The 57,142-nt window shown below is 70.3% G+C and carries 54 protein-coding genes, 1 pseudogene and 2 riboswitches (1 of these 57 cut by a window edge); of the genes and pseudogenes, 34 read left to right on the forward strand and 21 right to left on the reverse strand.

The window, feature by feature from the left end:
• Positions 1-32 precede the first annotated feature (32 nt).
• From BIU97_RS15770 to BIU97_RS18400, 5 genes and pseudogenes are all read left to right on the forward strand, one after another.
• A complete protein-coding gene (locus BIU97_RS15770) occupies positions 33-1,064 on the forward strand; it encodes a Gfo/Idh/MocA family protein (RefSeq protein ID WP_071298126.1) in 1,032 nt (343 codons plus the stop codon).
• A 3-nt stretch (positions 1,065-1,067) separates the two neighbouring features.
• On the forward strand, positions 1,068-1,937 hold the full coding sequence (locus tag BIU97_RS15775) for a sugar phosphate isomerase/epimerase family protein (protein ID WP_071298127.1): 870 nt from the start codon (positions 1,068-1,070) through the stop codon (positions 1,935-1,937).
• Positions 1,934-3,046, forward strand: a complete 1,113-nt coding sequence (locus tag BIU97_RS15780; protein ID WP_071298128.1) for a transaldolase family protein — start codon at positions 1,934-1,936, stop codon at positions 3,044-3,046. Before BIU97_RS15775 ends, BIU97_RS15780 begins: the two co-directional genes overlap by 4 nt.
• On the forward strand, positions 3,043-4,302 hold the full coding sequence (locus BIU97_RS15785; protein ID WP_302846705.1) for a Gfo/Idh/MocA family protein: 1,260 nt from the start codon (positions 3,043-3,045) through the stop codon (positions 4,300-4,302). The genes BIU97_RS15780 and BIU97_RS15785 overlap by 4 nt, the downstream gene beginning before the upstream one ends.
• A 59-nt stretch (positions 4,303-4,361) precedes the next feature.
• Positions 4,362-4,493, forward strand: a pseudogene (locus BIU97_RS18400) (tautomerase family protein); the annotation flags it as partial.
• Positions 4,494-4,496: 3 nt separating this feature from the next.
• Here the strand turns inward: BIU97_RS18400 and BIU97_RS15790 are convergent.
• From BIU97_RS15790 to BIU97_RS15805, 4 genes are all read right to left on the reverse strand, one after another.
• Positions 4,497-5,120, reverse strand: coding sequence for a hypothetical protein (locus tag BIU97_RS15790; protein WP_139196082.1), 624 nt, complete (start codon positions 5,118-5,120; stop codon positions 4,497-4,499).
• Positions 5,121-5,176: 56 nt separating this feature from the next.
• The gene (locus BIU97_RS15795) at positions 5,177-5,935 is read right to left on the reverse strand and encodes a GntR family transcriptional regulator (RefSeq protein WP_071298130.1); all 759 of its coding nucleotides are present in this window, start codon (positions 5,933-5,935) and stop codon (positions 5,177-5,179) included.
• A gap of 92 nt (positions 5,936-6,027) precedes the next feature.
• Positions 6,028-6,663, reverse strand: coding sequence for an exonuclease domain-containing protein (locus tag BIU97_RS15800; protein ID WP_254783018.1), 636 nt, complete (start codon positions 6,661-6,663; stop codon positions 6,028-6,030).
• A gap of 56 nt (positions 6,664-6,719) precedes the next feature.
• The gene (locus BIU97_RS15805; RefSeq protein ID WP_071298132.1) at positions 6,720-7,193 is read right to left on the reverse strand and encodes a hypothetical protein; all 474 of its coding nucleotides are present in this window, start codon (positions 7,191-7,193) and stop codon (positions 6,720-6,722) included.
• Between the two features lie 89 nt (positions 7,194-7,282).
• On the opposite strand from BIU97_RS15805, the gene BIU97_RS15810 reads away from it, so the two are divergent.
• The 5 genes from BIU97_RS15810 (at position 7,283) to BIU97_RS15825 (ending at position 10,741) form a co-directional block, all read left to right on the forward strand.
• Positions 7,283-7,840, forward strand: coding sequence for a hypothetical protein (locus BIU97_RS15810; protein ID WP_071298133.1), 558 nt, complete (start codon positions 7,283-7,285; stop codon positions 7,838-7,840).
• A 59-nt stretch (positions 7,841-7,899) separates the two neighbouring features.
• The gene (gene ychF / locus BIU97_RS15815; protein ID WP_071298134.1) at positions 7,900-8,973 is read left to right on the forward strand and encodes a redox-regulated ATPase YchF; all 1,074 of its coding nucleotides are present in this window, start codon (positions 7,900-7,902) and stop codon (positions 8,971-8,973) included.
• 12 nt (positions 8,974-8,985) lie between these two features.
• Entirely contained in the window at positions 8,986-9,357 is a 372-nt protein-coding gene (locus BIU97_RS15820; protein ID WP_071298135.1) for a hypothetical protein, read from the forward strand.
• A 158-nt stretch (positions 9,358-9,515) separates the two neighbouring features.
• Positions 9,516-9,662, forward strand: a complete 147-nt coding sequence (locus BIU97_RS18205) for a hypothetical protein (RefSeq protein ID WP_175472467.1) — start codon at positions 9,516-9,518, stop codon at positions 9,660-9,662.
• 665 nt (positions 9,663-10,327) lie between these two features.
• On the forward strand, positions 10,328-10,741 hold the full coding sequence (locus BIU97_RS15825; protein WP_071298136.1) for a hypothetical protein: 414 nt from the start codon (positions 10,328-10,330) through the stop codon (positions 10,739-10,741).
• A gap of 99 nt (positions 10,742-10,840) precedes the next feature.
• On the opposite strand, the gene glgX is transcribed toward BIU97_RS15825, so the two are convergent.
• Positions 10,841-12,859 carry a glycogen debranching protein GlgX gene (glgX, locus tag BIU97_RS15830; RefSeq protein ID WP_071298137.1) on the reverse strand — a complete coding sequence of 673 codons (2,019 nt, stop codon included), beginning with the start codon at positions 12,857-12,859 and terminating at the stop codon, positions 10,841-10,843.
• Positions 12,860-13,011: 152 nt separating this feature from the next.
• Between glgX and BIU97_RS15835 the strand changes: the two genes are divergently transcribed.
• Together BIU97_RS15835 and BIU97_RS15840 are read left to right on the forward strand one after the other, a co-directional pair.
• Positions 13,012-13,476, forward strand: coding sequence for a phage tail protein (locus BIU97_RS15835; RefSeq protein ID WP_071298138.1), 465 nt, complete (start codon positions 13,012-13,014; stop codon positions 13,474-13,476).
• Between the two features lie 92 nt (positions 13,477-13,568).
• Positions 13,569-15,011 (forward strand): PQQ-binding-like beta-propeller repeat protein, encoded by a 1,443-nt coding sequence (locus BIU97_RS15840; protein WP_071298139.1) that lies wholly within the window; start codon positions 13,569-13,571, stop codon positions 15,009-15,011.
• 82 nt (positions 15,012-15,093) lie between these two features.
• Here BIU97_RS15840 and BIU97_RS15845 read toward each other — a convergent pair whose 3' ends face one another.
• Positions 15,094-15,381, reverse strand: a complete 288-nt coding sequence (locus BIU97_RS15845) for a hypothetical protein (RefSeq protein ID WP_071263482.1) — start codon at positions 15,379-15,381, stop codon at positions 15,094-15,096.
• 378 nt (positions 15,382-15,759) lie between these two features.
• Between BIU97_RS15845 and BIU97_RS15850 the strand changes: the two genes are divergently transcribed.
• Both BIU97_RS15850 and BIU97_RS15855 read left to right on the forward strand, forming a co-directional pair.
• The gene (locus BIU97_RS15850) at positions 15,760-16,605 is read left to right on the forward strand and encodes a cohesin domain-containing protein (RefSeq protein ID WP_071298140.1); all 846 of its coding nucleotides are present in this window, start codon (positions 15,760-15,762) and stop codon (positions 16,603-16,605) included.
• A complete protein-coding gene (locus BIU97_RS15855; protein WP_071298141.1) occupies positions 16,602-18,458 on the forward strand; it encodes an amidase family protein in 1,857 nt (618 codons plus the stop codon). Before BIU97_RS15850 ends, BIU97_RS15855 begins: the two co-directional genes overlap by 4 nt.
• An 83-nt stretch (positions 18,459-18,541) precedes the next feature.
• Here BIU97_RS15855 and BIU97_RS15860 read toward each other — a convergent pair whose 3' ends face one another.
• Positions 18,542-19,318 (reverse strand): isocitrate lyase/PEP mutase family protein, encoded by a 777-nt coding sequence (locus BIU97_RS15860; RefSeq protein WP_071298142.1) that lies wholly within the window; start codon positions 19,316-19,318, stop codon positions 18,542-18,544.
• 168 nt (positions 19,319-19,486) lie between these two features.
• Here BIU97_RS15860 and BIU97_RS17405 point away from each other — a divergent pair, with 168 nt between their 5' ends.
• From BIU97_RS17405 to BIU97_RS15885, 3 genes are all read left to right on the forward strand, one after another.
• Positions 19,487-20,755 carry a hypothetical protein gene (locus BIU97_RS17405; protein WP_217640116.1) on the forward strand — a complete coding sequence of 423 codons (1,269 nt, stop codon included), beginning with the start codon at positions 19,487-19,489 and terminating at the stop codon, positions 20,753-20,755.
• 221 nt (positions 20,756-20,976) lie between these two features.
• Complete coding sequence (locus tag BIU97_RS15880; protein ID WP_254783019.1) at positions 20,977-22,284, forward strand: DUF4041 domain-containing protein; 1,308 nt, start codon at positions 20,977-20,979, stop codon at positions 22,282-22,284.
• 97 nt (positions 22,285-22,381) lie between these two features.
• A complete protein-coding gene (locus BIU97_RS15885) occupies positions 22,382-23,569 on the forward strand; it encodes a MalY/PatB family protein (RefSeq protein ID WP_071263648.1) in 1,188 nt (395 codons plus the stop codon).
• A gap of 159 nt (positions 23,570-23,728) precedes the next feature.
• On the opposite strand, the gene BIU97_RS15890 is transcribed toward BIU97_RS15885, so the two are convergent.
• The 3 genes from BIU97_RS15890 to BIU97_RS15900 form a co-directional block, all read right to left on the reverse strand.
• Positions 23,729-23,914 (reverse strand): hypothetical protein, encoded by a 186-nt coding sequence (locus BIU97_RS15890; RefSeq protein WP_071263473.1) that lies wholly within the window; start codon positions 23,912-23,914, stop codon positions 23,729-23,731.
• A gap of 16 nt (positions 23,915-23,930) precedes the next feature.
• Entirely contained in the window at positions 23,931-24,389 is a 459-nt protein-coding gene (locus BIU97_RS15895; RefSeq protein ID WP_071263471.1) for a GNAT family N-acetyltransferase, read from the reverse strand.
• Positions 24,390-24,454: 65 nt separating this feature from the next.
• A complete protein-coding gene (locus tag BIU97_RS15900) occupies positions 24,455-24,943 on the reverse strand; it encodes a GNAT family N-acetyltransferase (protein ID WP_071263469.1) in 489 nt (162 codons plus the stop codon).
• 68 nt (positions 24,944-25,011) lie between these two features.
• Here BIU97_RS15900 and BIU97_RS15905 point away from each other — a divergent pair, with 68 nt between their 5' ends.
• Positions 25,012-25,896: a LysR substrate-binding domain-containing protein gene (locus BIU97_RS15905; protein WP_071298146.1), complete on the forward strand. Its 885-nt coding sequence runs from the start codon at positions 25,012-25,014 to the stop codon at positions 25,894-25,896.
• A gap of 56 nt (positions 25,897-25,952) precedes the next feature.
• On the opposite strand, the gene BIU97_RS15910 is transcribed toward BIU97_RS15905, so the two are convergent.
• The 4 genes from BIU97_RS15910 to BIU97_RS15925 form a co-directional block, all read right to left on the reverse strand.
• A complete protein-coding gene (locus tag BIU97_RS15910) occupies positions 25,953-26,207 on the reverse strand; it encodes a hypothetical protein (RefSeq protein ID WP_071298147.1) in 255 nt (84 codons plus the stop codon).
• Between the two features lie 22 nt (positions 26,208-26,229).
• On the reverse strand, positions 26,230-26,712 hold the full coding sequence (locus BIU97_RS15915; protein WP_071263454.1) for an FBP domain-containing protein: 483 nt from the start codon (positions 26,710-26,712) through the stop codon (positions 26,230-26,232).
• 208 nt (positions 26,713-26,920) lie between these two features.
• Positions 26,921-27,658 carry a M56 family metallopeptidase gene (locus BIU97_RS18290; protein ID WP_071263452.1) on the reverse strand — a complete coding sequence of 246 codons (738 nt, stop codon included), beginning with the start codon at positions 27,656-27,658 and terminating at the stop codon, positions 26,921-26,923.
• Between the two features lie 13 nt (positions 27,659-27,671).
• Positions 27,672-28,046 (reverse strand): BlaI/MecI/CopY family transcriptional regulator, encoded by a 375-nt coding sequence (locus BIU97_RS15925; RefSeq protein ID WP_071263450.1) that lies wholly within the window; start codon positions 28,044-28,046, stop codon positions 27,672-27,674.
• A 97-nt stretch (positions 28,047-28,143) separates the two neighbouring features.
• Positions 28,144-28,264: riboswitch (glycine riboswitch) on the forward strand.
• Positions 28,265-28,366: riboswitch (glycine riboswitch) on the forward strand.
• A 49-nt stretch (positions 28,367-28,415) separates the two neighbouring features.
• Here BIU97_RS15925 and gcvT point away from each other — a divergent pair.
• The 8 genes from gcvT to BIU97_RS15965 all read left to right on the forward strand — a co-directional run bounded on the left by gcvT (position 28,416) and on the right by BIU97_RS15965 (position 39,235).
• On the forward strand, positions 28,416-29,546 hold the full coding sequence (gene gcvT / locus BIU97_RS15930) for a glycine cleavage system aminomethyltransferase GcvT (RefSeq protein ID WP_071263448.1): 1,131 nt from the start codon (positions 28,416-28,418) through the stop codon (positions 29,544-29,546).
• Between the two features lie 4 nt (positions 29,547-29,550).
• Entirely contained in the window at positions 29,551-29,928 is a 378-nt protein-coding gene (gcvH, locus tag BIU97_RS15935) for a glycine cleavage system protein GcvH (RefSeq protein ID WP_071263446.1), read from the forward strand.
• Positions 29,925-32,846: an aminomethyl-transferring glycine dehydrogenase gene (gene gcvP, locus BIU97_RS15940; RefSeq protein WP_071298148.1), complete on the forward strand. Its 2,922-nt coding sequence runs from the start codon at positions 29,925-29,927 to the stop codon at positions 32,844-32,846. Before gcvH ends, gcvP begins: the two co-directional genes overlap by 4 nt.
• 362 nt (positions 32,847-33,208) lie before the next feature.
• Positions 33,209-34,834 (forward strand): peptide ABC transporter substrate-binding protein, encoded by a 1,626-nt coding sequence (locus BIU97_RS15945; protein ID WP_071263434.1) that lies wholly within the window; start codon positions 33,209-33,211, stop codon positions 34,832-34,834.
• 226 nt (positions 34,835-35,060) lie between these two features.
• Complete coding sequence (locus BIU97_RS15950) at positions 35,061-35,990, forward strand: ABC transporter permease (RefSeq protein ID WP_071263431.1); 930 nt, start codon at positions 35,061-35,063, stop codon at positions 35,988-35,990.
• Positions 35,980-36,930 (forward strand): ABC transporter permease, encoded by a 951-nt coding sequence (locus tag BIU97_RS15955; protein WP_071263411.1) that lies wholly within the window; start codon positions 35,980-35,982, stop codon positions 36,928-36,930. The genes BIU97_RS15950 and BIU97_RS15955 overlap by 11 nt, the downstream gene beginning before the upstream one ends.
• Positions 36,927-38,669: a dipeptide ABC transporter ATP-binding protein gene (locus BIU97_RS15960; RefSeq protein WP_071298149.1), complete on the forward strand. Its 1,743-nt coding sequence runs from the start codon at positions 36,927-36,929 to the stop codon at positions 38,667-38,669. Before BIU97_RS15955 ends, BIU97_RS15960 begins: the two co-directional genes overlap by 4 nt.
• A gap of 62 nt (positions 38,670-38,731) precedes the next feature.
• On the forward strand, positions 38,732-39,235 hold the full coding sequence (locus BIU97_RS15965; RefSeq protein ID WP_071298150.1) for a PH domain-containing protein: 504 nt from the start codon (positions 38,732-38,734) through the stop codon (positions 39,233-39,235).
• Between the two features lie 259 nt (positions 39,236-39,494).
• Here the strand turns inward: BIU97_RS15965 and BIU97_RS15970 are convergent, their stop codons facing one another.
• The 3 genes from BIU97_RS15970 to BIU97_RS15980 are packed head-to-tail and all read right to left on the reverse strand — an operon-like array spanning position 39,495 to position 43,554.
• Positions 39,495-41,639 (reverse strand): ABC transporter ATP-binding protein, encoded by a 2,145-nt coding sequence (locus tag BIU97_RS15970; protein WP_071263404.1) that lies wholly within the window; start codon positions 41,637-41,639, stop codon positions 39,495-39,497.
• Entirely contained in the window at positions 41,632-42,570 is a 939-nt protein-coding gene (locus BIU97_RS15975; protein ID WP_083404931.1) for an ABC transporter permease, read from the reverse strand. Before BIU97_RS15975 ends, BIU97_RS15970 begins: the two co-directional genes overlap by 8 nt.
• 3 nt (positions 42,571-42,573) lie before the next feature.
• Positions 42,574-43,554, reverse strand: coding sequence for an ABC transporter permease (locus tag BIU97_RS15980; protein WP_071263395.1), 981 nt, complete (start codon positions 43,552-43,554; stop codon positions 42,574-42,576).
• Between the two features lie 255 nt (positions 43,555-43,809).
• Here BIU97_RS15980 and BIU97_RS15985 point away from each other — a divergent pair, with 255 nt between their 5' ends.
• A complete protein-coding gene (locus BIU97_RS15985) occupies positions 43,810-45,528 on the forward strand; it encodes an ABC transporter family substrate-binding protein (RefSeq protein ID WP_071298151.1) in 1,719 nt (572 codons plus the stop codon).
• 73 nt (positions 45,529-45,601) lie between these two features.
• On the opposite strand, the gene BIU97_RS15990 is transcribed toward BIU97_RS15985, so the two are convergent.
• The 3 genes from BIU97_RS15990 to BIU97_RS16000 form a co-directional block, all read right to left on the reverse strand.
• Entirely contained in the window at positions 45,602-46,162 is a 561-nt protein-coding gene (locus tag BIU97_RS15990) for a PH domain-containing protein (RefSeq protein ID WP_071298152.1), read from the reverse strand.
• Between the two features lie 226 nt (positions 46,163-46,388).
• Positions 46,389-46,868 carry a peroxiredoxin gene (locus BIU97_RS15995; RefSeq protein ID WP_071298153.1) on the reverse strand — a complete coding sequence of 160 codons (480 nt, stop codon included), beginning with the start codon at positions 46,866-46,868 and terminating at the stop codon, positions 46,389-46,391.
• 121 nt (positions 46,869-46,989) lie between these two features.
• Positions 46,990-47,739, reverse strand: a complete 750-nt coding sequence (locus BIU97_RS16000; RefSeq protein ID WP_071263387.1) for a CPBP family intramembrane glutamic endopeptidase — start codon at positions 47,737-47,739, stop codon at positions 46,990-46,992.
• A gap of 121 nt (positions 47,740-47,860) precedes the next feature.
• Between BIU97_RS16000 and typA the strand changes: the two genes are divergently transcribed.
• The 7 genes from typA (at position 47,861) to BIU97_RS16035 (ending at position 56,120) form a co-directional block, all read left to right on the forward strand.
• Positions 47,861-49,783 (forward strand): translational GTPase TypA, encoded by a 1,923-nt coding sequence (typA, locus tag BIU97_RS16005; RefSeq protein WP_071263385.1) that lies wholly within the window; start codon positions 47,861-47,863, stop codon positions 49,781-49,783.
• Between the two features lie 99 nt (positions 49,784-49,882).
• Positions 49,883-51,082, forward strand: coding sequence for an amidohydrolase (locus BIU97_RS16010; RefSeq protein ID WP_071263642.1), 1,200 nt, complete (start codon positions 49,883-49,885; stop codon positions 51,080-51,082).
• A gap of 322 nt (positions 51,083-51,404) precedes the next feature.
• Entirely contained in the window at positions 51,405-51,956 is a 552-nt protein-coding gene (locus BIU97_RS18210; protein ID WP_175472468.1) for a hypothetical protein, read from the forward strand.
• Positions 51,957-51,975: 19 nt separating this feature from the next.
• Positions 51,976-53,160 carry a PIG-L family deacetylase gene (locus tag BIU97_RS16020; RefSeq protein WP_071298155.1) on the forward strand — a complete coding sequence of 395 codons (1,185 nt, stop codon included), beginning with the start codon at positions 51,976-51,978 and terminating at the stop codon, positions 53,158-53,160.
• A gap of 35 nt (positions 53,161-53,195) precedes the next feature.
• Positions 53,196-53,513: a ferredoxin gene (fdxA, locus tag BIU97_RS16025; RefSeq protein WP_071263377.1), complete on the forward strand. Its 318-nt coding sequence runs from the start codon at positions 53,196-53,198 to the stop codon at positions 53,511-53,513.
• 14 nt (positions 53,514-53,527) lie between these two features.
• Positions 53,528-54,646, forward strand: coding sequence for a succinyldiaminopimelate transaminase (gene dapC / locus BIU97_RS16030; RefSeq protein ID WP_071298156.1), 1,119 nt, complete (start codon positions 53,528-53,530; stop codon positions 54,644-54,646).
• A gap of 175 nt (positions 54,647-54,821) precedes the next feature.
• Complete coding sequence (locus BIU97_RS16035) at positions 54,822-56,120, forward strand: citrate synthase (protein ID WP_083404929.1); 1,299 nt, start codon at positions 54,822-54,824, stop codon at positions 56,118-56,120.
• 783 nt (positions 56,121-56,903) lie between these two features.
• Here BIU97_RS16035 and dapD read toward each other — a convergent pair.
• Positions 56,904-57,142, reverse strand: partial view of a 2,3,4,5-tetrahydropyridine-2,6-dicarboxylate N-succinyltransferase gene (gene dapD / locus BIU97_RS16040; RefSeq protein WP_071263371.1) — the 3' end only. The gene runs 733 nt beyond the window's last position; the window shows 239 of its 972 coding nt (coding positions 734-972); the start codon falls outside the window, past its right edge; it ends in the stop codon at positions 56,904-56,906.

Raw genomic sequence — 57,142 nt, forward strand, 5'->3', positions numbered from 1 at the left:
CCCCGCAGTCGTCACCCCCAGGAGAACCCAGCATGAGCACCACTGACAACCTCCGCGTCGCCGTCGTCGGAGCGGGCGCGATGGGCAGCGACCACGTGCGTCGCATCACGTCGACGATCGCGGGCGCCGACGTCGTCGCGATCGTCGACCCGGACACCGCGCGCGCCACGGCGGCCGCGGCGCAAGCGCCGGGAGCGATCACCGCGTCGTCGTTCGAGGACGCCCTCGGCGCCACCGCGATCGACGCCGTCATCGTCGCGACGCCGGGCTTCCTGCACGAGCCGGTCCTGGTGCCGGCGCTCGAACGAGGCCTGGCCGTGCTGTGCGAGAAGCCGCTCACGACGTCGGCCGAGGACTCCCTGCGGATCGTCGAGCTCGAGCAGCAGCACGCCGACCGCCCGAGGATCCAGGTCGGCTTCATGCGCCGCTTCGACAAGGGGTACCAGGAGCTCCGCGCGTTGCGGGAGTCCGGCTCGAACGGTGCCCTGCTCGCGCTGCACCACGCCCACCGCAACCCGACCACGCCGCCGAACTTCAGCGAGTCGATGCTCATCCACGACTCGGTGATCCACGAGATCGACATCATCCCGTTCATCACGGGGGAGCCGATCGTCGCGGTCGAGGTGAAGAAGCCCCGGAAGAACTCCCTCGCACCGGCCGACCTGCCCGAGCCGCAGTTCGTCCTGTTCACCACGGAGTCGGGCACGATGGCGATCGTTGAGATCAACGTCAACGCCCAGTTCGGCTACCAGGTCACGACCGACGCGGTCTTCGAGTCGGGTGTCGCCTACATCGGCCGCGAGACCTCGCTCACCCTCGTGTCGCAGGGCGTGTCCGGCCAGGGCGTCACGCCGTCGTTCGTCGAGCGGTTCGGCGCCGCCTACGACGAGGAGGTCCAGCGCTGGGTCGACGCCGCCAGGACCGGGGGCATCGACGGGCCGAGCGCCTGGGACGGCTACACCGCGTCCGTCGTCGCCGAGGTGGCCGTGCGCGCGCAGCAGACCGGTGCGCTGGAGCAGGTCGCCTACGCCACCGCGAAGCCGGCGTTCTACGAGACGGCCTGACCGATGCCGAAGATCGCACTCGACCCGACGCCGTTCCACCACGACCTGTCACTGCTGGAGTTCCCGCAGAAGGTCTCGGACCTCGGCTACGAGCACCTTCAGCTCACCCCGCACCGCGACTTCATCCCCTTCCACCGGCACCCGAAGGCCGACGACGACCTCGTCGACGCCTTCGCGGCCGCGTGCCGGAAGGCCGGGGTCCAGGTCGCGTCGGTCCTGCCGGTCCTCCGGTGGTCGGGGCCCGACCGTGCCGCCCGCGAAGCCGCGGTGACGAAGTGGAAGCGGGTCATCGAGATCACGAAGCGCCTCGGCGTCGACACGATCAACACCGAGTTCTCCGGCCGCCCCGAGCTCCCCGAGGAGTCCGAGGACGCCTTCTACCGCTCGACGGAGGAGCTCCTGCCGATCATCGAGGACTCCGGGCTCCGCGTGCTCATCGACCCGCATCCCGACGACTTCGTCGAGGACGGCCTCGAGGCGCTCCGGGTGATCCGCGGCCTGAACTCGAAGCACGTCGGGTTCGTCTACGTCGCCTGCCACACCTTCCACTACGGCGGCAACATGGATGAGATCATCGACGCCGCGGGTGACTCGCTGCAGTTGGTCCACGTCGCCGACGCCTACGACCACCGACGGTCGCACGGCCTCCGCTACATCACGAACCCGCCGGGCAACCCCGTGCGCGTGCACCAGCACCTGCCCGTGGGGCAGGCGGACGTCGACTTCGACGCCTTCTGGGCCGCGCTCGACCGGGTCGGCTTCACGGCGCGCGAGGACACCGTCGCGGTGTCGAGCGTCTTCGCCGAGGACGAGAACGCCGACGAGGTCTCACGCTTCCAGCTCGACACGATCACGAAGGGACTGAACCGATGACGACTGCCCTCGAGGCCCCGACGCCCACCGGCGCCGACGTCCGAGCCGTCACGCTGCAGGCCGCGTCGCAGACCGTGACCGCGCTGTGGAACGACTCCGCCGATCCGCGCGAGCTGTCCACCGCGATCCACGAGTACGGCGCCGTCGGGGCGACGTGCAACCCGGTGATCGCCTACACGTGCATCCAGCAGGACCCGGAGACGTGGGTGCCGCCCATCCGCGAGATCGCCGCCGAGCACCCGACCGCGGGGGAGTCCTGGATCGGCTGGAAGGCCGTCGAGGAGCTCTCGATCGCCGCCGCCGAGCAGCTGCTGCCCGCCTTCGAGGCGTCGGGTGGCCGCGACGGCCGGCTGAGCATGCAGACCGATCCGCGGTTCCACCGCGACCAGGACGCGCTCGTCGAGCAGGCCGTGCGGTTCTCGCAGCTCGCCCCGAACATCATCGTGAAGATCCCCGCCACGAAGGTCGGCATCGCCGCGATCGAGGAGGCCGCGTACCGCGGTGTCTCGATCAACGCCACCGTGTCGTTCACCGTGCCGCAGGTCGTCACCGTGGGTGAGGCGATCGAGCGGGCGCTCGACCGTCGCGCTGCCGAGGGCCGGCCCGGGCAGGAGTTCGGCCACGTCGTCACGCTGATGGCCGGGCGCTTCGACGACTGGTTGAAGACGGTCGTCGAACGCGACCACGTCATGGTCGACCCCGGCATCCTCGAGTGGGCCGGCGTCGCCGCGGTGAAGCAGGCGTACCGGGTCTTCCAGGAGCGCGGCTTCCGGTCGCGCGTGCTCGTGGCTGCCTTCCGCAACCCGCTGCAGTGGTCGGAGTTCCAGGGCGGTGACCTCGTCGTGTCCCCACCGTTCCAGTGGACGAAGGACATCAACGAGAACGCGTTCCCCTTCCGGCCGGACGCCATCCACGACGAGGTCCCCGCCCACGTCATCGACGCGCTGCGGGCGGCCACGCCGGAGTTCGCCCGGGGCTACGACGTCGACGGCATGACCATCGACGAGTTCGACCGCTTCGGTGCCACGGTGACCACCTTGCGGCAGTTCCTCGACGCCGACGCGAAGCTCGACGCCCTGGTCCGCGACGTCATCGTGCCGGCAGCATGAGCGCAGACGCACCCGCAGCCGCATCCGCAACCGCAGCCGCAGCCGCACCGGCCCCCGCACGCCCTGCCACGATCGGCGTCGGCCTCATCTCGGTCGGCTGGATGGGCCGGTTGCACTCCCGTGCCTACCGCGCCCTGCCCGACCACTTCCCGGAGCTCGGCGTGCAGCCCCGGCTCGTGGTCGCCGCCGACCCGGTCGAGGCGGCGCGCGACCAGGCCGTCACCCGCCTGGGCTACGAGCGCGCCGTCGCCGACCAGCACGAGGTCCTCGCCGACCCCGAGGTCGACGTCGTCTCGATCTGCTCGCCGAACTTCCTGCACCGCGAGATGGCGGTCGCCGCCGCCGAGGCGGGCAAGCCCTTCTGGATCGAGAAGCCGATGGGCCGGTACGCCAGCGACTCCCGGCAGATCCACGAGGCGGTCCAGCGCGCGGGCGTCATCACGAGCGTCGGCTTCAACTACCGGCACGCCCCGGCGATCGAACGGGCACGGGAACTCGTCCGCAGCGGGCGGCTGGGCCGCATCACGAACGTCCGCGGGTCGCTCCTGGCCGACTACTCGTCGGACCCAGCGGCGCCGCTGACCTGGCGCTTCGAGCGGGAGCGTGCCGGCTCGGGCGTCCTCGGTGACCTGCTCTCGCACGGACTCGACCTGGCGCAGTACGTCGTCGGCCGGATCTCGTCCGTGACGGCGCTCGCCGAGACCTTCATCACTGACCGCCCGCTGCCCGGCGCTGGCATCGTCGACCGCAGCGCCGCCGCGACGGGGGAGCGGAAGCCCGTCGAGAACGAGGACTACGCGGCCCTGCTGTTCCGCTTCGAGGACGGCGCCGTCGGCACGATGGACTCCAGTCGGGTGATGCGCGGCCCGCACGCCGAGTACACGCTCGAGGTCTACGGCACGAGGGGCTCGGTGCGGTGGGACTTCCAGCGCCTCAACGAGCTCGAGGTCTTCCTCGACGGGCAAGAGGTCGACGGGTACGCGACGCACTACGTGGCCGCGGGGGACGGTGAGTTCGCCCGCTTCCAGCCGGGCCCCGGCACCGCCATGGGGTACGACGACCTGAAGACCGTCGAGGCCGCGCAGTTCATCGCGAGCGTCCGGCGCGGGGAGCAGCTCGCGCCGTCGGTCGCCGACGGCCTGGCGGCGGCGTCGATCGTGGAAGCGGCAGAGGCCTCGCTCGGAGACGGGGCGTGGCACGACGTCGCGCGGGTCGACGGGCCGCTCACCTACGCGGCGGCGACCCCGGTGCTCTAGGCCCCCGATCTCCCGGGCGTGCGCGGTCCGCCGAGTGCCGACGGCCTCGCAGGCACGGCCTCGCGGGGGTCGGTGTCGCCTCCGAGGACGTCTTCATCGGGTACGTCGAGATCGGGCCGGAAGACTGGTCGTTCGGCTTCGGCCGGGTGCAGCACGTCACCGGCGAAGTCGGCATCCCATCGTTCGCCTGATGGTCAATCAGGCTCTCTTTCGCTGGGCGCGGGCCCAGGTTGACCACTCCGGTCGCCGAATTCTGCGGCTCGCCCCTGATAGAAGTAGGTGTCTTCCACTTCGTGCAGTCGCGAGACGAGATCTTCGACTGAAGCGAGGAACGCAATCTCGCGGTTCGTGTCGCCCTCGATGTCAGGAACGCCTTCGTCAGGCTCTGTGGGGAACTTGTAGTGCACGAACTCGTTCCTTCGCTCGAACACCGCCCGAGCGACCGCGAGCAAGTCGGGTGGAAGCGGAGCCTCTTCGGCCTTGCGCCAGCTGATTTGTAGCTTCTCGACTGGACTCTTGTGTCTGAGAAGCGGACGCGCCGCAACCTCGTCGTCTTCGGCATCGAGTATGAAGCCGTTACACCAGTGCTCAAGAAAGATCGCGTAGAAGACGATCGAGTAATCCCATTCCCCGGAGTCCCGGAATTCACGCGCCTTTCGGAGCACGTCATCGGTGTGGTCGATGACCAAGCCAATGCTTCCGCGGTCCTTCTTGTGCTCGAGGAAGAAGCGGCCAGCTTCCCATTCGGTCTGTTCACGGGTCTTGCCGACCGGATCGATGAAGCCCTTGCGGATCACCGACCTGGTGAGGCTGGCCATGATGGACTTCGTGAGGGCCCGGCCCTCCTCCGATTCGAAGTACTCAGTGCGGTCTTTCATTTGTCGACGAGCGTGACCTCGAACGAGTAGCGGTCCGGGCGGTAGCAGTGCACGCCGTACTCGACCGCCCGGCCCGAGGCGTCGTACGCGGTGCGGCTCATGGTGAGCACCGGGTCGCCGTCCTCGATCTCGAGCAGGTCGGCCTCGTCGTCCGTGACCGCACGGGCGCCGATCCGCTGCTTCGCCACCCGCATCGTGACGCCCCGGCCGCGCAGCAGCTGGTACAGCCCGTGTGCCTGCAGGTCGTCGTCGGTCAGGTCGAGGAACTCCGGCGGCAGGTAGTTCTCGAGGATCGCCATCGGGACGTCCTCGGCGAACCGCACGCGTCGGATGTGCGCGACGGTCGTGCCGGGTTCGATGCTGAGCGCCGCGGCGACGGCGTCGGACGCGGGGACGTCGTTGCGCTCGAGGAGCTTCGTCGCCGGCGCCTGTGCACCCTGCGCCAGGTCGTCGTACAGGCTCGTGAGCTCGACCTTGCGCGTCACCGGGCCGTGCACGACCTGGGTCCCGATGCCGCGGCGGCGGACCAGCAGGCCCTTGTCGACGAGGTCCTGGATCGCGCGTCGGATCGTCGGCCGCGACAGCCCGAGCCGCTCACCGAGGGCGATCTCGTTCTCGAGCCGGGCCCCGGGCGGCATCGCACCGGAGCGGATCGACTCCTCGATGCGCGAGGCGACCTGGAAGTAGAGGGGCATGGGGCCCGACCGGTCCAGGTCCATGAACAGGTCGGCGGGCAGCTGGCCTTCGTTGGGCATCGCGGTCCTCCACACCTGCGGGACACCGGCGTCGGAGCCGACGGCATTGTCGTGACAATACCACCGGGGGTGCGGCGCCCCGGCTGGGGCCGTCAGTCGGAGAAGACCATCGGGCGGTTCGACAGCCGCGGCTGTGTGGTGCCCTTGGGCTTCTCGTCGCGCGCCCGGACCGGCGCGATCGACACCCGGGTCGCGGCGCCGAGCGCCTCGACGGTGTCGGCGCCGTGGTGCCCTGCGGCGTGCACGACGATCGCGGCGCAGGCCTCGGCATCGGCGGCTGCGTCGTGGTGCTGGAAGCCCGCGAACCCGGCGGCCATCGCGGCGCTGGGCAGCCGGTACGAGTCGAGCGTGTAGGTCTTGCGGGCGACCGCGAGCGAGCACAGCGAGTGGTGCTCGGCGAGGTCGGTGCCGGTCGCGGAGCACCCGCCGGCGATGACGCCCATGTCGAAGCGGGCGTTGTGCGCCACGAGCACGTCGCCCTCGGCGAACGCCACGATGTCCGGGTACTGCTGCTCCCACGACTTCGCGCCGACGACGTCGGACGCGACGATGCCGTGGATCCGGGTGTTCCACTCGAGGAACGCGTCGTGGCCGAGCGGCGGCCGGATGAACCACGACGCCCGGTCGACGACCCGGCCCGCACGGACCTTGACGAGTCCGACCGAGCACGCGCTGGCGGGCGAGCTGTTCGCGGTCTCGAAGTCGATCGCAGTGAAGTTCAACGGCACGCTCTCGATCGTCGCACGCGGTGCCGACATCGCCGGAACGCGCGCCCGGCGTTGCGTCAGCGGCGTCGTGAACGACGCGAGCCCCGACGACGTCGTGCGGTGAGCGCCCACGTCGACCGCCGGCGGGCGTGTTCGCGCACCGAGTGGGGGAGCAGGACCCGGCCGACGACCTCGAAGACGATCGCCGCGGCATCGAGGCGCCAGCGCTGCGGCACCGACGCGACGTGTGCCGCGAACGCGGTCGCGAACGCCGCCGCGGAGTCCGCCGTCGTGGTGGGGAACGCCATGCTGCGCGGCGGGGCCACCATGCGGAACCGGTCCTCCTCGTCGTGGTCGATCCCGTCGTCCTCGGGGTCGAGGTCGACGAGCAGGGCGACCTCCACGTCGCGGAGAGCCTCGTGCAGGTCGTCGAGTTCACCCTGCGACAGTTGCTCGAGCGCTGCGACCGTCTGCCGGGTGATGTACCGCTGCTGCTCGCGGCGGGACAGCCCGAGCGTGTGCACCCCGAGTCGATCGCGTTCGAACCACATCGTCGTCCTCCACTCCCGTCACCCGGTGGGGCGACGACCCCCACGGTGCCACTGCCGGAAGGGACACGTGCCGCCCTACTCTGGACGCCATGGGGAACGAGGACGACCGACGACCGCTCGTGCTGCTGCTCGCCGGGTCCGGCTACGGCCAGCAGGCGCCGCTGCTCTGGTGGTCGCGCTTCGTCGCCGAGGCCGCCGGCTGCGAGGTCGTCGCCCCCTCCTGGGTCGTCGACGACGCAGCGGGAGCCGACCCGGTCGGGTTCGTCGAACGCACCGTCGACGCCGCCCTCGGCGGCCGGCTGCCCGACCTCGTCGTCGCGAAGTCCTTCGGCTGCTGCGCACTGCCGTGGGCCGTCCAGAACCGTGTGCCCGGCGTCTGGCTGACACCCGTCCTCTCCCTCGACGCCGTCGCGACGGCGCTCGCCGCCGCACCCGACGTGCACGACGCGATCGGGGGTTCCGACGATCCCCTCTGGCAGCCGCAGCGCGTCCCGGGGACGGCTGCGCGCCTCCAGACCGTCGACCGAGCCGACCACGCGCTCCAGGTGACGGGCGACTGGCGACGGTCCCAGCGCCTGCAGGCGGACGTCTTCGCCCTGGTGGAACGCCGCGTGGCCGGCCTCGGCGGGCCGCGTCCCGTCTCCTGACGGTCGGACGGGAGGCCCGGGTCGGCCCCGACGGGCGGCCGCCGGTAGGCTGTGCTCCCGTGGCTCTCACCATCGGAATCGTCGGTCTCCCGAACGTCGGCAAGTCGACCCTGTTCAACGCCCTGACCAAGAACCAGGTGCTCGCGGCGAACTACCCGTTCGCGACCATCGAGCCGAACGTCGGCGTGGTGAACCTGCCCGACCCGCGGCTCGACCAGCTCGCCGAGCTGTTCCACTCCGAGAAGACCGTGCCCGCGCCGGTGTCGTTCGTCGACATCGCCGGCATCGTCAAGGGCGCCAGCGAGGGCGAGGGGCTCGGCAACAAGTTCCTCGCGAACATCCGCGAAGCCGACGCCATCGCGCAGGTCGTCCGCGGCTTTACCGACGACGACGTCGTGCACGTGGCGAACAAGGTCTCGCCGAAGGACGACCTCGAGGTCATCAACACCGAGCTGATCCTCGCCGACATGGAGACCATCGACAAGGCGCTCCCGCGCTACGAGAAGACGGTCAAGCTGAAGCAGGCCGAGCCGATCGTGCTCGAGACCGCCCGCGAGGCCCGCGCCGCGCTCGAGCAGGGCACCCTGCTGTCCGCGACCTCGATCGACCTCGCGCCGATCGCCGAGCTCGGACTGCTCTCCGCCAAGCCCTTCATCTTCGTCTTCAACGTCGACGAGGCGATCCTGACCGACGACACCCGCAAGGCCGAGCTCGCCGCACTCGTCGCCCCCGCCCAGGCGGTCTTCCTCGACGCCCAGGTCGAGTCGGAGCTCATCGACCTCGACCCGGCGGACGCCGCCGAACTGCTCGAGTCGACCGGCCAGACCGAGTCCGGCCTCGACCAGCTCGCCCGCATCGGCTTCGACACCCTCGGCCTGCAGACCTACCTGACGGCCGGTCCGAAGGAAGCCCGCGCGTGGACGATCGGCAAGGGCTGGAAGGCTCCCCAGGCCGCCGGCGTCATCCACACGGACTTCGAGAAGGGCTTCATCAAGGCCGAGGTCATCTCGTTCGACGACCTGGTCGAGACCGGCTCCATCGCCGAGGCCCGCGCCGCCGGCAAGGCCCGGATCGAGGGCAAGGACTACGTCATGCAGGACGGCGACGTGGTGGAGTTCCGCTTCAACAACTGAGACGGGGGCCGCATGAGCCAGCAGTTCGCCTTCTGGCGCACGAGTGAGCGGCTCGACTCCGCTCGGGTGTACGAGCGACTCGTGAACGGCGAGGTCGTCCCCGAGGTCGAGGCACTCGAGCCCGCTGCGATCGAGGCTGCGCTCATCGCGGCGTTCCCGGACTGGGAGGCCGGGCCCACCCTGGCCGACGGCTCCGGCCAGACGATGCTCGCCGCTCCGGGGGACGGCGGCGCGATCGACGTCGGCTACGGCTCGCAGATGGTGACCGCGACCTGCTACGGCCTGGAGCCGGAGCAGTGGAACGTCGTCATCTCGGCGGTGGTCGACCTGGGACTGCCGCTCTACGACCCGCAGATCGGTCACCGGTTCGACGGCCACGAGTGAGGCGCTCGCGTCGGAGCGCGGACCCCGGAACCCCCATCGGTGGGGGAGAACGGCTGCTTCCGCAGGTCCTCACGGTTCTGGTGCACGATCCCCGTGGTCGATGAACCAGGACCGTCAGCGCGTGCGAGCCGTCCGTGCCGGCCGGTAGCCTGCGACGCATGGGGGCCGATCAGCAGCAGGGGTATCCGTTCACGCCGCGGTCCGCGACCGCACTGACCGTCGGGGACCTGATCCCGGTGCAGGGCGACACGGTCGGCTGGGCGTGCCTGCAGGTGCTCGAACTCGCTCCGCGTGCGCGGTCGTAATCGGTTGCGGCGAAGGCTTGTCGAGGGTCAGGGAACTTTTTCAAGCGACCAATGCATAACTTTTATGGCATACTGACCACATGGCAGAGTTGCATTTTCGGAAAGGCGTTCACGGCAAGGCTGACGTGAGGCGCGAGGTGCGGGGAGTTCGCGTTATGTCCGATTCGTGGAGGATTGAGGGGGTCGAACTCATATCCATTGTTGTTGACTACTTAGATGGCACATCTGAACAGTTTCCGGATATCCAGAACAATTACGCTCTGGAGTAGCTATGGGTGACTGACGGGAAATAACTTCCGTGCCAGCAGACTTGATAGCTGAGCCCCGTACGGCTTGTTGGCGTCTGGGCTTGTTGAAGAATCGCGGGTCCTGAGTCGAGCTATTGCGGAGTGTGTCCAGTCGGATGCCGATGGTAAGGCTGTCTTCTTTACTCGTAGTTCGAATTTGCACACATGTGAGCGTTTGTGTGAATGCGGTATCAATCGGAGCATGCTCACCGCAACGAGGAAGAGCGGTGCGGTAGTCTCCCATCAGTTACCGCAGATGGCGACCGTAAACTGTCCCGACCTGGCGCAGGAGCAGTGATCGTTTCGGTGGAAGCCGACCTCGGCTCCCCACAATCGCAGAAAGTGGTCCCGTCCGTGCCGGCCGGTAGCCTGCGACGCATGGGGCCCGATCAGCAGCAGGGGTATCCGTTCACGCCGCGGTCCGCGACCGCACTGACCGTCGGGGACCTGATCCCGGTGCAGGGCGACACGGCCGGCTGGGCGTGCCTGCAGGTGCTCGAACTCGCTCCGCGTGCGCGGTCGTACTTCATCGTCGGTCTGCTCGACTGGCGCGGATCGCTGCCGCCCGGCCCTGCGGACGTCCGAGCAGCGGCTCCCCTCCGACGAGCGATGACGCGCATCGAGGTCTTCACCGAGGGCGGTCTCGAGGTCGTCGGGAACAGCGCGCCGGCAGACGAGGGCCAGGAACGGTTCTTCGGTCCTGGCTACATCGGGAAGCGCACGCAGACCTGGGGATGGATTGCAGCCGTCACGCGGGGGAAGCGGCAGGCCGACGGGCTCGAGGCCCTGTAGGACGCTGCGGGTATCGCCCGGGTCACGCATCCTGGGCGGTGCGGGAGCCGTGGAGGGTCGGCCGCTCCCTCCGGCGAACCGGAGGGAGCGCCCCGTGCATCAGACCAGCGCCGTGAAGGACGCGTCGCGGACGAGCAGCGTCGCCGCGCTCCCCGAGACCTCCTGGTCGGGGTCGCTCGACAGGCCGAGCGACCAGCTGCCGCCGCCCGGACGCTCCGGCAGGGTGAACTCGACGGTCGTCTCGGAGGCGTTCAGCAGCACCGCGACGGTGTCGTCACCCTGCGTGAGCAGGAGGATCACCGCGCGGTTGCCGACGTCCGCCCAGTCGCCGTCCTCAAACCCCTGCGCGTCCGCGCGGAGCACCTGCACGGTCGACTCGGAGTCACCGGGAGCAGTGCGGTACCACTCGGGCCGGAGTGCCGGGTGCTGCTTCCGGAACGCGATCGCCGCGGTCGTGAACGCGAGCAGGTCCTGGTCCGCCGCGGCCCAGTCGAACCACGAGATCTCGTCGTCCTGGCAGTAGGCGTTGTTGTTGCCACCCTGGGAGCGCGCGATCTCGTCGCCGCCCAGGATCATCGGGACACCGGCCGAGAGCAGGAGCGTGCCGAGGAAGTTGCGCCGCTGGCGGTCGCGGTAGTCGTTCACCGCGCCGTCGTCGGTCGGGCCCTCGATGCCGCCGTTGAACGAGGTGTTGTTGCTCTCGCCGTCGTTGTTGTCCTCGCCGTTCGCCTCGTTGTGCTTCTCGGCGTACATGGTGAGGTCGGCGAGGGTGAAGCCGTCGTGTGCGGTGACGAAGTCGACCGAGCAGAGGGGCGAGCGCCGCGACCCCTCGTAGACGTCCGGGCTGCCGAGGACGCGCTGCACGGCGTCGCCGAGCGTGCCCTCGTCGCCGCGCCAGAACGCGCGGAGGTCGTCGCGGTACTTGCCGTTCCACTCCGACCAGTCGGCCGGGAAGCCGCCGACCTGGTAGCCCGCGGTGTCCCAGGGCTCGGCGATCATCTTGACCTCACGGAGCACCGGGTCCTGGTGGATGATGTCGAGGAACGCGGAGTGCTTCTCGGCCTCGCCGTCCTGGCGGGTCAGGGTCGTCGCGAGGTCGAAGCGGAAGCCGTCGACGTGCATCTCCTCGACCCAGTAGCGGAGCGAGTCGGTGATGAGGCCGAGCGCGGACGGGTGCGACACGTTGAGGCTGTTGCCGGTACCGGTGGTGTCGAAGTAGTTCGCCTCGTCGCCCTCGACCAGGCGGTAGTACGAGGCGTTGTCGATGCCCTTGAAGGACAGCGTCGGGCCCATGTGGTTGCCCTCGGCCGTGTGGTTGTAGACGACGTCCATGATGACCTCGAGCCCGGCGGCGTGCAGGGCCTTGACCATCTCCTTGAACTCGGCCACCTGCTGCCCGGCGCTGCCCGAGGCCGAGTACTCGTCGTGCGGCGCGAAGAACCCGATCGAGTTGTAGCCCCAGTAGTTGCGCAGGCCCTTGTCGGCGAGCGTCGAGTCCTGGACGAACTGGTGCGTCGGCAGGAGCTCGACGGCGGTGACCCCGAGGTCGGTGAGGTGCTTGATCGCTGCCGGGTGCGCGAGTCCGGCGTAGGTGCCGCGGATCTCCTCGGGCACGTCCGGGTGCTGCTTCGTGAAGCCCTTGACGTGGACCTCGTAGAACACGGTGTCCGTCAGCAGCGTGGCGGGGCGGACGTCGTCGGCCCAGTCGAAGGAGCGGTCCGCGACCACGGACTTCGGCATCGCGCTCGCCGAGTCGGTCTCGTCGATCTGCTCGGGGTCGTCCATGTCGTGGCCGAACAGGGCCTGGCCCCACTCGTAGGTCCCGTCGACGGCGGTCGCGTACGGGTCGAGCAGCAGCTTGGCTGCGTTGTGGCGGAGGCCGTTGGCCGGGTCCCAGGCGCCGTGGACGCGGAAGCCGTAGCGGGTGCCCACGGCGACGTCGGGGACGACGTCGTGGAAGGTGTAGCCGGTGCGGTTGCGGAGCTCGGTGCGGTGCTCGGTGCCGTCGTCGTCGAAGGTGCAGAACTCGACGCGTTCGGCCGTGCTCGAGAACAGGGCGACGTTGGCGCCACCGTCCACGAGCGTGACGCCGAGCGGAGTGCGGGAAGAGAGGGGCATGACGTCCTTCTACCGGTCGGCGACTGTGCCCTCGGCCGGAGGACGTACCCCGACCCGTCGCGATCGATCGTGGCGGGCGGGCAGCGTGGGCTAGATTCGCCTCGTCACGCTTCCCGAGGAAGCCGCCCGAGGAAGCTGCCCGAGGAGGTCCCATGTCGTACGTCGTCGACTTCGTGAACGTCTCCACGGTGGGGCTCGAGCGCTCCCCGGTCGCCGATGCCCTGGCGGGCCTGCGGGCGAACGAGGCGCGGTACTTCTCGAACAAGTACGCGCACGTGTTCACCACGGACCCGGCCGCCGAGGTGCCGGACCTGGTCGAGTACGTGCGCCGGGTCCTCGCCGAGGAGCGGGGGATCGTCATCGCCTCGCCACCGCTCGAGGCGACCGAGGCGCTGGTGGACGGCCTCCGCTGGACGTACGTCTTCCACGAGTCCGGCCTCGTGGTCAACGTGCTCTACGCCCTCGAACCGGGCGGCAAGCGGGCGGTGGGCTTCAAGCTGTCCGACGGCATGGAGGTGCCGGACGAGCTGGCGGACACGTTCAAGTTCGCGCGGCAGAAGTCGAAGCTTGCCGGCACCATCCGTGGTTCGTACTTCGTGGTGAAGGGCGAGTACTGACGGGCCGACACACGGCGTCGACGGGGCTCCTGCAATGCGGCACACCCGAACGAGGGTCACGAGGAATCGTCATGCTTCGGTAGGTTGACCGCGTGCCACTGCTGTCCTCGCGCCTGTTCCTCCCGCTCGCCGGGCTCCTGTTGTCATCGATCGCCCTCGCGGGGTGCTCGGCGACCGCAGAGCCGAAGAAGGTCGACCTGGCGGCTCCGTTCTCGGCCGACGCTGCAGTGACCCCTGAGTGGTCCCTCGACATCACCCCGGTCAGCAGCCCGGCGTTCGTGGCAGGGACCGCCCTCGTGTACGACGGCACCGACGAGCTGCGCATGGTCGCAGTCGACACGGCGACCGGGGAAGAGCGCTGGTCGAGGCGGTCGAGCACCGGCGCCGTCGTGCCGAAGTGGACCGGCTTCTCGGTCGTCACGACCGAGGGCGCCGGAGGCAAGGACCTGGTCGCCTACCTGACTCCGGCGGAGCTCGACGCCTCGATCGACTACTACCAGCACACGCTCGTCGTCGCCGACGTGCAGACCGGCGAAGTGATCTGGCACGCCCCGAAGGACTGGGTCGCCGGTGTGTGGAACTGCGGACTGAACCGCGACGTCTGCTACTCGACGTGGGACCTCGCGTCCGAGTCGTGGGTCTCCAAGGAGCTCAACGTCGACACAGGGCAGGTCGGGCCCGTGACCACCGAGATGGACGGGCGGCCCACCGACGTCATCGACGAGGGCGTCTACAGCTACACCGACGCATCGGGAACGGCGTGGTTCGGGCGTCGTGTGGACGGGCAGGACCTCTGGAAGGTCGAGGCGGAAGGACTCGTCGGGAAGGACATCGACTCTGCCGGGCGGCTCCGCGCCGTCGACACCGTCCCCGACAGCGACGACCTCTTGCTGAACATGACCGAGGCAAAGACGGCGGACGGCAAGACGATGTCCGTCGACGACTTCACGCTCGTGTCCATCGACGGGAAGACAGGTTCCCGCAACTGGTCGACGACGGGGGCGCTCTGCACGGGGGCTGACCTGATGGTCTGCCGCGGAGCGGTGTCGTTCAGCGCCGCGGACGACGACGCCGGCTTCGACCTGGGCAAGGGTGCGCTCGTCGTTGCCGGGATCGACGCCTCGTCCGGGAAGGACCGGTGGTCGAAGGACCTCGCAGGCGTCACGTCGCTCGCCAACGCCCGTGGCCAAGCGGGTCGTGGCAACCTCGAAGACGCGTGGGTCTACCAGGACGCGAAGGGCGCGGCGATCCTCTCGACCGACGGGCAGAGCGGACGGGTGCCCGCGGACGACCTCACCGCGTGCAAGAGTCCGACCCGCTGGAACGGGCCCGAGTCGTCGAACCCCCAGAACCCCGTGACCGAGTTCCAGCTCGGGATCGTCTGGAGCCCGTGTGACGCAGCGGGACGGGCGTCGGGGGAGTCGTGGACCGACGGTTCCGTGCGGGCGGCGTCCGACATGCCCGACGACTGGAAGACGGGGCAGAAGGTCGTGCAGACGAAGGAAGCGCTGCTGGGCTTCCAGATCGAGGGCTGACGGCCCGGACACGACGGAGCGCCGCCGGGCGGACCCGGCGGCGCTCCGCGGTGGTGCTGGTGCTGGTGCTGGTCCCTGGGGCCTAGGCCGCCAGCGCCATCTCGCCGGCGTGCACGGACTGTGCCTGCAGCAGGGTGCGGCTGGCCTCGCCCTGCCAGGAGCGGCCCGGCACGGTCCAGCCGGCTTCGCCGACGGCGTCGAGGCGTGAGCCCCGGGTGATGAAGACCGACAGGTCGTCGGCGTCGATGCGGACGAGGTACTCGCGCTGCGAGCGGTCGTCGCGCACCGGGAACTCGGCGATGCGGTCGGGGGTGATGGTCGGGGCCGCGAGGGCGGTCCCGGAGACGGTGATTCGTTCGTTGCTGGTCATGGTGTTGCGGTACTTCCTGGTCGTTCGGCGCCAGGGCGACTCGGTGTCGGCGGACGGCTGAGTCCGGCGCGACGCATCGAGTGCGGGGCGCACACGTCGAGTTTCAACGTGCAGCTCGTCCGTTCGGATCGAGCGGTGGTCTCGTGGGAATGCGACTCGGGTGAGTCGGTTCGAGACGATGGTGTGCGCGAGTCAGATGGGTTCGCTGCAGTGCACCAAAGGAAAACTATACGCAGCGACTGCGGGCTTGTCCAGGCCGATCGCGGTGTAACCGGGCGGAAACGCGCGGGGTCGGTCCCCGAAACAGCGCCCCGTTAGCTTTCGGACCACTGAGTACCCGCTCAGGACCCGATCCCCCCTCCCGAAGGACCTGCGCCCATGCAGCACCGAACACGGCTGCGCCCCCGCGCGACGATCGTCTCCTCGACGCTCGTCGCAGCCGGGGCGATCGGCCTCGCCGCCCTGACGGCCTCCCCGGCCCTGGCAGCGCCCACCGCGTCGACGGCCACCATCGACGCGCCCGCCTCGGCGACCGTCGGCACCGCGTTCGACGTCGACCTCGCGATCCCGGCGACCGAGAACGTCTACGCCTACGAGATCACCCTCGACGCGGACGCCGACCTCGTGCGCTACCAGGACGACAGCGTGACCGGTCCGGACGGCGGGTTCGACAGCGTCGAGCAGGACGGCGACACCCTGACGATCCTGCACACCCGCCTCGGCACGTCGCCCGCGCTCGACGGCGACCTCGCAGCGTCCGTCACGCTCGAGCCGACCGCTGCCGGTACCGCGGACCTGTCGGTCACCCGCATCACCCTCGTCGACCCGGACGGCGCGACCACGACGCTCACCGACCCGGCGAGCACCTCGGTGACGATCGCGGCCGCTCCCACCGCCGGTCCGTCGCCGACCACCGCCCCGACCTCCGCACCGACCGGCACCGCGACGCCGACGCCGAGCGCCAGCGCGCAGCCCGGCGACGGGGACGGGGACGACCCGAGCGACCCCACCGACCCGACCGACCCCACCGACCCGACGAGCGGTGCCACCGCCGTCCCCGCGGGCGGAGCGGACGAGCGTCCGACCGGCGGCGAACTCGCGTGGACGGGCGCCGACGTCGCCCCGTGGATCGCGGCGTCCCTCGCCCTCCTCGCCGCGGGCGGCACCCTGATCACCCTGCGGGCCCGTCGTGCCCGCCGCGAGCGCACCGGAGCAGCCGAATGACCGCCAGAACGCAGGCCCGCAGCAAGCGACGCTCCGTCGTCGCCGGCGCCTCGCTCATCGCCCTCGTCGGGGCCGCACTCGCGGCGACGCCCGCGATCACGGCCGTCGCAGCACCCGCAGCCGTCGACGCCAGCCCCGCCGCCATGCTCGCGCCGTACTACACGGACCTCGACCTGACCGGCGACGACCAGGTCACCCAGGCCGACCTGACCGTGCTCACCGACCACCTCGGCGCGACGAGCTCGAGTCCCGACTGGGCGACGGTGAGCGCCGCGGACACCGACGCGGACGGCACCATCACGGTCGCCGACCTCGCCGCCCTGTCCCAGCGGATGATCTACGACGACGGCCCGTTCCAGCTCGTCGAGGCGTCGACCGTCGACATGCAGGCCGCGATGAACGCCGGCGTCACGACCTCGGTCGCGATCACGCAGGACTACCTCGACCGCATCGCCGCCTACGACCGCACGAAGGTCGACACCGCGTCGACCGGGCGTGCGCTCAACTCGATCATCACCACGAACGCCGACGCCCTCGCCGCTGCCAAGACGGCGGACGCGGAGCGCGCCGAGCACGGCATGACGAGCATGCTGCTCGGCGTGCCGATCGCGGTGAAGGACAACTACGACACGAAGGACATGCCGACCACCGGTGGTTGCGGCTGCTGGGACGACAACCAGACCGACACCGACGCCACCATGGTCGCCGGCCTGCGCGACGCCGGCGCCGTGATCCTGGCGAAGGCCAGCCTCGACGAGTTCGCCTACGGGTTCGTCTCGGAGTTCTCGTCGAACCAGCCCGCCGGCTCGTCGCTCCTGGTCGCCAGCCCGTACGACACGGCCCAGACCGCCGGCGGCTCGAGCGGCGGCACCGGCGCGGCGATCTCCGCGAACCTCGCCGGGATCGGCTTCGGCACCGACACGGGCGGTTCGATCCGCGTGCCCTCGACCTACAACCAGCTCGTCGGCATCCGGCCGACGGTCGGACTGACCAGTCGCGACGGGATCATCCCGCTCGCCCTGTCGCAGGACACCGGCGGCCCGATCACGCGTTCGGTGACCGACGCGGCGGTCGCGCTCGACGCCGTCACCGGCGTGGACGCAGCGGACACCGCGACGAGCGCCCAGGCCGGCAAAGTGCCGACGTCGTACACGTCCGCGCTCGACGCCGACTCGCTGCAGGGCGCCCGCATCGGCTACGTGACGAGCATGGTCGGCACGAACGCCACCACGAAGCGTCTGTTCGACGCCTCGGTCGCGAAGCTGCAGGCAGCCGGGGCCACGGTGGTCCCGATCACCCCGACGACGGCCTTCAACCGGGTCCTGTCCGAGGGCAGCGGCAGCACGAACGAGTTCAAGCACGACCTGGACGAGTACGTCGCGAAGCACCTCGACCCCGACGTGACCGCCCGGTCGCTGCAGGGCATCCTGGCCTCGGGCGAGTACGTGCCGGGCCGCAAGGGCACGTACCAGTCGCGCGACGTGATCACCGACGCGCAGTACCAGGCGTGGGCCGGCCCGACGGGGTCGCACACGACGCAGCTCGCCACCGGCAAGCAGCTCGTGACGCAGATGCTCGACGACCAGGACCTCGACGCGCTCGTCTACCCGTCGGGCACGCCGTACGGCACGCAGTCGACGAACATGCGCCTCAGCCCGAACACCGGCATGCCGGCGATCACCGTCCCGATGGGGCAGGCGATCGCAGCCGACAACACCATCACCGGTGCCGGTGTGAACCTGGAGTTCCTCGGCCGCTCGTTCGACGAGAGCACGGTCATCGGCCTCGGCTACGCCTTCGAGCAGGAGACGCACGCACGCACCACGCCCGCGCTGTACCCGGCGCTCGGCTGAGCCGAGCGGGTCGCGATCGGGACCACAGGACGGACGGGAGGCCCGGTGCCAGCTGGCACCGGGCCTCCCGTCCGTCTGCTCCGTCAGTTCAGGGTCGGGGTGTCCTCCGGCACGACGCCGTCGGCGTACAGGTCGGTCGCCAGGTCGCGCAGCGCACGCAGCGCGACGCGCTGCGTGAGCGGACCGTAGGAGATGCGGGCGACGCCGAGCGCCTCGTACTCGGCGGCGGGCAGGGCGCCGGGCAGGCCGATGACCGACAGCTTGCCGCGGCCGAGCCCGTCGACGAGCCGTTCGACGACGTCCCGCTGGATCGCGCCCGGCACGAAGACGAGCGGTGCGCCGACGTCGAGGAACGCCTTGCCGCGGGCGATCGCGTCCGCGATGCTCTCGTCGATCGGACGGTCGCCGCCGCGGGCGATCGCGTCGGTCCGGGCGTTCAGCTGGAAGTCGATGCCCTCGGCCTCCACCGCCTTCGTGATCGCGGCGACCCTGGCGACGGCCTCGTCGAACTGGCGCAGCCGGTCCTCGACGTTCGCGCCGACGATGCCGGCGGCGATGGCGCGCCGGATCGTCTCGGCCGGGTCCTCGTAGCCGTCGTCGAGGTCCGCGGTGACCGGCAGGTCGGTCGCGGCGGCGATGGTGGCGGCGCCGGCGAGGGCGACGTCGAGCGGCATCCCGCCGTCGTCGTACCCGAACGAGGCCGCGATCGAGTGCCCGGCGGTGGCGATCGCCCTGGTGTCGGGCAGGTCGCTCACGGTCTTGGCGCTGATCGCGTCCCACACGTTCACGACGCGCAGGATCTCGGGGGCTTCGTGCAGCTGCTTGAGGGTGGTCGCCTTCTCGGCGGTGCTCGTGCTCATGGAAGCGAATGTAGGCGGCAGCGCGACGCCGTGTCCGTGTCCGCGTGACGCGCCAGCGAAAGGCCCGACATCTTCTGACCATGCGAAGCCCTACGATTCTCCGAGGATCACTCGCCGCACGCGGTTTGGCATGAGGGCACTGCTCGGCGAACGACGAAAGGGAGCACTTTGGCACGCAGGCGTGGGTTCTTCGCAGAAATCCAGCACCAACAGCGGCTCGCGGATGCTCGGGCAGCGAGGGTGCGGCGGGAACGTGCTGCAGCTCAGGCCGCGGTCGAGCGCTCTCGAGCGCAGGCCGAGCGGGCCAGAGTCCAAGCGGAGCGCGCAACAGCTTCTGCTGCTCGTGCCTCGGAAGCAGAACGGAAGCGACTCGAGCGAGAAGCGCAAGCGGCCTACGCGGAGGCGCGGAAGGCCGAGGCGGAAGACCAGAACGAAGCCCTTCGTCTGGCGAACGAGGCCATCGCCGGTCTTCTTCAGGCCACCCTCGACGTCGATGACTACGTCGATCTCGAAGCGCTCAAGCAGGTCGTGGAACACCCACCGTTCCCGCACCCAGACCTCGAGTCACCCATCCAGCGACCTGTTCCGCTCGTCCTTCCGCCGGCGCCGGTCTGGCAGGAGCCGCCAGCACCGAAGGGGCTGTTCGGCAAGCGCAAGAAGCACGACGAGCTGAAGCAGGAATGGTGGGCTGACTTCCAGGCGCGGAGCGGGGAGTGGGAACGGCTGCGTGACTCGCTTCCTGCGCGACAGGCTGCCGCCGATCGTCAGTACGAGGACCTCGAACGCCGCCGCCGTGAGCAGCTTGCGGCGGAGCGTCGGCGTTACGACGCGGCGTGCAACATCCGGCAGAAGGACATTGACGAGCACAACGCCGAGATCGACTCGCTCATCGCCGGACTGGGTTACGGCGTGCCGGAAGCGGTCCAGGAGTACGTCGACATCGTCCTCGCCAACTCCGTCTATCCGGAAGACTTCGAAGTACGACACGAGGCGACCTTCGACTCGTCGACCGGAGAAGCGCGAGTGCGTTCGATCGTCCCGTCACCAGAGATGCTGCCGGCCGTGAAGGCGTACCGCTGGGTGAAGGCTTCCGATGAGATCGTCGGATCTCCGTCCACGAAGAAGGACCTGACCGAGCGGTACACGGATGCTCTCGCTCAGGTCGCCCTACGCACGCTTCACGAGGTGTTCGAGGCGGATCGGCGAGGTATCGTCCGGTCGATCTCACTCGAGGTCGGTCCTGCGACGAAGGATCCGGCGACCGGACTCGACCGGTTCTTCCCCCTGGTCGCCGTCGGTGCCTCGCGCGAGCAGTTCATCGGGTTCGACCTGTCGGCGGTCGTACCGGTCGCTACGCTGCAGCACCTCGGCGCAGCGGTGTCGAAGAACGCCGTCGCACTGAGCGTCATCGACCCCGGTGGAGTTCGCCGCTCGTGAGCACTCGTCGATTCAATCCACCGCCGTCCTGGCCCCCTGTCCCCGCCGGATGGCAACCTCCGGCTTCGTGGGTGCCGCCCTCGGACTGGCCCGCTCCGCCCGAGGGATGGCTCCTCTGGATCGACCTGGACTCAGCGCGATCGCCGATCATCGACCAGGTCCCGACCCCTGCGGTGTCCGCCGAGCAACCGCCTGCGTTCCAGGGCAGCGCTTCACCGACTGTGGAGGAGATCGACCGCGGCGGCGAGTTGTTCGTCGTGCTCCCGGTCGGAAGGGGAATCGACGCCCCCTGCATCACCATCCCGAAGGCGATGTGGACGGGTGCCGCCGCCGAGCCGAGGGCTGCAGCACAGGAGAACCGCGGTACCGACAGCGGCTCGTCGCCTCAGGATCTGAGCACTGTGCTCGCGTTCGCCGACCCACGCGACAGGCGTATCGCGGAGCTCGAGGCTGAGGTAGCTCGTATTCGAAACGCTTCCTCTGTCGGAGCCGACGTACCTCTCGACGACCAGCAGGTCCTGCAGTCGGTCGGGATCTACCGGTACCACCATCCGCTCGAGAACGCCGCGGCGTACAAGGAGCGGTTGACCGTGATCGAAGCTGCGGTCGCAGCACTCGTTCGGGAAGGCCGGGCAATCGAGCGCTCCAACATGTTCACCTTCGACAATTCCCTCGCGAAGGGTCGGAAGATGAGCGACGACCTGTCGAAGCTCATGTTGCGCGCTTACAACGCCGAAGCAGACAGCGCCGTGCGATCGCTCAGGGCAGGCAACGTCGAGACAGCCAAGCGGCGCCTGGAGAAGTCGCGCGAGGCGATCGCGCGACTGGGCGCGATGATGGAGATGCGGATCGCTCTTGACTACCACGATCTGCGCGTCGAGGAGGTGGAACTGACCTCCGACTGGCTCATGCGAAAGCAGGAGGAGCGGGAGTTCGAGCGCGACGAGCGAGCGAGGTTGCGTGAGGAGAAGCGAGTTCAACAAGAGCTCGACGCGGAGCGTGAGCGGCTTGACAAGGAGCGCGCCCTCATCGAGCAGACGATTGAGCGACTCCGGTCGAACGGCGAAGTAGACGCGGACCTCGAGGCGCGGCTCAGTCAGATCGATGCTGCAATCGAACAGAACGACTTCCGTGCAGCGAACATCCGAGCCGGGTATGTCTACGTCATCTCGAACCGGGGTGCTTTCGGGCCGGACGTCGTCAAGATCGGCCTCACACGCAGGCTCGAACCGTCGGATCGAGTGAACGAGCTGGGTGGGGCCTCCGTTCCGTTCCGCTTCGACGTGCACACCATTTACTTCTCCGAAGACGCCGTGACACTCGAGACTGAGTTGCACCGTCACTTCGCGACTCGCGCTCTCAACCAGGCGAACCCGCGGAAGGAGTTCTTCTTCGCCACTCCGGCGGAAGTCCGCGAGGTGCTCATGCAGAAGGTGGGCGCCCTGCTCGAGTTCCGTGAAGAGGCAGAGGCGACCGAGTACCTCCAATCGGTGGGCGCTTGGCCGACGCGCGTCGTGCCGATGAGCTGAACCACGGGGCGGCCCCCGATCGTGACGCGACCCGGAGACGACGCAGGATGACGGCCGGAGTCGCGCCGGGCCTGGTGTCCGATGCATGCTGGGACGCATGGCGAACGACGAGCAGGACCCGGTCGGGACGCTCCGTGGGGTGCGCACGAGCATCAAGTGGACGCGGTACGCGCCCGACGTGCTGCCGCTGTTCGTCGCGGAGATGGACCACGACGTCGCGCCGGCGATCCGGCAGGCGCTGATCGAACGGGTCTCGCAGTCCGACCTCGGGTACCTCGACGGCCCCGGGCCGCTCGCTCCCGCGTTCGCGCAGTTCGCGCTCGACCGCTGGGGCTGGGAGGTCGACCCGACCCGCATCCACCTGGCGACCGACGTCAGCGTCGGGATCGTCGAGTCGCTGCGGCTCGCGCTGCCCGACGGCGGCCGGGTGGCGATCACGCCGCCCGTGTACCCGCCGTTCTTCGAACTCGTCGACGAGGCGCGATGTCAGGTCGAGGAGGTCCCGCTGCTCGAGCAGTGGGGGCGGTACCGGCTCGACCTCGAGGGCCTCGAGCGCGCGTTCGCCGGCGGGGTCGGCGTCTTCCTGCTCTGCAACCCGCACAACCCCGTCGGCCTCGTGCACGACCGCGCCGACCTCGTCGCGATCGCCGAACTGGCCGCGAAGTACGACGTCCTCGTCATCAGCGACGAGATCCACGCGCCGTTGACCCACCCCGGTGTGCAGTTCACGCCGTTCGCGATGGTCGCCGAGCCGCTCGGTGCGCGGAGCGTGTGCGTGACCTCGGCGAGCAAGGGGTGGAACCTCGCCGGGGTGAAGTGCTCGGTCATCGTCGCCGGCGACGCCCGGACCGCGGCCCTGCTCGACACCCTGTGGGAGGAAGTGGCGTGCCGGACGAGCATCCTCGGGCTGCACGCCAACCTGGCGGCGTTCACCCTGGCGACGGACTGGCTCGACGACGTCGTCGCCCGGATCGTCGCGAACGACCGGCTGCTCGCCAAGCTGCTGGCGGAGCACCTGCCCGGGGTCGTCTACACGCGGCCGCGCGCCGGCTACCTGGCCTGGCTCGACTTCCGGGGGATCGGACTCGGCGACGACCCGGCGGTGCCGATCCGGGAGCACGCGTACGTCGCCCTCAACTCGGGGCTCGGCTTCGGGGCGCAGGGCCGCGGCTTCGTGCGGCTCAACCTGGCGTGCTCACCGGAGACCCTGCGCGAGGCCGTGTTCCGGATCGCGTCGGCGTACCCGTCGAGCACGCAGGAGGGGCTGGTCTGGCACGTCGCGTGAGAACGGGCGCTTCGTGGCTGCCGCCGGCATCGAGTGAGCAGGAGGAGTCGGGTCTGCGGCGCGCACTCGACGTCTTCTGCTCACTCGCGGAGCTGCGCGGAGCTGCGCGGAGCTGCGCGGAGCCGCGCGGAGCGCAGAGACGCGGGAGAGGCGCGGCGGTCAGGCGACGTACTGGTTGCGCCCGACGACGCTGATGTGCAGCTCGTCGTCGCGGTCCATCGCCAGGAGCTCACGGGCCACGAACCCGACGGAGGGCCAGCGGGACACCTCGGTCACCATGAAGCCGTCGATGAACACCTGCCACGCGCCGCGCTCGCGGACCGCCTGCACCTCGTAGGTCGCCATGCCGCGAGCGTACCGGTCAGCCGACGCGCTTCGCGTAGTAGCGCATCGTGGGGACCTCGCCGGTCGGCTTGCACCAGTCGGCGGGACCGCGGCCGGTGAGCCGCCAGCCGTGCCGCTCGTAGAGGCGCCAGGCGGCCGGGGTCTCCTCGGTGACGTCGAGCCGCACGTGCGTGCCGGGGCAGGCGCGTTCGGCGGCCTCGAGCAGGGCGTCGGCGACACCGGCGCCGCGGCGGTCCGGTTCGACGAACAGCCGTGTCACCGTGGGCATCCGGCCGGGTTCGGGCACCGCGAGTCCGACGTGGCCGATGACGAGGTCGTCGTCGTCGACGGCGACCCAGGCGCCGAGCGACCCGTCGGGGCAGAGCCACGCGGCCGGGTCCTCGGGCCAGGACGCCGGGTACCCACCGAGGTGCACGCGCCAGAGCACCTCGACCAGGGGGTCCAGGTGCGTGTCGGCGCGCTCGGTGATGTGCATCTCCTGGACGCTATCGACCGCGGGCGTCCCGTGGTCAGCGTTCCGGCGATCGTGGTGTGGAGGCGTCAGTCGAGGGCGAGGGTCATGTGCACGTCGGCGCGGGCGTACGGGCTCGGGGCGACCTCGTCGGCGCGCAGGTGCCGGAAGCCGAACGCCTCGTACAGGTGGACCGCGCTGGCGAGCTTCGCGTTGCTCTCGAGGTCGACCCGGTGCGCCCCGAGCGCACGAGCGCGGTCGAGGGCCGCGGCGATGAGGCGACGGCCGAGCCCGTGCCCTTGGTGCTCGGGGGAGACGGCCATCTTGACGAGCTCGAAGACACCGGGTGCGGTCGGGGCGATGCCGATGCACCCGACGACCTCGTCGTCGAGACGAGCGACGAACACCGCGCCGCCGGGCTCGACCACGTGGCCGACCGGGTCGGCGAGGATCGCACGGTCCGCGTCCTCGAGGGTGAAGTGGCGCGTGACCCAGTCCTCGTTGAGCACGCGGAACGCCTCCGCGTCGGCGGGGCTCGCGAGGTCGGTGATGGTGACGGTGGGGGTCGCTTCGGTCATGTCCTGATCCTCCACCGAGCATGGAGTCGCGTCCAATACTCGTTCCGTCGGATCGATACGCTGGGTGCATGGATCACGACCCGGACGTCGACCTCCGCCAGCTCCGTGCGTTCCTGGCCGTCGCCGACGAGCTGCACTTCGGGCGGGCGGCCGACCGGCTGCACGTCGCGCAGCCGGCCCTGTCCCAGCAGATCCGACGCACCGAGCGTGCACTCGGCGTCGACCTCTTCGTCCGCACGAGCCGGAGCGTCGCGCTCACGGCGGCGGGGCGGGTGCTGCACGGACGGGCACGGTCGCTCGTCGAGCAGGCACGCCGGGACCTCGACGAGACGGTCCGGGTCGGCCGCGGCGAGGCCGGGCGGCTCGACCTCGGCTTCGTGGTGTCGGCGTTGCCGCTCGGGCCGATCGAGCGGGTGCAGGCCTTCCGGGCGCGGTACCCGTCGGTGCGCGTCGAGCTGACCGAGGGGTACTCGTCGACCCTGCTCGCCCGCATCGTCCGCGGCGAACTCGACCTCGCCGTCGTCCGCGACGCGGACCCCGACCCCGCCGTCCGGCTGTTGCCGTTCCGCACCGAGGCGTTCCTGGCGGCCGTCCCGCGCGACCACCGCCTCGCCGGGCGGACGGCGATCCGGGGGACCGAGCTCGTCGACGACCCCTTCGTGTTCTTCCCGGCCGCGGCGGGCTCGCTCGCCACCGAGCGGAACCTCGCCCCGGTCACCGCCGGGGGTCGACGGCCCGTCGTCGTGCAGGAGGCCACCACCTGGGCGACCGTCCTGCACCTGGTCGGTGCCGGCCTCGGCGTGACCGTCCTGCCGGAGAGCGCTGCGCTCGCCGCGCCGGACACGGTCGCGCTGCTGCCCCTGCGGGGGAGCGAGCACCGCAGCGAACTGTCGTGGGCGATGCGCGCCGACGACGACCGCGAGATCCTGCGCAACTTCGTCGACGCCGACTGAGCAGGAGACGCCGGGTCGGACGCCGGGTCTCCCACTCGAGAGCAGCAGCGGACGGGTCAGCCGAGCGCGAGCACCGGCGCACGATGGTCGCCGAGCTCGTCGACGGACCACGGCCGCGCGCCCCGCAGCGTGAGCCCGAGCTGCACGAGGACGAAGCCGAAGTGCGGCTCGACGTCCGGGTCCCACGGCCCCTCGACGCCGAGGCCGAACGCCCCGAGCTCGTCGTCGGCCTCGTCGCGCAGGGTCAGCCGCCAGCGGCCGTCACCGAGTTCCTCGACGACGGCCCAGCGGGCGGTGCCGAAGCGGCTCACGCGGCCACGGTGCCGATCCGGCTCAGGCCGTCTTCATGATGTCGGCGGTGAAGTTCTGCACCCGCTGGAGCAGGGCCTCACCGCGCATCGCGATCGTCGCGGGCGGGTTGAGGTGCGGCGGCGCGGTGCGGATGAGCATCGAGCAGCCGAGGTCCTCGCAGATGTACGAGCCGATGGTGTTCCCGTTCCGGCCGGACTCGCCGGCACGTGCCGCCGAGAAGAGGCGCACCTGGGTGGCCGGCTGCGGGGAGTGGCAGAACGAGCACATCGCGGCGATGCCGGCGCGCAACGACCCACCGGCCGAGCGGACGACGATCCCGACGGGGCGGTCGTCGATCCAGGAGACGATGTAGCCGCGGCGAGCGGCCTGCGGGTCACGCCAGCCCAGGAACTCGCGTTCGTCCCAGAGCATCTCGTGCAGGCCGGGGATCGGCAGCTGCGCGAGCTCGTCGGGGGTGGCGTTCACGAACGACGATCGGATGTCGGCTTCGGTCAGTGGCTTCACGGTGCGACCACTGTATGCCTCGCCCCCGACAGCGCGCTGCTCAGGACGGGCGCGTCGGTGTGGGTGCTGTCTCGGATCGCCTGCGGTGGCGCTCGGTCAGGACGGGCGCGTCGGTGTGGGTGCTGTCTCGGATCGCCTGTGGTGGCGCTCGGTCAGGACGGGCGCGTCGGTGTGGGTGCTGTCTCGGATCGCCCGCGGTGGCGCTCGGTCAGGACAGGCGGGAGGCGCGGATCGCCCCGAGCGCACCCGTCCCGTCCGCCACCAGCACCGCCCGGCGCAGGGCGTCGCGTCCGACGCGACGGGCCGCGGCGTCGTCGGCTGCGAACTCGACGAGCACGCGCGTCGAGCGCGCCATGGCGCGCGCGCCCGGCACCCACGGGACCGCACGCTCGATCGATTCGGCGACCCCGACCGCGATCGCGTGGTGCTGGGTCAGGTGGGCGCGTTCGTGGGCGACCACGGCCTCCAGTTCGTCCGTGCGCAACCGGTCTGCCAAGCCGGTGCTGACGAGCACGCCACCGCTCCGACCGGGCACGGCGCACGCCAGTGCGTGGTCCGCCTCGACCACGGCGACGGGCGTGCCGTCGATCTCGCGGTGCGGCGCGACACCGGAGCGCATCGCCCGACGGACGGCCTCGTGTTCGGGGCCGGGGCGCACCCGGACCGCGACGACGAACGCGAGCACCGCGAGCACGGCGACGCCGACGTTGAAGCCGTGGGTGGGCGACCCGTCTCCGCCCAGGAGGTCGGTGACCGGACGGTCCGCGACCACGACGAGGGCGATGCCGACGACGAAGCCGACCACGCCGAGCAGGACGGCGACGGACCAGCACACCAGGGCGGTCCGCGGCCGGTCGATCGTCCAGGCGGACCGGGTCAGCACCCGCGGCGCGAACACGACGACCAGCAGGGCGAGGACGACGAGCACGATGCCGGTGACGACCACGGTGCAGTGCCGGTCAGGAGCGGGCGCGGGCGTCGAGCGCGCGGCGCAGGGCCTCGAGGTCGTCGGAGGCGAGCGAACCCGTGAAGCGCAGCAGTGCGGCCTCGCGGTCGGACGAGGCGGCGAGCGCACTCGACATGAGCGAGGCGGTCTGCTCGTCGCGGCTGTGCACGGCACGGAAGGTCAGGGGAGCGTCGTCGTGCTGCTCCCGTTCCACCTGGCCCTTGCGCCCGAGCCGGTCGAGCACGGTGAGGACGGTCGTCAGCGCGGGGCGGGGCTCCGGGAACGCGTCGAGCACCTGGCGTGCGGTGAGCCCGGCATCGGCGGAGCGGAGCGCGTCGAGCACCGCCTGCTCCAGCTGCCCACGGGGGCGCGATCGTTGTCCGGCCATCCCCGCATTCTACGAGATGTCGAAGGCCCGGCCCCGACACACGCCCGTAACGCGGCCTCGCTATGCTCGTCGGCGGACAACTGAACACACCGGCCGCTCATCCGTCGCGGGAGACGCCGTGCACGTGCCCCCGGGCACGCCGTGCCCTCGGGCGCACGCACGGCACCGAAGGAGCAATCCCCCCGTCAATCTCTCAGGTCCCACACCGCAGCGGACAGGCCACTCTGAAAAGCAGACGCTCGGTCGTCTCGCCCACGGTGAAAGCCGCCGGACCTCACGGGCCGCGGTGAAACTCTCAGGCCCATGACAGAGGGGGAGTTCCACCCGGCGATCGTCGCCGGGTCCTGTCGATGCCAGGAGAACTCCGCCATGAGTCCGTCCCCGTTGCGATCCTCACCGCTCGAAGCCGCGCACGAAGCCGCCGGTGCCACGTTCACCGACTTCGCCGGCTACCGCATGCCCGTCCGGTACTCGTCCGACCTCGCCGAGCACCACGCGGTGCGCTCGGCCGCCGGCGTGTTCGACCTGTCGCACATGGCCGAGGTCGGGGTGACCGGCCCCGAGGCGGTCGCGTTCCTCGACCACGCGCTCGCCGGCTCCTTCGGCGCGATGCCGGTCGGCCGCGCGAAGTACTCGCTCCTGCTCGCGGACGACGGCGGGATCCTCGACGACCTCGTCGTGTACCGCACGGACACGGACGTCTTCCTCGTCGTCGCCAACGCGTCGAACCGCGACGTCGCGGTCGCGGCGTTGCAGGAGCGCAGCAGCGGGTTCGACGTCGAGGTCTCCGACGACTCCGACACCACCGCGCTCGTCGCGATCCAGGGCCCCGCCGCCGCCGGCACGCTCGACGCCCTCGTGGTCGCCGACCGCCTGCAGCCGGAGACCCCGCTCGACGAGCTCGGCTACTACCGCGCCCTGCACGCGCTGTTCGACGGCGCCGAGGTCCTCGTCGCCCGCACCGGGTACACCGGCGAGGACGGCTTCGAGCTGTACGTCGACCCGACGGTCGCCGGCACCCTGTGGGACGCCCTGCTCGAGGCCGGTGCCGACCGTGGTGTCGTCCCCGCCGGGCTGGCAGCACGCGACACCCTGCGCCTCGAGGCCGGCATGCCGCTCTACGGGCACGAGCTCGGCACCGACGTCCGTCCGGCACAGGCCGGGCTCGGCCGGGTCGTGGCGAAGGACGGCGACTTCGTCGGTGCCGCCGGGGTGACCCCCGCCGAGGACGCCCGCGTGCTCACCGGCCTGGTGACCGAGGGTCGCCGCGCACCCCGCGCCGGGTACGACGTCGTGCTCGACGGCACGGTCGTCGGCACCGTCACCTCCGGGGCGCTCTCGCCGACGCTCGGGCACCCCGTCGCCATGGCCTACGTCGACCCGGCCGCGCTCGCCGCGGTGTCCGACGGGGGACAGGTCCTGCACATCGACGTCCGCGGTACGGCCATCCCCAGCGCCGTCACCGCGTTCCCCTTCTACCGCCGCGCCACGAAAGGCTGAAGCCATGACCGACCAGACCGCACTGCAGTACACCGCCGACCACGAGTGGCTGCTCGTCGAGGGCGACACCGTCACCGTCGGCATCACCGACCACGCCGCCGAGCAGCTGGGGGACGTCGTCTTCGTCGAGCTCCCCGCCGTCGGCACGGCGACCACCGCCGGCGAGCAGATCGGCGAGATCGAGTCGACCAAGAGCGTCGGCGAACTGTTCGCACCGATCGAGGGCGAGGTCGTCGCGATCAACGACGCCGTCGTCGACGCCCCGGACACCGTCAACCACGACCCGTTCGGCACCGGCTGGCTCGTGAAGATCAAGGTCGAGGGCACGTCCTTCCCCGAGGACCTCATGGACCACGACGCGTACCGGGCCTCCATCGCATGACCGCGTCCGAGAACCTCCAGACGTCCTTCGCCGACCGCCACATCGGCACCACCCCGGCCGACCAGCAGACCATGCTCGAGGCCGTCGGGCAGTCCTCGCTCGACGCCCTGGTCCGGGCCGCGATCCCGGAGTCGATCCACGTCGGTCCGGTCACCGACTCGGTGATCCCGGCCGCCGTCGGCGAGACCGAGGCGCTCGCCGAGCTCCGTGCGAAGGCCGGCCGCAACACGGTCCGCCGCGCCATGATCGGTCTCGGCTACCACGGCACGCACACCCCCGCGGTGATCCAGCGCAACGTGCTCGAGAACCCGAGCTGGTACACGGCCTACACGCCGTACCAGCCCGAGATCTCGCAGGGTCGGCTCGAGGCGCTCATCAACTTCCAGACCATGGTGTCGGACCTGACCGGCATGGCCACCGCCGGTGCCTCGATGCTCGACGAGGGCACCGCCGTGGTCGAGGGCATGCTCCTCGCCCGCCGCGCCTCGAAGGTCAAGGGCGACGCGTTCCTCGTCGACGCCGACCTGCTGCCGCAGACCCGCGCGCTGCTCGACCACCGCGCGGACGCCGTCGGCATCGAGCTCCGCACCTTCGCGGTCGACGCCGGCCCGTCCGACGAGCAGCTCGAGGGCGCCTTCGGCGTCATCGTGCAGTACCCGGGTGCCTCCGGCCGCGTCGTCGACCCCTCGTCGGTGATCGAGCGCGTCCACGCCGGTGGCGGCATCGCCGTCGTCGCCGCCGACCTGCTCGCGATGACGCTGCTCGCCAGCCCCGGCGACCTCGGCGCCGACGTCGCCGTCGGTACGAGCCAGCGCTTCGGCGTCCCGCTCGGCTTCGGCGGCCCGCACGCCGGGTACCTCGCCGTCCGCGCCGGGCTCGAGCGCCAGCTGCCCGGTCGCCTGGTCGGGGTGTCCTTCGACGCCGACGGCGCGATGGCCTACCGCCTCAGCCTGCAGACCCGCGAGCAGCACATCCGTCGCGAGAAGGCGACGAGCAACATCTGCACGGCGCAGGTCCTGCTCGCCGTGATGGCCTCGATGTACGCGGTCTACCACGGGCCCGAGGGCCTGCGCTTCATCGCGCACCGCGTCGCCCGCACGACGTCCGCGCTCGCCGCGGTCGCCCGTGACGCCGGCGTGCAGGTCGTGCACGCCGCCTTCTTCGACACGCTGACCCTGCGTGCCGACGGCCGCGCCGAGGCGATCGTCGCCGACGCCCAGCGTGCCGGCTACCTGCTGCACGTGGTGGACACCGACACGTTCCAGCTGTCCGTCGACGAGACGACCACGCCGGACGACGTCGTCGCCCTCGCCGGTGTGTTCGGGGCGGTGGACGCGACCGTCCCCGCGACCGAGACCGCCGTGCGCGACGCGGCCACGGGCCTCCCGACCGGGCTGGAGCGCGCGAGCGAGTACCTGACGCACCCGGTGTTCAGCGCGCACCGCAGCGAGACCCGCATGATGCGGTACCTCAAGCACCTGGCGGACAAGGACTACGCGCTCGACCGCGGCATGATCCCGCTCGGCAGCTGCACGATGAAGCTCAACGCGGCGACCGAGATGGTCGCCGTGACCTGGCCGGAGTTCGCGAACATCCACCCGTTCGCACCGCGTGAGGACGTCGAGGGGTACCTCGACATGATCGGCGACCTCGAGTCCTGGCTCGCCGAGGTCACCGGGTACGACACGGTGTCGCTGCAGCCGAACGCCGGCAGCCAGGGCGAGCTCGCCGGCCTCCTCGCCATCCGCGGGTACCACCTGGCGAACGGCGACGCCGCCCGCACCGTCTGCCTCATCCCGTCGAGCGCGCACGGCACGAACGCCGCGTCCGCCGTCCTCGCCGGCATGAAGGTCGTCGTGGTCGCGTGCGACGAGAACGGCAACGTCGACCTCGAGGACCTGCGCGCCAAGACCGCGCAGCACGGGGAGCAGCTCGCGGCGCTCATGATCACGTACCCGTCGACGCACGGTGTGTACGAGCACGACATCCGCGAGGTCTGCGACGCCGTGCACGACGCCGGCGGCCAGGTGTACGTCGACGGTGCGAACCTCAACGCGCTGCTCGGGCACGCGCGGTTCGGGGACTTCGGCGGCGACGTGTCGCACCTCAACCTGCACAAGACCTTCTGCATCCCGCACGGCGGCGGCGGGCCCGGTGTCGGTCCGGTCGCGGCGAAGGCGCACCTCGCGCCCTACCTGCCGGGGCACCCGTTCGCGCAGCAGGCCGACCGGCGGTCCGGCTCGACCGGAGCCGAGGCCGACGACCGCCTGGCACACGCCGGAGGCCCGGTCAGCGCGGCGCCGTACGGCAGCCCGAGCATCCTGCCCATCACCTGGACCTACGTGCGGATGATGGGACTCGAGGGGCTCGCCCGTGCGACCGAGGCGGCCGTGCTCGGGGCGAACTACATCGCGGCCCGGCTGCGCGACGCGTTCCCCGTGCTCTACACGGGCGAGAACGGGCTCGTGGCGCACGAGTGCATCCTCGACCTGCGCCCGCTGCGCGACACGACGGGCATCACGGTGGACGACGTCGCGAAGCGGCTCGTCGACTACGGCTTCCACGCCCCGACGATGTCGTTCCCGGTGGCGGGCACGCTCATGGTCGAGCCCACGGAGAGCGAGGACCTCGCCGAGCTGGACCGCTTCGTCGACGCGATGCTCGCCATCCGGGCCGAGGCCGCTGCCGTGGAGCGCGGCGAGTGGCCGGCGGACGACAACCCGCTCGTGCACGCCCCGCACACGGCGTCGTCGGTCATCTCGGGGGAGTGGACCCACGCCTACACCCGCGAGCAGGCCGTCTACCCGCTGCCCGGCATCAGCGGACGGAAGTACTGGCCGCCGGTGCGGCGCATCGACCAGGCCTACGGCGACCGCAACCTGGTGTGCGCCTGCCCGCCGATCGAGGCCTTCGCCTGACCGGTGTCGCCTGACCGTGTCGTGCCCCGTCCGGACCACTCCGGGCGGGGCATGACCGCGTCCGGGGGAGTACGGTCGGGGCTGGCCGACTCCCCGCCGGTGGGCCGTTCCCGGACAGGTGTCGCTTGCACAAGGTGGTGCTGGAGCGCAACGATGTCGATGCAGATGCAACAAAGTCGCGGTTGCTCCCGACGGGCGCGCGAATCTTGCATCCTCCCGCAACGATCGTGCAAGTTGGTTACCGGCTTGTAACCGATCGCCCCAGGGTTTGGAGGGTCCTCCCGTCCTTGCCTACAGTGCAAGGGTCAAACGCGCCGGGCGACACCGCTGTGCCCTGCGCGTCCCATGCACCAGGAGGAACCTTGATCAAGAAGCGCGCCGGGCTCGCAGCCCTCGCCGTGCTCGGGGCCACAGCACTCGCCCTGACCGCCTGCTCCAGCAACAACAACAACGGAGGTGGCTCCGGGGCGGCGAACGCGTCGGGCATCGTCACCACCAACGGCAGCGAGCCGCAGAACCCCCTCATCCCGTCGAACACCACCGAGACCGGTGGCGGCAAGATCATCGACTCGCTCTTCGAGGGCCTCGTCTCGTACGACGCCGACGGCAAGCCGGTCAACGAGGTCGCGAAGAGCATCGACACCGATGACTCGAAGACCTTCGACATCACGCTGAACACGAACTACACGTTCACGAACGGCGAGAAGGTCACCGCGGAGTCCTTCACGAAGGCGTGGGACTGGGCTGCCCAGTACTCCAACAAGCAGAGCGCGAGCTACTTCTTCGAGAACATCGAGGGGTTCAACGCCGAGAAGGACTCGGAGCTCACCGGCCTCAAGGTCGTGGACGACGACGAGTTCACCGTCACGCTGAAGTCGGCGCAGTCGGACTTCCCGCTGTCGCTCGGCTACACGGCCTTCGTGCCGCTGCCCTCGGCCTTCTACGACGACACCAAGGCCTTCGGTGAGAACCCGATCGGCAACGGCCCGTACAAGCTCGACGGCAAGTCCGCCTGGACCCACAACCAGTCGATCAAGCTGGTCACCAACAAGGACTACGAGGGCAAGCGCAAGCCGAAGAACGGTGGTCTGACGATCACGTTCTACACCTCGCAGGACACCGCCTACGCCGACGCGCAGGGCGGCAACCTCGACGTCCTCGACGCCGTGCCGGACAGCGCCTTCCAGACGTACAAGTCCGACTTCCCGGACTCGAACGTCAACCAGCCGGCCGCGATCTTCCAGGGCATCTACCTGCCCTACTACCTCGACCACTGGAAGGGCGAGGAAGGCAAGCTCCGCCGCGAGGCCGTCTCGATGGCCATCAACCGCAAGGAGATCACCGACAAGATCTTCGACGGCACCCGCACCCCGGCCAAGGACTTCACGTCCCCGGTCATCGCCGGCTGGAACGGCGACCTCGAGGGCTCGGACGTCCTGGACTACAACGCCGACGAGGCGAAGAAGCTCTGGAAGCAGGCCGACGAGATCTCGCCGTACAACGACACCCTCACCATCTCGTACAACGCTGACGGCGGCCACGAGGCATGGGTGACCGCGGTCACGAACTCGATCGCCAGCACGCTGGGCATCAAGGCCGAGGGCAACGCGATCCCGACGTTCCAGGAAGCGCTGGACATCCAGACGAACGACAAGCTCAAGGGCGGCAGCCGCACCGGTTGGCAGGCGGACTACCCGTCGCTGTACAACTTCCTCGGCCCGACCATGGGTGAGGGCTCGTCGAGCAACTACGCGCGCTACGACTCCAAGGAGTACAACGAGCTGCTCGCCAAGGGCCGTTCGTCCGCGACCGTCGAAGAGGGCAACAAGGTCTTCGACCAGGCTCAGGAGCTCCTGTTCCAGGACCTGCCGGAGATCCCGCTCTGGTACTCCAACGTGACCGGTGTCTGGAACGCCGACAACGTGTCGAACGTCAAGTTCGGCTGGAACTCGGTGCCGCTGTACTACGACATCGAGGTCAAGAACTGATCTAGGTCTCCTCGAGACCGAACGCGGAGCAGGTATCCTGCTCCGCGACCACCGGACGGGGGTTCGGGGACCACACAGGTCTCCGAACCCCCGTACCTCGGCGGCAACACCTTCCCCCACAACGCGGGCGCCGTCGCCCGCACCGGACACCCGTGCCGACCCTCGGACCGTCCACCCCACACGACATGAACCTGATCGACATCGCTCCGGACCGGGCAGGGATCTGATGCTCTGGTACCTCGGCAAGCGCCTCCTGCAACTCATCCCCGTGTTCTTCGGGGCCACGTTCCTCATCTACTTCATGGTCTTCTCGCTGCCCGGCGACCCGATCGCCGCGCTGTTCGGCGACCGACAGCCGTCGCCGCAGGTGATCGAGCAGCTGCGCCAGCAGTACAACCTCGACAAGCCCTTCCTGGTGCAGTACCTGCTCTGGATCGGCGGCGTCTTCCGCGGCGACCTCGGCCTGACGTACTCGGGTCTGCCGGTCAGCTCGCAGCTCGCCCAGGCGTTCCCGATCACGGCTCGCCTGGCGATCCTGGCGCTCGTCTTCGAGTCGGTCGCCGGCATCGTCGTCGGTGTCATCGCCGGCCTCCGCAAGGGCAAGCTGTTCGACGCCACCGCGCTCGTCGTGAGCCTGCTGCTCATCTCGGTGCCGACCTTCGTCGTCGGCTTCCTGCTGCAGTACGTGCTCGGCATCAACCTCGGCCTGTTCCGCGTGACCGTGTCCGGTGACGCGCCGTGGTCCGAGCTGGTCCTGCCCGCGATCGTGCTGGCGTCGGTGTCCTTCGCGTACATCGTCCGCCTGACCCGGGCGAGCGTCGCCGAGAACACGAGCGCCGACTTCGTCCGCACCGCGACGGCCAAGGGCCTGCCGCGGCGCCGGGTGATCGGGGTGCACATCTTCCGCAACTCGCTCATCCCCGTGGTGACCTACCTGGGCGTCGACATCGGCAGCCTGATGGTCGGTGCGGTCGTCACCGAGGGAATCTTCAACATCAACGGTGTCGGCGGCACGGTCTTCCGCGCCGTCAAGCTCGGCGAGGGCCCCACGGTCGTGTCGTTCGTCGCCGTGATGGTCATCATCTTCATGCTCGCCAACCTCCTGGTCGACCTGCTCTACGCCGTCCTGGACCCGAGGATCCGCTATGCCAAGTAACGCCGCACCCCGTTCGGCGACGCACTACGTCGCCCCGATCGAGGAGACCCCGCTCCAGGCGGTCGACCAGGTCAACGAGGACGAGAAGACCCGCTCCACCTGGACCGACGCCTGGGACGCGATGCGCACCCGACCGATGTTCTGGGTGTCCGCGATCCTCATCCTGCTCGTCCTCGTCGTGGCGGTCTTCCCCGGGCTGTTCACGCACGTCGACCCGCGCGCCGCGACCCTGGCGAAGAGCAACGAGGGCCCGGAGCCCGGGCACATCCTCGGCTACAACCGCCAGGGCTACGACGTGTTCTCGCGCACCATCTGGGGCGCCCGGAACTCGGTCATCGTCGGTCTCGTCGCGACGCTGCTGGTCTCGATCGTCGGCATCGTCGTCGGTGCCATCGCCGGTTTCTACGGCGGCTGGATCGACACGATCGTGTCCCGCATCGCGGACATCTTCTTCTCGATCCCGACCATCCTCGGCGCGATCGTCATCATGTCGGTGATCCCGGCCCGGAACGCCATCACGGTGGCCCTGGTGCTCGCGGCGTTCGCCTGGCCGCAGATCGCCCGCATCATGCGCGGTGCCGTGCTCAGTGCGAAGCAGTCCGACTACGTGATGGCCTCGGCCGCGCTCGGCGTCGGCCGGTTCACCACGCTCGTCCGCCACGTCATCCCGAACGCACTCGCGCCGGTCATCGTCGTCGCGACCGTCTCGCTCGGCACGTTCATCGTGGCCGAGGCGACCCTGTCGTTCCTCGGCATCGGGCTGCCGACCTCGGCGCTCAGCTGGGGTCTCGACATCGGCACCGCGCAGACGTCGATCCGCACGACGCCGTCGACGATCTTCTGGCCGTCGGCCGCCCTGTCCATCACCGTGCTCGCGTTCCTGCTCCTCGGCGACGTGGTCCGCGACGCACTCGACCCGAAGGCGAGGGCCCGTCGATGACCGGAACGCTCACCGATCCCAGCACCCGGCGCGCCGGCGCCGAGGGCGCTCCGCTCCTCGAGATCACCGACCTGCAGGTCGGCTTCCGGACGCAGAGCGGCCTCGTCCAGGCCGTGCGCGGCGTCAACCTCACCCTCGAGCAGGGCGAGCGCCTGGCCATCGTCGGCGAGTCCGGTTCGGGCAAGTCGACCAGCGCCCAGGCGATCATCAAGCTCCTGCCCGGCACCGGTCAGGTGACCGGCGGGTCGATCAAGTTCAACGGGCGCGAGCTCGTCGGGCTGAACGACAAGGAGATGTCGGAGATCCGCGGGAAGGAGATCGGCTACGTCCCGCAGGACCCGATGTCGAACCTCAACCCGCTGTGGTCGATCGGCTTCCAGGTCGAAGAGGCCATCCGCGCGAACGGGCAGGCCACCGGCAAGAAGGCCGTCCGGGAGCGTGCCATCGAGGTGCTGAAGGAGGCGGGCCTCGGCGATGCCGCGAGCCGCCTCAAGCAGTACCCGCACGAGTTCTCCGGCGGCATGCGGCAGCGCGTGCTCATCGGCATCGGTCTGTCGAGCCGCCCGCAGCTGCTCATCGCCGACGAGCCGACGAGTGCGCTCGACGTCACCGTGCAGCGCGTCATCCTCGACCACCTCGAGACCCTGACGCGCGACTACGGCACGAGCGTGCTGTTCATCACGCACGACCTCGGCCTCGCCGCCGAGCGCGCCGAGAAGCTCGTCGTGATGTACAAGGGCCAGGTCGTCGAGGCGGGTCCCTCCAAGGAGATCCTCGCCAACCCGCAGCACCCGTACACGCAGCGCCTCGTCGCGGCGGCTCCGTCGCTGGCCAGCCGTCGCATCCAGTCGAAGGTGCAGCACGAGCAGATCTCGATCGCCGACGTCGGCAGCGACGACGCCGAGCTCATCGCCCGGGCACAGGAGCGCGAGCAGCGTCCGGCCGAGGACCTCATCGTGGTGAAGAACCTGCAGAAGGTCTACAAGCTCCGCGGCAAGAACCTCGCGTCGCGCGAGCTGAAGGCCGTCGACGACGTGTCGTTCGCGATCCCGAAGGGCACCACCACGGCGCTCGTCGGCGAGTCGGGCTCGGGCAAGTCGACCGTGGCGAAGCTCGTCCTGCAGCTCGAGAGCATCACGAGCGGCACCGTGCAGTTCGACGGCACCGACATCGGCGCGCTGAAGGGCAAGGCGCTCTTCGACTTCCGTCGTCGCGTGCAGCCCGTCTTCCAGGACCCGTACGGCTCGCTGGACCCGATGTACAACGTCGGGAACACGATCGCGGAGCCGCTGTCCACGCACAAGGTCGGCGACAAGGCGTCCCGCCGCGCGCGGGTGCTCGAGCTGCTCGACCAGGTCGCCCTGCCGAAGTCGATGGTGAACCGCTACCCGAACGAGCTCTCGGGCGGGCAGCGGCAGCGCATCGCCGTCGCCCGTGCGCTCGCGTTGAAGCCCGACGTCATCGTCCTCGACGAGGCCGTCTCCGCACTCGACGTGCTCGTGCAGGGGCAGATCCTCGACCTGCTCACCGAACTGCAGACCGAGCTCGGGCTGACGTACCTGTTCATCACGCACGACCTCGCGGTCGTCCGCCTCGTCGCGGACAACGTGTGCGTCATGCGCCGAGGGCAGATCGTCGAGAAGGCGACGACCGACGAGGTCTTCGCCGACCCGAAGGAGCAGTACACGAAGGACCTCCTGGCAGCCATCCCCGGCGCCGGGTTCGAGTTCGGACGCTGATCCACCTGGACACCAACGAGGCCGGACGCCCCGTCACCCTGCGCAGTGGTCGCGGGGGGGCGGTGGCGGCCGGCCTCGTCGCCGTCCTGGGCGCCTTCCTGCTCGTCGACGCGGGCGTCCGCGGAAGCTGGGACGTCGTGCTCCGTGCCCTCGGACCGATCGTCCTCCTCGTCTGGGTCCTCTGGGTCCTGACGTACCGCCCGCACATCCGCATCGACGACGCGGCCGTCACGGTCGTCAACCCGCTCCGGCGCACGGTGGTGCCGTGGTCGGCGGTCGCCGATGTGCGGCTCCGCTGGCAGATCGTCGTCGAGACGATCTCCGGCCGTCGCGTGCAGTGCTGGGGCGGGCCGTCGCTGCCTCGGCCGAAACCGGCGAAGCGCGGCGAACGCGCCGTGCTCCGGCAGCCCGACGAGATGACCGTCCTGCTCGACCGCTGGTCCGAGCGGCGTGACGCCGCCGGTGGCGACGTCGTCCGCGGCTGGGACCGCCCGGCGCTCGTGGCCGGCGCGGTCGCGCTGGCCCTGCTGGTGGTCTCGCTGCTCGCCGTGACCCTGGGCAGCTGAGGCGCTCGCCTCCGCGACCACGGACGGACGGGAGGCCCGGTGCCAGCTGGCACCGGGCCTCCCGTCCGTCACCCGCGCGCGTCCACTGCCCCGCTTCGTGAGCAGGAGGTGTCGGGTGTACGGCCCGGACCCGACCGCTTCTGCTCAGCATCCGATGCGGCGGGCGGGAGGCGGGCCTCCCGTCCGGCACCTTGCGTCCGCCGCCCCGCTTCGTGAGCAGAAGGTGTCGGGTGCGCTGCCCGGACCCCCGTGCCAGCGCTCAGACGACGGCGCCGACCCGCTCGGTGAGCAGGTGCTCCTGATCCGTCTGGATGCACGCGACGCCGCGGCCGTGCACGTCCTGCAGGCGCGGGTCCACGGTGCGGCACTGCTCCTGGCGGCCCTCGTCGAGCAGCTGGTAGAGCGGGCAGCGCGTGCGGAAGCGGCAGCCGTCGATGCGTTCGGTGGGTGAGGGCAGGTCGCCCTCGAGCAGGATCCGGCCGCGCGCTGCCTCGGCCGACGGGTCCGGCACGGGCACCGCGGACAGCAGCGCACGGGTGTAGGGGTGCTGCGGGTCCGAGAACACCCGGTCGCCGTCGCCGTACTCGACGATGCGGCCGAGGTACATCACGGCGACGTCGTCGGCGATGTGCCGCACGACGGACAGGTCGTGCGCGACGAACAGGTAGGACAGTCCGAGCCGGTGCTTGAGGTCCTCGAGCAGGTTGATGACGCCGGCCTGCACGGAGACGTCGAGCGCGGAGACCGGCTCGTCGAGCACGAGGATCTTCGGCTCGACGATGAGCGCGCGGGCGATGCCGATGCGCTGGCGCTGCCCGCCGGAGAACTCGTGCGGGTACCGGTCGATGTAGCTCGGCTCGAGGCCGACGAGCTCGAGGGCCTCGCGCACCCGGCGACGGATCTCGTCCTTCGCCACCCCGTGCACGGTGAGCGGTTCGCCGATCACCGAACCGATGTCCAGGCGCGGGTCGATCGACGCCATCGGGTCCTGGAAGACGACCTGGATGTCGCTGCGGAGCGATCGACGGTCGCTCTTCGACAGCGACGCGGTGTCCACCCCGTTCACCCGGATGGTGCCCTGCTGGGCGCCGGCGAGCTCGAGGATCTCCATGATGGTCGTCGTCTTGCCGCAGCCGGACTCGCCGACCAGGCCGAGGACCTGACCGCGCTTCAGGGTGAGGGAGATGCCGTCCACGGCGTGCACCTCGCCGATCTGCCGGCGGAAGAGCGCGCCCTTCGTGAGCGGGAACGTCTTCACCACGTCGGTGAGCTCGAGCACGACGTCGTCGCCGTGGTCGATGGTCGACTCGGGGACGTCCTCGGGGCGCGGGAAGATCTCCGAGCGCTCGAGGGTGCCGGCGGCGATCTCGTCGCGCCGGATGCACGCGGCGGTGTGCTCGTCGAGCAGGGTGCCGTTGCCGATCGTGGGCACGGCGCCGGTGAGCACGGGGTTGTCGCCGCTCTGGGGGACCGTCGGGGCGACGAGTGCGGGCTCGCCCTCGCGGCAGGCGTCGAGGACGGCGGGGCAGCGGTCGGCGAAGGGGCACCCGGTCGGCTTGGCGGTGAGCAGCGGCGGGCGCCCCTCGAGGGGGACGAGCCGTTCGGTGCGTGCCGCGGTCATGTTCGGCATCGAGCGGAGCAGCCCGATCGTGTACGGCATGACCGGCTCGCGGAAGAGCGGTTCGACCGGGGCGGTCTCGACGATCCGGCCCGCGTACATCACGGCGACGCGATCCGCGTTGCCGGCGACGACGCCGAGGTCGTGCGTGATGAGGACGACGGCGGCGCCGGTCATGTCCTTCGCGGTCTGCAGGACGTCGAGGACCTGTGCCTGGATCGTCACGTCGAGTGCCGTCGTCGGCTCGTCGGCGATGATGAGCTTCGGGTCGTTCGCGATGGCGATCGCGATCATCGCCCGCTGGCGCATGCCGCCGGAGAACTCGTGCGGGAATGCGTCGAGCCGGCGGGCCGGGTTCGGGATGCCGACGACGCGGAGCAGCTCCTCGGCGCGCACGCGGGCGGCGTGCTGCGTGAGGGCGCGGTCGTGCAGACGGAGACCCTCGATGATCTGCTGACCGATCGTATACACGGGCGTCAGTGCCGAGAGCGGGTCCTGGAACACCATGGCGATGTCCCGACCGCGCAGCCGGGACAGCTCGCGGTCGTTCTGGCCGAGGAGTTCCTGGCCGTCGAAGCGGATGCTCCCGGTGACGTGGGCGGACGAGGGCAGCAGCCCCATCACGGCCATCGAGGACACCGACTTGCCGGAGCCGGACTCGCCGACGATGCCGAGGAACTCGCCGGGGGCCACCGAGTAGTCGACCCCGCGGACGGCGTAGACCGGCTTCGTCTTCGGGTTGAACGTGACCGAGAGGTCGGAGACGGTCAGCAGCGGCTCAGTCACGGTTGGCTCCGGAGGTCGGGTCGATGGCGTCGCGCAGGGCGTCGCCGAGCAGGCTGGTCGAGAGCACGGTCGCGACGAGGGTCGCGGCGGGCAGGACGAAGAGCCACGGGCGGGTGACGGCGGACTGGCTGCCGGCGGCGAGGAGCGTGCCGAGGGACACGTCCGGCACCTGGATGCCGAAGCCGAAGAAGCTCAGCGAGCTCTCCGCCAGGATCATCGCGCCGACGCCGAGCGTGGCGTCGATGATGAGCAGCGACGCGACGTTCGGCAGGATGTGCCGGCGGATGATCGTGAACGAGGGCACACCCATGAACCGGGCGGCTTTCACGTAGTCGCGTTCGCGCAGGGACATCGTCTGTCCGCGGATCACGCGGGCCATGATCATCCAGCCGAAGATCGCCAGGCCGATGATGAGCGCCAACCAGCTGAGGTTCTTGAACACCGGGCTGAGGAGCACGAGTGCGTAGAAGGACGGGATGACGAGCAGCAGGTCGATGCCCCAGACGAGGGCGCGGTCGATGAACCCGCCGAAGTAGCCCGCGATCGCACCGACGATGCCCGCGATCAGGGTCGCGGCCGGACCGGCGATGAGGCCGATGAGCAGCGACTTCTGCAGGCCGACCAGGGTCTGCGCGTAGATGTCCTGGCCGATGTCGTTCGTACCGAACCAGTGCGCGGCGCTCGGCGGCATGCCGAACGCGAGCCCGTCGGAGTCGACGGCGTTCCAGTGGTACAGGTGCGGGCCGACGAACGCCCAGAGCAGGATGAGCAGCAGGGCGCCGCCGCCGATCCGCGCCCGCCAGGTGCGGAAGACCTTGCGCCAGAGCGGTGTGCGCCCGCCCGTCACCTCGATGACGTGCGCCGGCTCGCCGGCCGAGCCGTCGCCGGGGTCACCGGCGGTGGTCGTGGTCGTGGGGTCGAGTACGGACATGGGTCACACCCTCACTCGCGGGTCGAGCGCGGCGTACAGCAGGTCCGCGAGGGTCCCTGCGATGAGCACGAGGATCGCCGTGAAGAGGATCGTGCCCGACGCCGCGTTGATGTCGTTGTTGGTGATGCTCGTGATGAAGTACTCGCCCATGCCGTGCCAGCTGAACACGAGCTCGGTGATGCTCGCGCCGGTCAGGATGAGTCCGAACGAGTAGGCGAAGAAGGTGGACATCGGGATGAGCGCGACGCGGACACCGTGCCGCATGATGGCCGACCCGCGCGTGCGGCCCTTCGAACGCGCGGTCCGGATGAAGTCGTTCGAGAGCACGTCGAGCATCGCGGAGCGCTGGTAGCGCGAGTACGACGCGACGGCGCCGACCGTCAACGAGATCGTCGGCAACAACAGGTGCACCAGCCGGTCGCCGAGCACCGGGAAGAACCCGGTCACCCCCGGGGTGTACTCACCGGTGAACCGGATGGCCTGCACGCCGAGGCCCTGGTTCAGGGCGGTCGTCAGGATCATGAGCACGACGGCGATCACGAAGGTCGGCGTCGCGAGGACGGCGAAGGACAGGTAGGTCGACACCTGGTCCGACGCGCGGTACTGCCGGACGGCGTTCCAGACACCGAGCAGCACACCGAGCAGCGCACCGAGCAGGCTCCCGATCACGAGCAGCCGCAGGCTCGTGCCGGACCGGGCGATGATGTCGGCCGTGACCTCGGTGCCGCGCGTGCTGAGCCCGAGCGAACCGTGGGTCACGAGGCCGACCCACCAGTCCCAGGTGCGGACGATCAGCGGGGTCCCCGGATCGGCGCCGAGCTTCTGCAGCGACGCGTCGATCGTGCCCTGCGGCACCGCCGGGTTGCGGCCGAGGAACCGGGCCGCCGGGTTGAGCGTCGTGCTGGCGAGGATGTAGCCGAGGGTGGTCGCCACGATCGTCAGGATGACGTAGTTGACGATCCGCTTCGCGATGAAGGCAAGCATTCGTGTGACCTCGTGGGGTACGGCCGTCCGTCCGGACGGCGTTGTCGGTGGCGACAGGTTAGCCGGTCCGGGCAGGCGGGTGGGACAACGGAAGTGACGCTATGCAACATTCGTTACGAGCATGTTTCGATTGACGGCACAGGCTCTTGTGGAGCCTTCGGATGTGACTAGGGTTCTCAACCAACAGACGTGACGGCCGGGGGTCGGTCGCGTTCCAGCGCTCCGGCGCGAACCACACGAAAGGGAATCCTCGCCATGCGAAAGAGGATCAAGGGCATCGGTGTGCTCGCCACCGCGGCGGCTGCCGTCGTCGTCCTGGCCGGCTGCTCCGGCGGCGGGAGTGCTGGCAACAGCAGCTCCCCGGTCGCCGAGTCGTCGCTGAAGTCGACGGGTTGGACCGTCGCGGACCGCGCCGACGTCAAGGACGGCGGGTCCATCACCCTGCCGATCGACTCGGCTCCGGCCAACTGGCAGCTGCTCAACCTGGACTCGGGGACCGTGGACGACACCACGATCTCGCAGACCTACCTGCCGAGCTTCATCCAGTTCAAGGAGAACGGCGAGTGGGAGGCGAACAAGGACTACGTCGACTCGATCGAGCTGACGAAGGACTCCCCGCAGACCGTCGAGATCAAGATCAACCCGAAGGCCGTCTGGTCCGACGGGACGCCGCTGTCCGCGAAGGACGTCATCGCCAACTGGAAGGCGCTGAACGGCTCGGACAAGGCCTTCGCACCGCTGGCCACCAACGTCTGGGAGGACGTCGACTCGGTCAAGCAGGGCTCCGACGAGCGTGACGTCATCGTCACCTTCTCGAAGACGAACGCCGACTGGGCGAGCGTCTTCACCGCGATCTACCCGTACTGGGCGGTCGACACCCCCGACCACTTCAACAAGGCGTGGGCCAAGGGCCCCTACGAGGCCGACGGCAAGACGTACGTGTCCGGTGGCCCGTACATCCTGAAGTCCTTCGACGCCAACGGCGGCGTCGTGACCTTCGAGAAGAACAGCAAGTGGTGGGGCGACCCGGGCAAGCTCGACACCATCGTCTTCAAGACGGTGTCGCGTGACGGTGTCGCGCAGGCCTACGGCAACAAGGAGCTCGACGCGTTCAACCTGAACGGCAGCGCCGACAACTTCAAGACCGCCAACTCGCGCTCCGACTCGAAGATCGAGCGCTCGCTCGGCACCACGCAGCGTCAGATCACGCTGAACGGCACCTCGGACGTCTTCAAGGACCAGGAGGTCCGTCAGGCCTTCGCGCAGGCCATCAACCGCAAGGTGCTGGCCCAGGCCATCCTGTCCCCGGTCAAGAGCCCCGGTGACGTCCTGAACAACCTGACGTTCCTGCCCGGTCAGAAGGGCTACGAGGACGACGTGACGAGCGTCTACGGCTACGACACCGCCAAGGCGAAGAAGAAGCTTGAGGACGCCGGCTACACGATCGGCTCCGACGGCTACGCCACGAAGGGCGGCAAGGCGCTCGAGGTCCGCTTCGTGATCCCGTCGGACAACCCGAACTCGGCCAACGTCGCGCAGCTCGTGCAGCAGCAGACGAAGGCGGCCGGCTTCAAGGTCACCATCGACACCGTCCCGACGGACGACTTCTTCACGAAGTACATCACCACGACGACGCGTGACTTCGACGCCACGTACTTCGCGTGGCAGGGCACGCCGTTCCCGATCTCGTCGCTGAAGTCGATCTACTACCCCGCCGACGCCGGTCAGAACTACACCGGTGTCACCGACGACTCGCTCGGCGAGGCCTGGGACACCGCCAACGGTGAGCTCGACCCCGACGCGCGCATCAAGGACGCGCAGGAGATCGACAAGAAGATCGTCGCCGTCGCCGGCACCATCCCGCTGTTCGCCGAGCCCTACGCCTGGGGGGTGCGGAAGGACCTGGTGAACTACGGTCCCTCGCAGTTCCAGCAGTCCTCGGTGAAGTGGCAGGACGTGGGTTACACCAAGTAGCCACCGGTCGCACGACCCGCGACGACACCCCCGACGTCACACGACGTCGGGGGTGTCGTTCGTCGTCGGGCACTCACAGCCGTGCCGCGGCGAGGGACGCCGCGACGCCGAGCACCACGAGCGCCAGGACGGTCCAGCCGTGGACGCGGTGCGTGATCGGCGCAGCCGTCACGGTCGCCGGGGGCGGGCCGTCCTGACGGACCGGTGCGGGTACCCGGGCCCGGATGCGCGCGGCCGCAGCGTCGACGTCGAGGCGATCCGTGCCTCCCGACCGGGCGTCGGTCCCCGTCCCGAGCACGGCGAGCCGCGCCGTCGGACGGGTGGCGATCCAGACGCGGCGGACGCCCTCGCCGGTCACCACCTCGATACCGTACTTCGTCCGCACGTCCGTGATGCGTGACCACGTGACCTCGCTCGTGCGCCGGACGTCCACGATGCGCAGTGCGTCGGGCGTGAGCTCGAGCCGCGGGCGCCAGAGCGCCGCCCACGCGACGAACGCGACGCAGGTGCTCGGGACCGGGGCGAGCCAGGGGGAGCCGCCACCGACCAGCGCGAGCGGGACCATGACGACGGCCACGACCCACAGGACGACGGCCAGTCGGCGGAGACCCAGGGCGACGATCGTGGTGTGCACCGGACGAGGCTACGAGATGCCTCCCCGGGAACGCCCGGGGAGCGGGTGTGACACACCGGCGCGTACCTCCGGACGACCCGATTCCCCGGGGAGGCAGATCCAGTTCGGACCGCTCGTAGACGTCAATGGTCACCGCCCCCAGTTCGGGTGTCAACACCCCACGGGCACCGATTCCGGGATGGCCACGCCGGACGGTGCGCGATCCGGCCGACGGGCCGCGTGCCGGTCAGGCGACGAGGAGCTCCACCTGGTGGCGGATCGCCTCAGCCTTCGGGAACCGCAGGCCGACCAGCCCGACGTGCCGCCAGCGCACGAGTCCGTCCGGGCCGATGACGAACACCGAGCGGCGCAGCGGCAACCCTGGCGCGTTGACCCCGTACGCGCGGACGACCTCGCCGCTCGTGTCGCTCAGCAGGGGGAAGGTGAGCGACGAGCCGCGGGCGAAGGCCTCGTGCGAGTCGAGCGCCTGCGGGCTGATGCCCCACACGACGGCGCCGAGGTCGGCGAAGTCGTCGAGCTCCTCCTGGTAGCTGCAGAGCTGCGCGGTGCAGACCGGGGTGGCGTCGCCGGGGTAGAACGCGAGCACGAGGGGACGGCCGACGACGGACGACCGCGAGTACTCGTCGTCCGCCCGCACGCCACCGCGCACGATCATGCCGGGCAGGGTGAAGTCCGGTGCGGGCTCGCCGACGGCGGGGATGCTCATGCGCTCACGGTAGGGGTGCCGGACGGGTACGTCCCCTCGGCGCGCTGGACGGACACCGTGGATGCGCTCAGGGTCGCCCGTGGGTGCACCGGTGCACGGGCGCGCGTGCTCGGGCGGGCGCTCAGCTGAAGAGCTGCGGGAACGCGTGCGCCACCCAGGGGTAGCCGACGAACACCACTGCGTCGAGCAGGCAGTGCGTGACGACGAGCGGCAGCAGTCGCCCCCACTTCGTGTAGATCCACCCGAACACGATCCCCATCACCGCGTTCCCGACGAACGCGCCGAAGCCCTGGTACAGGTGGTAGCTGCCCCGCAGCACCGCCGTCGACAGGATCACTTGCCACCGGCCCCACCCGAGGTCGCCGAGCCGGGCGTACAGGTACCCGATGACGATCACCTCCTCCTGCAGGCCGGACCGGACCGCGGACAGCAGCAGGACGGGCACCGTCCACCAGTAGGAGTTGAGCGCCGCCGGGTCGACCGCCACCGTGATGCCGAGCGCACGCCCCGCGAAGTACAGGGCGAGGCCGGGGACCCCGATGCAGAGGGCGATGAGCGCCGGCCCGCCGAGGTCCGGCTTCACGCGGAACCGGTCGATCCCGAGCCGACCGAGGTGCGGGCGCGACGAGCTCCAGAGCAGGTAGCAGACGAGCGCCACCGGGGCCAGGTCCACCGCGATCCCGAGCAGCTGCCGCGCCAGGTCGACGTACTGCACCGTCGTCGACGAGGTGTTGAGGGCCGTGGACTGCTCGCCGAGCGGGGTCGGCTGCGACAGGTCGTCGATGATCTGCAGGATCGAGTACAACGCGCTGCCACCGAGTGAGAGCAGGAGCACGATCGTGATCTCGACCCACGTTCGCCGTCGGCTCATGCCCTGTACTCCTGTCGATTGCGAACTACCGGTAGACTGGCGTGTCGGGCGTTCTGCCCACGGGTGCGGTGCTGTCAAGTCGCTGGCCCGACACTCACCCAGAAATCGAAGGATGTCCTGTATGGCGCTCGCCACCCGGTCCGACCTGCGCAACGTCGCCATCGTGGCACACGTCGACCACGGCAAGACCACCCTCGTCGACGCGATGCTCACGCAGACGAACTCGTTCGACGCCCACTTCGAGGGCGAGGACCGGATGATGGACTCGAACGACCTCGAGCGCGAGAAGGGGATCACGATCCTCGCGAAGAACACCTCGGTGCTCTACAACGGGAAGCACGCGACCGAGTTCGGCTCCGACGGTCCCATCACCATCAACGTGATCGACACCCCCGGCCACGCCGACTTCGGTGGCGAGGTCGAGCGCGGTCTGTCCATGGTCGACGGTGTCGTCCTGCTCGTCGACGCGTCCGAGGGCCCGCTGCCCCAGACCCGCTTCGTGCTCCGCAAGGCGCTCGCCGCGAAGCTCCCGGTGATCCTGCTCGTCAACAAGACGGACCGCCCCGACTCCCGCATCGACGAGGTCGTCTCCGAGTCGCAGGACCTGCTCCTCGGCCTGGCGTCCGACCTGTCGGACGAGGTCGACGACCTCGACCTCGACGCGATCCTCGACGTCCCCGTGGTCTACGCCTCGGGTCGCGCCGGTGCCGCGTCGCGCAACAAGCCGGCCGACGGCTCGCTGCCCGACAACGAGGACCTCGAGCCGCTGTTCGAGGCCATCCTGCAGCACGTCCCCGCGCCGAAGTACGACGACCAGCACCCGCTGCAGGCCCACGTCACCAACCTCGACGCGTCGCCGTTCCTCGGCCGCCTCGCGCTGCTCCGCATCTTCCACGGCACGATGAAGAAGGGCCAGACGGTCGCGTGGGTCAAGCACGACGGCACCGTCGCGAACGCCCGCATCACCGAGCTCCTCATCACCAAGGCGCTCGAGCGCTACCCGGCCGAGTCGGCGGGCCCCGGTGACATCGTCGCCGTCGCCGGCTTCGACACGATCACCATCGGTGAGACCCTGACCGACCCCGAGGACGTCCGCCCGCTGCCGACCATCACGGTCGACGACCCGGCGATCTCGATGACGATCGGCACGAACACCAGCCCGCTCGTCGGCAAGGTCAAGGGCCACAAGCTGACCGCCCGCATGGTCAAGGAGCGCCTCGACCGCGAGCTCATCGGCAACGTCTCGCTCAAGGTCCTCGACATCGGTCGTCCGGACGCCTGGGAGGTCCAGGGCCGTGGTGAGCTCGCGCTCGCCATCCTGGTCGAGCAGATGCGTCGCGAGGGCTTCGAGCTCACCGTCGGCAAGCCGCAGGTCGTCACGAAGCGTGACGAGAACGGCAAGCTGCAGGAGCCGTACGAGCACATGACGATCGACACGCCGGAGGAGTACCTCGGCGCGATCACGCAGCTCATGGCCGCCCGCAAGGGCCGCATGGAGAACATGACGAACCACGGCACCGGCTGGGTGCGCATGGAGTTCATCGTCCCGTCGCGCGGCCTCATCGGCTTCCGCACGTCGTTCCTGACCGAGACCCGCGGCACCGGCATCGCGAACGCGATCTCGCACGGCTACGACGAGTGGGCCGGCCCGATCCAGACCCGCATCAACGGCTCGATCGTGTCCGACCGCTCGGGCGTCGTCACGCCGTTCGCCATCACGAACCTCCAGGAGCGGATGACGTTCTTCGTCAACCCGACCGAAGAGGTCTACGAGGGCATGGTCATCGGCGAGAACTCGCGCGCCGACGACATGGACGTCAACATCACGAAGGAGAAGAAGCTCACGAACATGCGTTCGGCGAACGCCGACTCCTTCGAGTCGATGACGCCGTCGCGCCAGCTCTCCCTCGAGGAGTGCCTGGAGTTCGCGCGCGAGGACGAGTGCGTCGAGGTCACCCCCGACGCCGTCCGCATCCGCAAGGTCGAGCTCGACGCGCAGGCCCGCCAGCGCTCGTACGCCCGCCTGAAGCGCCAGGACGCGTAAGCACCAGCGCGAGCGACACCCGGGAGGCCCGTCCTCCGTCCGACGGTCCGGTCACCTGCAACAGGTGGCCGGGCCGTTCGCGGTTGTACCGTGGTCAGCGTGACTCTCGACCTGCTCTCGATCTACCAGGACCTGCACGCCCACCCGGAGCTCGGCTTCCAGGAGCACCGCACCGCCGGTGTCATCACTGCGAAGCTCGCCGAGATCGGCGGGATCGAGGTGACGACGGGCGTCGGCGGCACCGGTGTCGTCGGTGTCGTGTCGAACGGCGAGGGCCCCGTGGTCTGGCTGCGTGCCGACATGGACGGCCTGCCGGTGCAGGAGCGCACCGGACTGCCCTACGCGAGCGAGCACCGCGGCACCGACGAGGACGGCAAGGACGTCCCGACGATGCACGCCTGCGGCCACGACATCCACGTCACGTGGCTGCTCGGCACGTTGGAGCGCCTGGTGGCGTCCACGGGGGACTGGCGCGGCACGGTCGTCGCCGTGTTCCAGCCCGCGGAAGAAGTGATCTCCGGCGCCCGGGCGATGGTCGAGGACGGCCTGGCCGACCGGTTCCCGAAGCCCGACGTCGTGCTCGGTCAGCACTCCGCCCCGGCACCCGTCGGCATCGTCGCGGTCGGCACCGGACCCGTGATGGCCTCGAGCGACCGGCTCACCGTCACGTTCAACGGCCGGGGCGCGCACGGCTCGGCGCCGCAGGCGTCGCTCGACCCGATCGTCACCGCGGCCTCGGCCGTGGTGCGACTGCAGACCGTCGTCGCACGCGAGGTCTCGCCCAGCGACGCCGGCGTCGTCACCGTCGGCAGCTTCCACGCCGGCACCCGGGCGAACATCATCCCCGACCAGGCCGTCATCGAGATCTCGACGCGTGCCCGCAACGAGGAGACCCGCGCGCGCATCATCGCCTCGATCGAGCGCATCGTGCGGGCCGAGAGCACCGCGGGTGGCCTGCCCGAGCCGACGATCACCCGCGCGCCGGGCGCCGAGGTGACGGTGAACGACGCCGAGGCCGCCGCCCGGGTGCTCGAGGCGGTCCGCGCCGTGGTGCCCGGGGCCCGCGACCTGGAGATCGGGCTCGCCATGGCGTCGGAGGACGTCGGCCAGCTCGCCACCGCTGCCGGGGCGCCGCTCGTGTACTGGTTCACGGGCATCACCGACCCGGAGCTCTTCCGCCGCGGCGCGGACATCCCGAGCAACCACTCGCCGTTCTACGCCCCGCAGGCCGAGACCGCGATCCCCGTCGGGGTCGACGCCCTCGTGGCCGCCACCCGCGCGTACGTCGGGGAGCGCTGAGGGCTCGGCGCCCTCGTCCGCGTCGGGGCTGCGCTGCGCGCGTGGTCCGCTCGTGCTCCATGCCGCCTCGACGGACGCGGTGAGCGCGCGTTCCGTCCCATCGCACGCGGCATGGGAAGCAGATCCGCGCGTCGGAGGCCAGACCAACCGCCCTCCTACGCGCGGTTCTGCTTCCCACGCGCGGTTCTGCTTCCCACGCGCGGAACGGCCACCCGCGCGCGGGAGGGCTGACCACGCGAGCGGGTAGAACCGGCCACCGCGCGGCAGGACGTTCCCAGGGGACTCACGCCGGGCCTCCCGGATGCTCCGTTACGGTCGCGACATGCGTTCTCTCCGTACCCCGCTGATCGCCGCCGTCGCTGCCGGCATCGCCCTGGCCGGACTCACCGGGTGCTCGTCCGAAGCGGTGCGCCAGGCCACCGACCTCGGTTCCTCGGTCGCGTCCGACGTGGCCGAGGGCGTGCGGGGCATCGACGGGGCTGCCATCCAGGACGGCATGTCCCAGGTGGCGGGCGGCATCGACGGTGCGCTCGACACGGCGCTCAAGGGTGCGGACGTGACCTCGGACGGCAAGGTGCCGGACGGGTTCCCGTCGGCCGGGGTGCCGCTCGTCGACGGCACCGTCCTCGGCGGGGGAGCGGGGCCGAACGGTTCCGGCTGGGTCGTGCAGGTCCGCGCTGCGTCCGTCGACGACTTCACCGCCGCGGCGCAGCAGCTGGCGGATGCCGGGTTCACCGAGTCCGCGAAGCGAGCGGACTCGTCGAGCGCGTTCGGTATGTTCCGCAGCGACGGGTACCGCGTCGTGCTCACGTTCTCGGACGCCGGGGAGGGCGGCGCGGGAGCGGCCGCGACGTACATCGTCACACCCCGGTAGTCCCGTACCCTGGGGTGCGATGTCGAAGGCCTCCGTCCCCCGTCCCGAGCACGTCCTCTTCGTGCACGCCCACCCCGACGACGAGACGCTCTCGTCCGGTGGGACGATCGCCACGCTGCTCGAGCGCGGCGCACGCGTGACCGTCCTCACCGCGACCCGGGGGGAACGCGGCGAGATGCTCACCGCGCAGCTCGCGCCGCTCGCCGGCGACGGCCCACGGGTCGCCCGGCACCGGGAGACCGAGATCGCCGCGGCACTCGCCGCCCTCGGCGGGCCGTCCCACCTGTGGCTCGGCGGGCCTGGTGCGCGCCCGACCGACCTGCCGGAGCGCCGCTACGTCGACTCCGGCATGCAGTGGGGTCCGGACGGCCGGGCCACCGCGGCGGACGACGCCCCGGCCGACTCGCTCACCGCGGCCGACCTCGGCGAGGTCGTCGACGACGTCCGCGCGGCGATCCGCTCCACCGGGGCCGACGCCGTCGTGAGCTACGCCGACGACGGCGGGTACGGCCACCCGGACCACGTCCGGGTGCACCACGCCGCGCGGCACGCCGCCCGGGCCGAGGAGGTCCCGTTCTCGATGATCGTCGACCCGGACGGCGGCGACGCCGACCTGGCCGTCGACGTCCTGCCGGTCCGTGCGAAGGTCCGCGCCGCCGTCGAGCAGTACCGCTCGCAGGTCACGGTCGACCCCGAGGACCGCGCCGACCCCGGCAGCCTGTCGTGGGTGATGCCGCACGGCGTCCGGCAGCAGGCCCCCGCGGTCGAGGCGTACCGCTACGACGCCGACCCGGAACCGGCAGCCCCGCAGACCTACGCCGAGATGACCGGCCAGGGCAAGGCGACGGCCGTCGTCGTCGCGGTCGTGCTCGGCGCCGTCACGGGCGGCCTCGGCACCGTGACGCACCAGCAGACGGTGGGGTCGTTCCCGATCGGCATGGTGCTCACCACCCTGATCGTCGTCGGCCTGACCGTCGGCGTCCGGCTCGTCTACCGGTCCCGCGCCATGGTCGCGGCCATCGGCATCGGGGTCATCGTCGCGACCCAGGTGATGGTGTCCGTCGGCGGCCAGAGCTCGCCCCTCGTGCTCGCGAACGCCGCCGGGTACGTCTGGACCTTCGCCCCGGCCGTCATCGCCGCGCTCGTGCTGGCCTGGCCGGACCTGTCCGGGCTGCGGTCACGGACGACCAGCGCCGCCGAGTAGACTCGGACCCGCTCGTCGAAGGGAGCACCCGAACCGTGACCTACGTGATCGCCCAGCCCTGTGTCGACGTCAAGGACCGCGCCTGCATCGACGAATGCCCCGTCGACTGCATCTACGAGGGCGACCGGTCGCTCTACATCCACCCCGACGAGTGCGTCGACTGCGGTGCGTGCGAGCCGGTGTGCCCCGTCGAGGCCATCTACTACGAGGACGACCTGCCCGACGAGTGGGCGGACTACTACAAGGCCAACGTCGAGTTCTTCCAGGAGATCGGTTCTCCCGGCGGCGCCGCGAAGGTCGGTGTGATCCACAAGGACCACCCGGTCGTCATGGCCCAGCCCCCGCGCGCCTGAGCGGGACCGGCCACGTGGCGCTCGACCTCCCCGACTTCCCCTGGGACCAGCTCGTCCCGTTCAAGCAGCGCGCCGCAGCGTACGAGGGCGGCATCGTCGACCTCAGCGTCGGCTCGCCCGTCGACCCGACGCCCGAGGTCGTCCGCACCGCGCTGTCCGCCGCCACCGACGCGCACGCGTACCCGCAGGTCGCGGGCACCCCGGCACTGCGCCAGGCCATCGCCGACTGGTACGGCCGCCGGCACGGCGTCGAGCTGACCGAGGCGCACACCCTGCCGACGATCGGCTCGAAGGAGTTCATCGCCGGCCTCGCCCTGTGGCTCGGCATCGGACGGGGCGACACGGTCGTGTTCCCCGCAGCGGCCTACCCGACCTACGAGCTCGGCGCGGCCCTGGTCGGCGCGGACGCGCTGGCCTCCGACGACCCGGCCGCCTGGCCGGAGACGACGAAGCTCGTCTGGCTGAACTCCCCGGGCAACCCCGACGGCCGCGTGCTGACGATCGACGCCCTGCGGGCCGCGGTGACCCGTGCGCGCGAGCTCGGCGCCGTCATCGTCGGCGACGAGTGCTACGCCGAACTCGGGTGGGACGACGAGTACGCCACGACGCCCACCCCCACGATCCTCGACCCGCGGGTCGTCGGTGACTCGCTCGACGGCGTGCTCAGCGTCTACTCGCTCTCGAAGCAGTCGAACCTCGCCGGCTACCGTGCGGCCTTCGTCGCGGGTGACGCAGCGATCCTCGCCGACGTCCTCACCGTGCGGAAGCACGCGGGACTCATGCCGCCGCTGCCCGTGCAGCAGGCGATGGTCGTCGCGCTGCAGGACGAGACGCACGTACAGCAGCAGAAGGCCCGCTACCGCGCACGGCGGAACATGCTCCGACGGGCACTCGAGGACGCCGGCTTCCGCATCGACCACAGCGAGGCGGGCCTCTACCTCTGGGCGACCCGTGGCGAGCCCGCGCTCGACACCGTCTCCTGGTTGGCCGACCACGGCATCCTCGTGGCCCCGGGCACGTTCTACGGCGTGGCCGGGGGCGAGCACGTCCGGGTGGCGCTCACCGCGACCGACGAGCGCATCGCCGCCGCGGCGCAGCGCCTGGCCAGCAGTCGCCGACTCGGCGCGGCGTAGCAACGGCGGGCGTCCCGAGCCACCCGTCAAGGGCCGGAACGCAACCGGTGGTCCCCACCAAGTCGTGACCTCGGATGTGTACACGAGCGACAGACGCCGCGATTAGGCTGTCCTCGTGACTGACACTGCCAATGACGCTCAGAAGACGGCCACACCGCCCACGACGCCCGTCCCCGTGAGTCCGACCGCCGAGCAGGCGACCGAGACCGCCACGTTGACGTACCCCGGGGGCTCGGCGGAGTTCCCGATCCTGCGGAGCGTCGACGGTGCCTCGGCGATCGACATCGCGAGCCTCAAGAAGCAGACCGGGCTCAACACGCTCGACTACGGGTTCGTGAACACCGGGGCCACCCGCAGTGCCATCACCTACATCGACGGCGACCAGGGGATCCTGCGCTACCGCGGCTACCCGATCGACCAGGTCGCGGCGAACTGCACGTACCTCGAGGTCGCCTGGCTCCTCATCTACGGCGAGCTGCCGAGCCCCGCCGAGCTCGAGGCCTTCGACGCCCGCATCCGTCGGCACACCCTGCTGCACGAGGACCTGCGCCGACTGTTCGACGCCCTGCCGCACTCCGCGCACCCGATGTCGGTGCTGTCGAGCGCCGTGAGCGCCCTGTCGACCTACTACGAGGACGACATGGACGTCGACGACCCCGAGAAGGTCGAACTGCAGACCGTCCGGCTCCTCGCGAAGCTGCCCGTCATCGCCGCCTACGCGCACAAGAAGGCCATCGGGCAGGCCTTCCTGTACCCGGACAACTCGCTGTCGTTCGTCGACAACTTCCTGCGGCTCAACTTCGGCACGATGGCCGAGACGTACCAGCCGAACCCGGTGCTCTCGAAGGCCCTCGAGCGCCTGCTCATCCTGCACGAGGACCACGAGCAGAACGCCTCGACGTCGACGGTCCGGCTCGTCGGGTCGACGAAGGCGAACATGTTCGCGTCGATCTCGGCCGGCATCAACGCCCTGTACGGCCCGCTGCACGGCGGCGCGAACGAGGCCGTGCTCGAGATGCTGCAGCAGATCAAGGACTCCGGCGAGCCGGTGTCGCGCTTCGTCGAGCGGGTGAAGAACAAGGAGCAGGGCGTCAAGCTCATGGGCTTCGGACACCGGGTCTACAAGAACTACGACCCCCGCGCCAAGCTCGTCAAGGAGTCCGCGCACGAGGTCCTCGAGTCCCTCGGCGTGCAGGACGACCTGCTCGACATCGCGATGGAGCTCGAGCAGATCGCGCTGGAGGACGAGTACTTCGTCAGCCGCAAGCTCTACCCGAACGTCGACTTCTACACAGGCATCATCTACAAGGCGATGGGTTTCCCGCCCCGCATGTTCACCGTCCTCTTCGCGATCGGCCGCCTGCCCGGGTGGATCGCACAGTGGCGCGAGCTGAACAACGACCCGCAGAACAAGATCGGGCGCCCGCAGCAGCTCTACGTCGGAGCCCCGGAGCGCGACGTCCCGAAGCGCTGACCGACCGCGAACGCCCCGTCCCACGATTGCGTGCGGCGGGGCGTTCGTCTATGTGGGGGGCGCGCCCCTCGTCTCGTCTCGTCCGTTCCGTGCTGTGCCGCCCTGCCCCGGGCACCGGCTGGTCGAACGGGCGAAAGACCCGGGTGGCCGGGCGGGTGCGCTGGGGTCTTTCGCCCGTTCGCGGTGCCGGGGGCTCCGCAGGGGCCGCGCTGCGTGCGCAGGGTCGGTCGAGCGGGCGGAAGACCCGGGTGTCGTGCAGAAGTGTCCGGCATTCCGCCCGCTCGCGGTGCCTGCCGTTCGGCAGGGCCGGTGACCCGGGTGCCCGGCGGTCGAGCGGGCGAAAGACCCGAGTGGCCCCCGCAGCTGGGCCCGGCATTTCGCCCGCTCGCGGTGCCGGGCGTTCGGCAGGGCCGGTGACCCGAGTGCCCGCCGGTCGAGCGGGCGAAAGACCCGAGTGACCCCTGCAGATGGGCCCGGCATTTCGCCCGGTCGCGGGCCTGGGCGCTCGGCAGGGCCGGCGATCCGAAGGCCCGTCGGCCGAGCGGGCGGAACGTGGGGGTCACGGAGCGAGCGCACCCGGGCATTCCGCCCGCTCGGGGCCGGCCGGGGGAGGTGGGCTCCCGAGCGCGGGGTCGAGTGGGTACGAACTGTCGCCCGAGCGTGCTCCAGGCGACAGAACGTGCACCCTCGCGGGACACGCACGGCAGGTTGCGACCACTCGGGACGGGCTGTCGGGCTGTCGGGCGAGTGAGCTGCCGGGCGAGCGCGTCCCGACCGGGCGGGCTAGGCGTGCAGCGCCGTGTTGAGCTGGATGCCCTCGCCCGCGCGCTGCATGGCCTCGACGGCGCCGGTCAGGCTGTTGCGGCGGAACAGCACGTTCGGGGCGCCGGAGAGCTCGGCGGCCTTGACGGTCCGCGGGGTGCCGTCCGGGTTGGGGGCGGCACCGACGAGCACGACCTTCGTGCCCGCGGTGACGTAGAGGCCTGCCTCGACGACGGAGTCGTCGCCCAACGAGATCCCGA

The sequence above is a fragment of the Curtobacterium sp. MCBA15_009 genome, assembly GCF_001864895.1.
Classification (GTDB): domain Bacteria; phylum Actinomycetota; class Actinomycetes; order Actinomycetales; family Microbacteriaceae; genus Curtobacterium.

Coding starts and splice junctions, on each gene's coding strand:
- BIU97_RS15770 (WP_071298126.1), top strand. CDS start 33: ATGAGCACCACTGACAACCTCCGCGTCGCCGTCGTCGGAGCGGGCGCG.
- BIU97_RS15775 (WP_071298127.1), top strand. CDS start 1,068: ATGCCGAAGATCGCACTCGACCCGACGCCGTTCCACCACGACCTGTCA.
- BIU97_RS15780 (WP_071298128.1), top strand. CDS start 1,934: ATGACGACTGCCCTCGAGGCCCCGACGCCCACCGGCGCCGACGTCCGA.
- BIU97_RS15785 (WP_302846705.1), top strand. CDS start 3,043: ATGAGCGCAGACGCACCCGCAGCCGCATCCGCAACCGCAGCCGCAGCC.
- BIU97_RS15790 (WP_139196082.1), bottom strand. CDS start 5,120: ATGGCCAGCCTCACCAGGTCGGTGATCCGCAAGGGCTTCATCGATCCG.
- BIU97_RS15795 (WP_071298130.1), bottom strand. CDS start 5,935: ATGCCCAACGAAGGCCAGCTGCCCGCCGACCTGTTCATGGACCTGGAC.
- BIU97_RS15805 (WP_071298132.1), bottom strand. CDS start 7,193: ATGTGGTTCGAACGCGATCGACTCGGGGTGCACACGCTCGGGCTGTCC.
- BIU97_RS15810 (WP_071298133.1), top strand. CDS start 7,283: ATGGGGAACGAGGACGACCGACGACCGCTCGTGCTGCTGCTCGCCGGG.
- BIU97_RS15820 (WP_071298135.1), top strand. CDS start 8,986: ATGAGCCAGCAGTTCGCCTTCTGGCGCACGAGTGAGCGGCTCGACTCC.
- BIU97_RS18205 (WP_175472467.1), top strand. CDS start 9,516: ATGGGGGCCGATCAGCAGCAGGGGTATCCGTTCACGCCGCGGTCCGCG.
- BIU97_RS15825 (WP_071298136.1), top strand. CDS start 10,328: ATGGGGCCCGATCAGCAGCAGGGGTATCCGTTCACGCCGCGGTCCGCG.
- glgX (WP_071298137.1), bottom strand. CDS start 12,859: ATGCCCCTCTCTTCCCGCACTCCGCTCGGCGTCACGCTCGTGGACGGT.
- BIU97_RS15835 (WP_071298138.1), top strand. CDS start 13,012: ATGTCGTACGTCGTCGACTTCGTGAACGTCTCCACGGTGGGGCTCGAG.
- BIU97_RS15845 (WP_071263482.1), bottom strand. CDS start 15,381: ATGACCAGCAACGAACGAATCACCGTCTCCGGGACCGCCCTCGCGGCC.
- BIU97_RS15850 (WP_071298140.1), top strand. CDS start 15,760: ATGCAGCACCGAACACGGCTGCGCCCCCGCGCGACGATCGTCTCCTCG.
- BIU97_RS15855 (WP_071298141.1), top strand. CDS start 16,602: ATGACCGCCAGAACGCAGGCCCGCAGCAAGCGACGCTCCGTCGTCGCC.
- BIU97_RS15860 (WP_071298142.1), bottom strand. CDS start 19,318: ATGAGCACGAGCACCGCCGAGAAGGCGACCACCCTCAAGCAGCTGCAC.
- BIU97_RS15885 (WP_071263648.1), top strand. CDS start 22,382: ATGGCGAACGACGAGCAGGACCCGGTCGGGACGCTCCGTGGGGTGCGC.
- BIU97_RS15890 (WP_071263473.1), bottom strand. CDS start 23,914: ATGGCGACCTACGAGGTGCAGGCGGTCCGCGAGCGCGGCGCGTGGCAG.
- BIU97_RS15895 (WP_071263471.1), bottom strand. CDS start 24,389: ATGCACATCACCGAGCGCGCCGACACGCACCTGGACCCCCTGGTCGAG.
- BIU97_RS15900 (WP_071263469.1), bottom strand. CDS start 24,943: ATGACCGAAGCGACCCCCACCGTCACCATCACCGACCTCGCGAGCCCC.
- BIU97_RS15905 (WP_071298146.1), top strand. CDS start 25,012: ATGGATCACGACCCGGACGTCGACCTCCGCCAGCTCCGTGCGTTCCTG.
- BIU97_RS15925 (WP_071263450.1), bottom strand. CDS start 28,046: ATGGCCGGACAACGATCGCGCCCCCGTGGGCAGCTGGAGCAGGCGGTG.
- gcvT (WP_071263448.1), top strand. CDS start 28,416: ATGAGTCCGTCCCCGTTGCGATCCTCACCGCTCGAAGCCGCGCACGAA.
- gcvH (WP_071263446.1), top strand. CDS start 29,551: ATGACCGACCAGACCGCACTGCAGTACACCGCCGACCACGAGTGGCTG.
- gcvP (WP_071298148.1), top strand. CDS start 29,925: ATGACCGCGTCCGAGAACCTCCAGACGTCCTTCGCCGACCGCCACATC.
- BIU97_RS15950 (WP_071263431.1), top strand. CDS start 35,061: ATGCTCTGGTACCTCGGCAAGCGCCTCCTGCAACTCATCCCCGTGTTC.
- BIU97_RS15955 (WP_071263411.1), top strand. CDS start 35,980: ATGCCAAGTAACGCCGCACCCCGTTCGGCGACGCACTACGTCGCCCCG.
- BIU97_RS15960 (WP_071298149.1), top strand. CDS start 36,927: ATGACCGGAACGCTCACCGATCCCAGCACCCGGCGCGCCGGCGCCGAG.
- BIU97_RS15975 (WP_083404931.1), bottom strand. CDS start 42,570: ATGTCCGTACTCGACCCCACGACCACGACCACCGCCGGTGACCCCGGC.
- BIU97_RS15980 (WP_071263395.1), bottom strand. CDS start 43,554: ATGCTTGCCTTCATCGCGAAGCGGATCGTCAACTACGTCATCCTGACG.
- BIU97_RS15985 (WP_071298151.1), top strand. CDS start 43,810: ATGCGAAAGAGGATCAAGGGCATCGGTGTGCTCGCCACCGCGGCGGCT.
- BIU97_RS15995 (WP_071298153.1), bottom strand. CDS start 46,868: ATGAGCATCCCCGCCGTCGGCGAGCCCGCACCGGACTTCACCCTGCCC.
- BIU97_RS16000 (WP_071263387.1), bottom strand. CDS start 47,739: ATGAGCCGACGGCGAACGTGGGTCGAGATCACGATCGTGCTCCTGCTC.
- typA (WP_071263385.1), top strand. CDS start 47,861: ATGGCGCTCGCCACCCGGTCCGACCTGCGCAACGTCGCCATCGTGGCA.
- BIU97_RS18210 (WP_175472468.1), top strand. CDS start 51,405: ATGCGTTCTCTCCGTACCCCGCTGATCGCCGCCGTCGCTGCCGGCATC.
- BIU97_RS16020 (WP_071298155.1), top strand. CDS start 51,976: ATGTCGAAGGCCTCCGTCCCCCGTCCCGAGCACGTCCTCTTCGTGCAC.